Origin of the sequence: Spiroplasma endosymbiont of Glossina fuscipes fuscipes (assembly GCF_049669535.1) — a bacterium.
In the GTDB taxonomy this organism is placed as follows: domain Bacteria; phylum Bacillota_I; class Bacilli_A; order Mycoplasmatales; family Mycoplasmataceae; genus Spiroplasma.
Genome location: NZ_CP187162.1, coordinates 1211101 through 1268771, shown reverse-complemented (window position 1 = coordinate 1268771; position 57671 = coordinate 1211101). Strand labels below are relative to the sequence as shown.

The 57671-nt window shown below is 28.1% G+C and carries 63 protein-coding genes, 6 tRNA genes, 8 pseudogenes and 1 riboswitch (1 of these 78 running past the window's edge); of the genes and pseudogenes, 58 read left to right on the top strand and 19 right to left on the bottom strand.

Annotated features, from left to right (window positions below):
* The 6 genes in view from ACOBWH_RS07680 to ACOBWH_RS07655 are tightly spaced (at most 28 nt apart) and all read right to left on the bottom strand, a layout consistent with a single transcriptional unit that may run on beyond the window.
* On the bottom strand, positions 1-828 hold the 5' portion of the coding sequence (locus ACOBWH_RS07680; RefSeq protein ID WP_424526368.1) for a recombinase RecT. Its footprint begins 87 nt before the window's first position; 828 of the gene's 915 nt are visible here — the first part of the coding sequence; it begins with the start codon at positions 826-828; its stop codon lies off the left edge, out of view.
* Between the two features lie 3 nt (positions 829-831).
* Positions 832-1008: a hypothetical protein gene (locus ACOBWH_RS07675; RefSeq protein ID WP_424526367.1), complete on the bottom strand. Its 177-nt coding sequence runs from the start codon at positions 1006-1008 to the stop codon at positions 832-834.
* A 2-nt stretch (positions 1009-1010) separates the two neighbouring features.
* Positions 1011-1799, bottom strand: a complete 789-nt coding sequence (locus ACOBWH_RS07670; protein WP_424526366.1) for a hypothetical protein — start codon at positions 1797-1799, stop codon at positions 1011-1013.
* Positions 1799-1954 carry a hypothetical protein gene (locus ACOBWH_RS07665; protein WP_424525579.1) on the bottom strand — a complete coding sequence of 52 codons (156 nt, stop codon included), beginning with the start codon at positions 1952-1954 and terminating at the stop codon, positions 1799-1801. The genes ACOBWH_RS07670 and ACOBWH_RS07665 overlap by 1 nt, the downstream gene beginning before the upstream one ends.
* Before the next feature lie 28 nt (positions 1955-1982).
* Positions 1983-2174, bottom strand: a complete 192-nt coding sequence (locus ACOBWH_RS07660; protein WP_424526365.1) for a hypothetical protein — start codon at positions 2172-2174, stop codon at positions 1983-1985.
* Between the two features lies 1 nt (position 2175).
* The gene (locus ACOBWH_RS07655; RefSeq protein WP_424526364.1) at positions 2176-2355 is read right to left on the bottom strand and encodes a hypothetical protein; all 180 of its coding nucleotides are present in this window, start codon (positions 2353-2355) and stop codon (positions 2176-2178) included.
* Positions 2356-2925: 570 nt separating this feature from the next.
* Here ACOBWH_RS07655 and ACOBWH_RS07650 point away from each other — a divergent pair.
* A pseudogene (locus ACOBWH_RS07650) lies at positions 2926-3258 on the top strand (spiroplasma phage ORF1-like family protein); the annotation flags it as partial.
* Between the two features lie 20 nt (positions 3259-3278).
* Here ACOBWH_RS07650 and ACOBWH_RS07645 read toward each other — a convergent pair.
* Complete coding sequence (locus ACOBWH_RS07645) at positions 3279-3500, bottom strand: hypothetical protein (RefSeq protein WP_424526363.1); 222 nt, start codon at positions 3498-3500, stop codon at positions 3279-3281.
* A 74-nt stretch (positions 3501-3574) separates the two neighbouring features.
* Positions 3575-3712 (bottom strand): lipoprotein, encoded by a 138-nt coding sequence (locus ACOBWH_RS07640; RefSeq protein ID WP_424526362.1) that lies wholly within the window; start codon positions 3710-3712, stop codon positions 3575-3577.
* A 119-nt stretch (positions 3713-3831) separates the two neighbouring features.
* Here ACOBWH_RS07640 and ACOBWH_RS07635 point away from each other — a divergent pair, with 119 nt between their 5' ends.
* The 6 genes from ACOBWH_RS07635 to ACOBWH_RS07610 all read left to right on the top strand — a co-directional run bounded on the left by ACOBWH_RS07635 (position 3832) and on the right by ACOBWH_RS07610 (position 8151).
* On the top strand, positions 3832-4797 hold the full coding sequence (locus ACOBWH_RS07635) for an IS30 family transposase (RefSeq protein ID WP_424526361.1): 966 nt from the start codon (positions 3832-3834) through the stop codon (positions 4795-4797).
* 163 nt (positions 4798-4960) lie between these two features.
* Positions 4961-5473 (top strand): fructose-bisphosphatase class II, encoded by a 513-nt coding sequence (locus ACOBWH_RS07630; protein WP_424526360.1) that lies wholly within the window; start codon positions 4961-4963, stop codon positions 5471-5473.
* Positions 5474-5653: 180 nt separating this feature from the next.
* The gene (locus ACOBWH_RS07625) at positions 5654-6445 is read left to right on the top strand and encodes an aldo/keto reductase family protein (protein ID WP_070407117.1); all 792 of its coding nucleotides are present in this window, start codon (positions 5654-5656) and stop codon (positions 6443-6445) included.
* Positions 6446-6599: 154 nt separating this feature from the next.
* Positions 6600-6878: a hypothetical protein gene (locus tag ACOBWH_RS07620; RefSeq protein WP_424526359.1), complete on the top strand. Its 279-nt coding sequence runs from the start codon at positions 6600-6602 to the stop codon at positions 6876-6878.
* Positions 6879-7163: 285 nt separating this feature from the next.
* Positions 7164-7703, top strand: coding sequence for a hypothetical protein (locus tag ACOBWH_RS07615; protein WP_424526358.1), 540 nt, complete (start codon positions 7164-7166; stop codon positions 7701-7703).
* Positions 7696-8151, top strand: coding sequence for a hypothetical protein (locus ACOBWH_RS07610; protein ID WP_424526357.1), 456 nt, complete (start codon positions 7696-7698; stop codon positions 8149-8151). Before ACOBWH_RS07615 ends, ACOBWH_RS07610 begins: the two co-directional genes overlap by 8 nt.
* Positions 8152-8171: 20 nt before the next feature.
* Here ACOBWH_RS07610 and ACOBWH_RS07605 read toward each other — a convergent pair whose 3' ends face one another.
* Positions 8172-9035 (bottom strand): Cof-type HAD-IIB family hydrolase, encoded by an 864-nt coding sequence (locus ACOBWH_RS07605; protein ID WP_424526356.1) that lies wholly within the window; start codon positions 9033-9035, stop codon positions 8172-8174.
* 185 nt (positions 9036-9220) lie between these two features.
* Here ACOBWH_RS07605 and ACOBWH_RS07600 point away from each other — a divergent pair, with 185 nt between their 5' ends.
* From ACOBWH_RS07600 to dnaJ, 5 genes are all read left to right on the top strand, one after another.
* Positions 9221-11362, top strand: coding sequence for an ATP-dependent Clp protease ATP-binding subunit (locus tag ACOBWH_RS07600; protein ID WP_424526355.1), 2142 nt, complete (start codon positions 9221-9223; stop codon positions 11360-11362).
* Positions 11363-11462: 100 nt separating this feature from the next.
* Positions 11463-12509 carry a heat-inducible transcriptional repressor HrcA gene (gene hrcA, locus ACOBWH_RS07595; protein ID WP_424526354.1) on the top strand — a complete coding sequence of 349 codons (1047 nt, stop codon included), beginning with the start codon at positions 11463-11465 and terminating at the stop codon, positions 12507-12509.
* On the top strand, positions 12502-13122 hold the full coding sequence (locus tag ACOBWH_RS07590) for a nucleotide exchange factor GrpE (protein WP_424526353.1): 621 nt from the start codon (positions 12502-12504) through the stop codon (positions 13120-13122). The genes hrcA and ACOBWH_RS07590 overlap by 8 nt, the downstream gene beginning before the upstream one ends.
* A 31-nt stretch (positions 13123-13153) precedes the next feature.
* The gene (dnaK, locus tag ACOBWH_RS07585) at positions 13154-14935 is read left to right on the top strand and encodes a molecular chaperone DnaK (RefSeq protein WP_424526352.1); all 1782 of its coding nucleotides are present in this window, start codon (positions 13154-13156) and stop codon (positions 14933-14935) included.
* Between the two features lie 66 nt (positions 14936-15001).
* Positions 15002-16132: a molecular chaperone DnaJ gene (dnaJ, locus tag ACOBWH_RS07580; RefSeq protein ID WP_424526351.1), complete on the top strand. Its 1131-nt coding sequence runs from the start codon at positions 15002-15004 to the stop codon at positions 16130-16132.
* A 37-nt stretch (positions 16133-16169) separates the two neighbouring features.
* Here dnaJ and ACOBWH_RS07575 read toward each other — a convergent pair whose 3' ends face one another.
* A complete protein-coding gene (locus ACOBWH_RS07575) occupies positions 16170-16496 on the bottom strand; it encodes a rhodanese-like domain-containing protein (protein WP_253301066.1) in 327 nt (108 codons plus the stop codon).
* Between the two features lie 109 nt (positions 16497-16605).
* Between ACOBWH_RS07575 and ACOBWH_RS07570 the strand changes: the two genes are divergently transcribed.
* The 13 genes from ACOBWH_RS07570 (at position 16606) to ACOBWH_RS07510 (ending at position 32375) form a co-directional block, all read left to right on the top strand.
* Complete coding sequence (locus ACOBWH_RS07570; protein WP_424526350.1) at positions 16606-18714, top strand: polyribonucleotide nucleotidyltransferase; 2109 nt, start codon at positions 16606-16608, stop codon at positions 18712-18714.
* 80 nt (positions 18715-18794) lie between these two features.
* Positions 18795-19799: a phosphate acyltransferase PlsX gene (gene plsX / locus ACOBWH_RS07565; protein WP_424526349.1), complete on the top strand. Its 1005-nt coding sequence runs from the start codon at positions 18795-18797 to the stop codon at positions 19797-19799.
* A gap of 7 nt (positions 19800-19806) precedes the next feature.
* The gene (gene rnc / locus ACOBWH_RS07560) at positions 19807-20553 is read left to right on the top strand and encodes a ribonuclease III (RefSeq protein WP_070407105.1); all 747 of its coding nucleotides are present in this window, start codon (positions 19807-19809) and stop codon (positions 20551-20553) included.
* A gap of 117 nt (positions 20554-20670) precedes the next feature.
* Positions 20671-23526: an ABC transporter permease gene (locus ACOBWH_RS07555; protein WP_424527447.1), complete on the top strand. Its 2856-nt coding sequence runs from the start codon at positions 20671-20673 to the stop codon at positions 23524-23526.
* 8 nt (positions 23527-23534) lie between these two features.
* The gene (locus ACOBWH_RS07550; RefSeq protein WP_424526348.1) at positions 23535-23678 is read left to right on the top strand and encodes a hypothetical protein; all 144 of its coding nucleotides are present in this window, start codon (positions 23535-23537) and stop codon (positions 23676-23678) included.
* Between the two features lie 29 nt (positions 23679-23707).
* The gene (locus ACOBWH_RS07545) at positions 23708-23962 is read left to right on the top strand and encodes a hypothetical protein (protein WP_424526347.1); all 255 of its coding nucleotides are present in this window, start codon (positions 23708-23710) and stop codon (positions 23960-23962) included.
* 55 nt (positions 23963-24017) lie between these two features.
* A complete protein-coding gene (locus ACOBWH_RS07540; RefSeq protein ID WP_424526346.1) occupies positions 24018-24812 on the top strand; it encodes a MurR/RpiR family transcriptional regulator in 795 nt (264 codons plus the stop codon).
* A 121-nt stretch (positions 24813-24933) separates the two neighbouring features.
* On the top strand, positions 24934-27078 hold the full coding sequence (locus ACOBWH_RS07535; protein WP_424526345.1) for a fructose-specific PTS transporter subunit EIIC: 2145 nt from the start codon (positions 24934-24936) through the stop codon (positions 27076-27078).
* 30 nt (positions 27079-27108) lie between these two features.
* Positions 27109-28290, top strand: coding sequence for a MalY/PatB family protein (locus tag ACOBWH_RS07530; protein ID WP_424527445.1), 1182 nt, complete (start codon positions 27109-27111; stop codon positions 28288-28290).
* Positions 28291-28306: 16 nt separating this feature from the next.
* Complete coding sequence (locus tag ACOBWH_RS07525) at positions 28307-28690, top strand: RidA family protein (RefSeq protein ID WP_424526344.1); 384 nt, start codon at positions 28307-28309, stop codon at positions 28688-28690.
* Positions 28691-29059: 369 nt separating this feature from the next.
* Positions 29060-29752 carry a hypothetical protein gene (locus tag ACOBWH_RS07520; RefSeq protein ID WP_424526343.1) on the top strand — a complete coding sequence of 231 codons (693 nt, stop codon included), beginning with the start codon at positions 29060-29062 and terminating at the stop codon, positions 29750-29752.
* Between the two features lie 40 nt (positions 29753-29792).
* Positions 29793-29893: riboswitch (purine riboswitch) on the top strand.
* A gap of 74 nt (positions 29894-29967) precedes the next feature.
* Positions 29968-31398: an NCS2 family permease gene (locus ACOBWH_RS07515; RefSeq protein WP_424526342.1), complete on the top strand. Its 1431-nt coding sequence runs from the start codon at positions 29968-29970 to the stop codon at positions 31396-31398.
* A 137-nt stretch (positions 31399-31535) separates the two neighbouring features.
* Positions 31536-32375, top strand: coding sequence for a purine-nucleoside phosphorylase (locus ACOBWH_RS07510; protein WP_424526341.1), 840 nt, complete (start codon positions 31536-31538; stop codon positions 32373-32375).
* A gap of 14 nt (positions 32376-32389) precedes the next feature.
* Here ACOBWH_RS07510 and pnuC read toward each other — a convergent pair whose 3' ends face one another.
* On the bottom strand, positions 32390-33061 hold the full coding sequence (gene pnuC / locus ACOBWH_RS07505) for a nicotinamide riboside transporter PnuC (protein WP_424526340.1): 672 nt from the start codon (positions 33059-33061) through the stop codon (positions 32390-32392).
* 438 nt (positions 33062-33499) lie between these two features.
* Here pnuC and ACOBWH_RS07500 point away from each other — a divergent pair, with 438 nt between their 5' ends.
* The 14 genes from ACOBWH_RS07500 to ACOBWH_RS07435 all read left to right on the top strand — a co-directional run bounded on the left by ACOBWH_RS07500 (position 33500) and on the right by ACOBWH_RS07435 (position 37552).
* A complete protein-coding gene (locus ACOBWH_RS07500) occupies positions 33500-34192 on the top strand; it encodes a hypothetical protein (RefSeq protein ID WP_424526339.1) in 693 nt (230 codons plus the stop codon).
* Between the two features lie 10 nt (positions 34193-34202).
* Positions 34203-34538: a hypothetical protein gene (locus ACOBWH_RS07495; protein ID WP_424526338.1), complete on the top strand. Its 336-nt coding sequence runs from the start codon at positions 34203-34205 to the stop codon at positions 34536-34538.
* Positions 34539-35202: 664 nt separating this feature from the next.
* A complete protein-coding gene (locus tag ACOBWH_RS07490) occupies positions 35203-35589 on the top strand; it encodes a hypothetical protein (RefSeq protein ID WP_424526337.1) in 387 nt (128 codons plus the stop codon).
* A 12-nt stretch (positions 35590-35601) separates the two neighbouring features.
* Positions 35602-35895 carry a hypothetical protein gene (locus ACOBWH_RS07485; protein WP_424526336.1) on the top strand — a complete coding sequence of 98 codons (294 nt, stop codon included), beginning with the start codon at positions 35602-35604 and terminating at the stop codon, positions 35893-35895.
* Positions 35896-35953: 58 nt separating this feature from the next.
* On the top strand, positions 35954-36169 hold the full coding sequence (locus ACOBWH_RS07480) for a hypothetical protein (protein WP_424526335.1): 216 nt from the start codon (positions 35954-35956) through the stop codon (positions 36167-36169).
* Between the two features lie 80 nt (positions 36170-36249).
* A tRNA-Asn gene (locus ACOBWH_RS07475) sits at positions 36250-36325 on the top strand.
* A gap of 34 nt (positions 36326-36359) precedes the next feature.
* Positions 36360-36435, top strand: a tRNA-Glu gene (locus ACOBWH_RS07470).
* A gap of 4 nt (positions 36436-36439) precedes the next feature.
* Positions 36440-36515, top strand: a tRNA-Val gene (locus tag ACOBWH_RS07465).
* 13 nt (positions 36516-36528) lie between these two features.
* Positions 36529-36604: transfer RNA gene (locus ACOBWH_RS07460), tRNA-Thr, on the top strand.
* Positions 36605-36612: 8 nt separating this feature from the next.
* Positions 36613-36688, top strand: a tRNA-Lys gene (locus ACOBWH_RS07455).
* An 18-nt stretch (positions 36689-36706) separates the two neighbouring features.
* Positions 36707-36791 (top strand) — tRNA-Leu (locus tag ACOBWH_RS07450).
* A 140-nt stretch (positions 36792-36931) separates the two neighbouring features.
* The gene (locus ACOBWH_RS07445) at positions 36932-37066 is read left to right on the top strand and encodes an HAD hydrolase family protein (RefSeq protein ID WP_424526334.1); all 135 of its coding nucleotides are present in this window, start codon (positions 36932-36934) and stop codon (positions 37064-37066) included.
* The gene (locus ACOBWH_RS07440; RefSeq protein WP_424526333.1) at positions 37045-37254 is read left to right on the top strand and encodes a hypothetical protein; all 210 of its coding nucleotides are present in this window, start codon (positions 37045-37047) and stop codon (positions 37252-37254) included. Before ACOBWH_RS07445 ends, ACOBWH_RS07440 begins: the two co-directional genes overlap by 22 nt.
* A 58-nt stretch (positions 37255-37312) precedes the next feature.
* Positions 37313-37552: a hypothetical protein gene (locus tag ACOBWH_RS07435; protein WP_424526332.1), complete on the top strand. Its 240-nt coding sequence runs from the start codon at positions 37313-37315 to the stop codon at positions 37550-37552.
* Here ACOBWH_RS07435 and ACOBWH_RS07430 read toward each other — a convergent pair.
* Positions 37545-38652 (bottom strand): annotated as a pseudogene (locus tag ACOBWH_RS07430) (IS3 family transposase). The gene ACOBWH_RS07435 and the pseudogene ACOBWH_RS07430 overlap by 8 nt on opposite strands.
* Before the next feature lie 58 nt (positions 38653-38710).
* On the opposite strand from ACOBWH_RS07430, the gene ACOBWH_RS07425 reads away from it, so the two are divergent.
* The 3 genes and pseudogenes from ACOBWH_RS07425 to ACOBWH_RS07415 all read left to right on the top strand — a co-directional run.
* A complete protein-coding gene (locus tag ACOBWH_RS07425; RefSeq protein WP_424526331.1) occupies positions 38711-38833 on the top strand; it encodes a hypothetical protein in 123 nt (40 codons plus the stop codon).
* A 168-nt stretch (positions 38834-39001) separates the two neighbouring features.
* Positions 39002-40109 (top strand): annotated as a pseudogene (locus ACOBWH_RS07420) (IS3 family transposase).
* Positions 40110-40135: 26 nt separating this feature from the next.
* Positions 40136-40274, top strand: a pseudogene (locus tag ACOBWH_RS07415) (spiroplasma phage ORF1-like family protein); the annotation flags it as partial.
* 24 nt (positions 40275-40298) lie between these two features.
* Here the strand turns inward: ACOBWH_RS07415 and ACOBWH_RS07410 are convergent.
* Entirely contained in the window at positions 40299-40520 is a 222-nt protein-coding gene (locus ACOBWH_RS07410; RefSeq protein WP_424526330.1) for a hypothetical protein, read from the bottom strand.
* A gap of 68 nt (positions 40521-40588) precedes the next feature.
* Positions 40589-40753: a lipoprotein gene (locus tag ACOBWH_RS07405; protein ID WP_424526329.1), complete on the bottom strand. Its 165-nt coding sequence runs from the start codon at positions 40751-40753 to the stop codon at positions 40589-40591.
* Positions 40754-40872: 119 nt separating this feature from the next.
* On the opposite strand from ACOBWH_RS07405, the gene ACOBWH_RS07400 reads away from it, so the two are divergent.
* The 3 genes from ACOBWH_RS07400 (at position 40873) to ACOBWH_RS07390 (ending at position 42565) form a co-directional block, all read left to right on the top strand.
* Positions 40873-41838: an IS30 family transposase gene (locus tag ACOBWH_RS07400; RefSeq protein ID WP_424526328.1), complete on the top strand. Its 966-nt coding sequence runs from the start codon at positions 40873-40875 to the stop codon at positions 41836-41838.
* A gap of 232 nt (positions 41839-42070) precedes the next feature.
* Positions 42071-42382 (top strand): thioredoxin, encoded by a 312-nt coding sequence (gene trxA, locus ACOBWH_RS07395; RefSeq protein WP_424526327.1) that lies wholly within the window; start codon positions 42071-42073, stop codon positions 42380-42382.
* 54 nt (positions 42383-42436) lie between these two features.
* Positions 42437-42565, top strand: coding sequence for a hypothetical protein (locus tag ACOBWH_RS07390; protein WP_424526326.1), 129 nt, complete (start codon positions 42437-42439; stop codon positions 42563-42565).
* A 32-nt stretch (positions 42566-42597) separates the two neighbouring features.
* Here ACOBWH_RS07390 and ACOBWH_RS07385 read toward each other — a convergent pair whose 3' ends face one another.
* Together ACOBWH_RS07385 and ACOBWH_RS07380 are read right to left on the bottom strand one after the other, a co-directional pair.
* The gene (locus ACOBWH_RS07385) at positions 42598-43014 is read right to left on the bottom strand and encodes a hypothetical protein (RefSeq protein ID WP_424526325.1); all 417 of its coding nucleotides are present in this window, start codon (positions 43012-43014) and stop codon (positions 42598-42600) included.
* A gap of 46 nt (positions 43015-43060) precedes the next feature.
* The gene (locus tag ACOBWH_RS07380) at positions 43061-43699 is read right to left on the bottom strand and encodes a nitroreductase family protein (RefSeq protein WP_424526324.1); all 639 of its coding nucleotides are present in this window, start codon (positions 43697-43699) and stop codon (positions 43061-43063) included.
* 139 nt (positions 43700-43838) lie between these two features.
* On the opposite strand from ACOBWH_RS07380, the gene leuS reads away from it, so the two are divergent.
* From leuS to ACOBWH_RS07350, 6 genes are all read left to right on the top strand, one after another.
* Positions 43839-46256 carry a leucine--tRNA ligase gene (leuS, locus tag ACOBWH_RS07375; RefSeq protein ID WP_424526323.1) on the top strand — a complete coding sequence of 806 codons (2418 nt, stop codon included), beginning with the start codon at positions 43839-43841 and terminating at the stop codon, positions 46254-46256.
* 48 nt (positions 46257-46304) lie between these two features.
* Positions 46305-47372, top strand: coding sequence for a hypothetical protein (locus tag ACOBWH_RS07370; RefSeq protein ID WP_424526322.1), 1068 nt, complete (start codon positions 46305-46307; stop codon positions 47370-47372).
* A 99-nt stretch (positions 47373-47471) separates the two neighbouring features.
* On the top strand, positions 47472-48275 hold the full coding sequence (locus ACOBWH_RS07365; RefSeq protein WP_424526321.1) for an NAD(+)/NADH kinase: 804 nt from the start codon (positions 47472-47474) through the stop codon (positions 48273-48275).
* A 2-nt stretch (positions 48276-48277) separates the two neighbouring features.
* Entirely contained in the window at positions 48278-48649 is a 372-nt protein-coding gene (locus ACOBWH_RS07360; protein ID WP_424526320.1) for a PTS transporter subunit EIIB, read from the top strand.
* A gap of 88 nt (positions 48650-48737) precedes the next feature.
* On the top strand, positions 48738-49334 hold the full coding sequence (locus tag ACOBWH_RS07355; RefSeq protein WP_424526319.1) for a hypothetical protein: 597 nt from the start codon (positions 48738-48740) through the stop codon (positions 49332-49334).
* Entirely contained in the window at positions 49280-49696 is a 417-nt protein-coding gene (locus ACOBWH_RS07350) for a J domain-containing protein (protein WP_424526318.1), read from the top strand. The genes ACOBWH_RS07355 and ACOBWH_RS07350 overlap by 55 nt, the downstream gene beginning before the upstream one ends.
* A gap of 172 nt (positions 49697-49868) precedes the next feature.
* On the opposite strand, the pseudogene ACOBWH_RS07345 reads toward ACOBWH_RS07350, so the two are convergent.
* Positions 49869-50976, bottom strand: a pseudogene (locus ACOBWH_RS07345) (IS3 family transposase).
* 89 nt (positions 50977-51065) lie between these two features.
* Between ACOBWH_RS07345 and ACOBWH_RS07340 the strand changes: the two are divergent.
* The 6 genes and pseudogenes from ACOBWH_RS07340 to ACOBWH_RS07315 form a co-directional block, all read left to right on the top strand.
* Positions 51066-51647, top strand: a pseudogene (locus tag ACOBWH_RS07340) (IS3 family transposase); the annotation flags it as partial.
* A gap of 30 nt (positions 51648-51677) precedes the next feature.
* Positions 51678-52034: pseudogene (locus ACOBWH_RS07335) on the top strand (IS30 family transposase); the annotation flags it as partial.
* Positions 52035-52197: 163 nt separating this feature from the next.
* Entirely contained in the window at positions 52198-52506 is a 309-nt protein-coding gene (locus tag ACOBWH_RS07330) for a hypothetical protein (RefSeq protein ID WP_424526317.1), read from the top strand.
* 93 nt (positions 52507-52599) lie between these two features.
* Positions 52600-52863, top strand: a complete 264-nt coding sequence (locus ACOBWH_RS07325; RefSeq protein WP_424526316.1) for a hypothetical protein — start codon at positions 52600-52602, stop codon at positions 52861-52863.
* Complete coding sequence (locus ACOBWH_RS07320) at positions 52857-53015, top strand: hypothetical protein (protein ID WP_424526315.1); 159 nt, start codon at positions 52857-52859, stop codon at positions 53013-53015. The genes ACOBWH_RS07325 and ACOBWH_RS07320 overlap by 7 nt, the downstream gene beginning before the upstream one ends.
* Before the next feature lie 248 nt (positions 53016-53263).
* Positions 53264-54937: a hypothetical protein gene (locus ACOBWH_RS07315; protein WP_424526314.1), complete on the top strand. Its 1674-nt coding sequence runs from the start codon at positions 53264-53266 to the stop codon at positions 54935-54937.
* A gap of 226 nt (positions 54938-55163) precedes the next feature.
* Here ACOBWH_RS07315 and ACOBWH_RS07310 read toward each other — a convergent pair whose 3' ends face one another.
* Together ACOBWH_RS07310 and ACOBWH_RS07305 are read right to left on the bottom strand one after the other, a co-directional pair.
* Entirely contained in the window at positions 55164-55331 is a 168-nt protein-coding gene (locus ACOBWH_RS07310) for an IS3 family transposase (protein ID WP_424526313.1), read from the bottom strand.
* 15 nt (positions 55332-55346) lie between these two features.
* Positions 55347-56454: pseudogene (locus tag ACOBWH_RS07305) on the bottom strand (IS3 family transposase).
* A gap of 667 nt (positions 56455-57121) precedes the next feature.
* On the opposite strand from ACOBWH_RS07305, the gene ACOBWH_RS07300 reads away from it, so the two are divergent.
* Positions 57122-57640, top strand: coding sequence for a UPF0236 family transposase-like protein (locus ACOBWH_RS07300; protein ID WP_424527443.1), 519 nt, complete (start codon positions 57122-57124; stop codon positions 57638-57640).
* Positions 57641-57671: the final 31 nt, after the last annotated feature.

Here is a 57671-nt window from a genome sequence, read left to right as displayed (position 1 = left end):
GTTCGCTATTTCTGTATAAGATGGGGTATTTATATTATTTGATAATGGTTCATCGCTCATCTGCCCCTTATTTTTGGCGACAGTAATATCATTATCAATATAAATCTTTTCATCATTAGTCGTAATAACGGCTTGATCTGATTTATATGCTTGTTGTAATTCAACAGACATAATACCTCATTTTCTTAATAAACTAGTTAATACTGTTTTTAATGCCATTTCATCAAAACTAGCAATATAAAATGATTTATTTTTAGCATAAGTTTTAGAGTATTTCATAAAATGATTTTCCATTTGTTCTTTTGTCATATATAAAGTTTTTTCAAAACCATTAACCATTTTAAAATATGCTACATAACCTATAATTGATAATTTTTCTCTTTCATCTTCATCTTGTATTCAATTAAAAGTAGTACCTTTTAAACGATCATAATTTACTAATTCACCATTTCTGACATCAGATACTGACATATCTAAATATTGACCACTTCTTTGTGCTAATTGAATATAACCCTTATAACCCATTTGAAATTGTGCTTGATTAACTCATTCTTGGATTTCACGACCATTAATAATTCTTGTTATTTTAGTATTATATGGAACGACATAAGCATAACCAAATTGCTTTTCCATAGGTAAATTTAATAAAACACCTTGATAACAAGCAGTCATAATTGTTGCAGGACTTGCTTTTTGTAATAAATCATTGCTGTTAGAAATAGCTACTAAATTACTTTTAAATCTAGCAATTTCACTTTCATTAGAAAATTTACTTTTAATTCATTGAGTTGCTTTTTCTTCTTTTAAAAAATCAATCATATTTGCCATATTTTAATCCTCCTTAATTATTTCTTCTAATTGGATAATAATATTTATAAAACTTTTATATCAACCACCAAAATCCATATCTTCTGTTGTTTCTGCATCTTCGTAATAATCAATCTCATTTTTTAAAGTATCTATATCATCAATAATATTTTTTATTTCTCTTTTAGTATCTTCTAACATATTTATTTTTCTCCTTTATTTATTTTAAAATTAATACCTTTAACTCCAATAGTATTTACATCGGCATTACTATCTCATTGGTCTTTAATTTCATTTTTAACAATTTTTTCATCAATAATTAAATAATTTTTAATTAAATTAATAAGTTCTAATTTATCTGCATTTTGTAAAAAATCATCATTAATACCAATTAATTCAATATCTTTAATTAATAATTTATCTTTAATAATATTAATACCAACTTTTTTTAATTGTTTTGGATCAAGTGATTTATCAATTTCTTCAATTTTTTCCATTACACGAACTTGTTCATCTTGAATTTGGTCTATATCTAAACCCATATCAACAGTTAAATTATTTGCTTTTTCAATTAATTCTTGCTTTTTTAATTCTTGTTCTTTTAAAAACTCTTGTTGTTTTTGTTTGCTAGCTTGTGTCAAATTATTATTAATTTCAACTCTGTATCTTTCAATATAATTTCTATAATTAGTAATTATTTTACCAATTCTATTATGTTCATCTAATAATTTTTGAATAGGTTCTAATCATTCTTTAAAAACAAAATTATTTTTAGTAATAGCACTTGGAATATCTTTTAAATGAACATCTTGATAACCATTTAATGCATAATGATTAATATGTCTAAAAATATACTCAGTTAATTCTTGTTTATTTTCTTCTTCAATTTTTTGAATATTATACGCTAAAAGACTTGCATTTTTAAAATCATCTCCTTTTAAAGGAAATTGAAATGTAATATTATTTACTATATTTTTAACTACATCATTCATTATTTATCATCTCCAATCAATTTTTTTAAATCATTAATTACAACTTTTAACATTTTTCGATGAGTTGGACAAAAAATATAATTTTCATTATAACTTAGATATAATCCATCTTTTGAATGTTTCTTAATTCAATCTTTACTAGCATATTTACTCATTTTTTAATCATCCTTTCTAAAATAAGTATTAATCTTCATTTACAATATAATTATTTTTGGGTTTATCAAAATATAAATGAGTAAGATTATCAATTTCTTCAGGTGTTAATTTTTTCTTTTCAACTTCAATTTCATAACGATCCATAATTGCTAAACCATAATCTCTATAACAATCTGGGTAATTATCAAACATTTCATTTAATAAATCTTTTAAGTTCATATTATTCACATCCTTTTTCACATAATCATTCAATATTTTTATCTTCTAAATCTAAAATCACAACCTTATTTCCATAAAGGTTATAATTTTTGCTATTAATTTCAGCTTCTTTTTTTGTATAAAATGATAAAGTATCAATGCTATATGCTTGTTTAATTACTAATAAATATCTTTTATTCATAATTTAATTCTCCTAATTCTGTTTACCTAATGCTCAATGTTCATCAGTCATATCTTCAAATGATACTGAATAACTTTTAAGCATTAATTCATTTAATTTATTAATAGTTTTTTTATTTAACTTTTTCATATATACCTCCTGTAATTTTTGGTAATTGTTGGTATATTAACTACAATGTTCTACAATTTGTAGTTACTTGTAGTTGTAAGTACCTTCTCATCAAGTCCCCACTAGTAGATTAATTAAGAAATCCTTGCCCAGTTCTTAAAAGTTCTTCAACCTCTACGCACACGATTTTATTTTTTTCTTGTTAGTTAAAAGTTATGAATACAGAACTATCTGTTTATCTTAATCAAAGTTATTAATAATTTACAAAATCGCAAAAAAACAAGTTAACAGCTCTAATGATTTCATACCGGCAAAATGCCTTGCTGGGGAATCTTCCCTTAAAAAATATGTAATTGTAAATTAAATAATTGTAGAGCCAATATATTTAATTTTTAAAGTTGTTTTATTTCAAATAAAAAAACAACCCTTAATAAGAGTTGTTTTGTCCTACTTCATCCTTTATTCTACAATTTTAATTTTGGTATTTATAATTGACAAGAAATAAATAATGGTGGATTGTTTCCTGACGGGCAATGATGACAAGCACAATATGAAAGTTGTAGTTGATATAATTTAGCATGTCATATTCGAAATGCTGCAATTTGAATTGTAAATAATATTCCGGGTGTAAAACAAGTGAATGAGTTAGCAAGTGGTGTTGGAAAAATATTTCAAACAATATATAGTTTTTTTAATCAAACATTCGAAGTGTGAAAATTTAGTCCAGTATTATATAATACAATAACAAATATATTCCTATTAATTATTTTTATGAAATTTGTTCGATTAATTTAAAAAGGACTTGCAAAGTCCTTTTATTCGTTTCAATCAATAATTTTCCCATTTTTTACATCAATTAATGGTAAAGTTATTGGTTCTAATACTCCGTCTCATCTATATAATTCTGCAACAGAATATCATTCTCTATCTAATGCAACACTATTATTTCATACATTACCAAATGGTTTATCAATATCATTATTTTGAAATTTAATAATTCTTCAATCATCAGTGGTCTTAGGTTTTCTTGCAGACATTATATATCATTTATTATTTCTCGTATTAAATTCATTATTAAATGTACCACTTACTATTTTTCAACTACTATTTTTTAGTGGTTTTTCTGGTTTAGGATTTGGCTTATTACCCCCCCGTTTTCATTGTTATTTGGTTTTTGACAACTAATTAATGTTGTTGTACTTGTTGCTGTTAATCCGATTGTTCCTAAAATGCTAAGTCATTTTTTCATATTTTACTTCTCCTTTATTAAAATTACTTGAATGCTATAATTAATTATATCATATATCAATAATGTATTAAATAATTTTAATATTAAATTTATAAATTAATGAAAGGTATATAAATGTTATGTATAGTCATTTAAGTTTTATTGATAAGGTTAAATTGGAAAAATTATTATCCAAATTATTTTTAAAAAAGAATGGTGAAATAAATATTTCACAAATTGCTAAATGTTTGAACAGACATCGTAGTACTATTTTACGAGAAATTAAGCGTTTTAAAACTATTGATGAATATAGTGCTTATAAGTCAGATAAAATGTATTATGAGAAAAGAAAAAAGAATAATAAAAGATATAAGTTTACAGAAAAACAATTAAATTTTATTAATATAAGATTTAATGTTTATCGTGATTCTCCATCACAACTTATCCATCGTTATTTTTTAAAGTTTGGTATTAAATTTCCTGTTTGTGTTAAAACATTGTATAAATGAATTTATTTAGGTTTTTATGGTTTTTTAAAACAGAATTTACGTTATCATGGTAAAAAATATAAAACAAAAGGAAAATTTGATAATCGTGGTAAATTAACTAATTTTAAATCAATATGAGATATTGAAAATAAAAAAATTAATGCTGGTTGATTTGAAATGGATACAGTAGTTGGTAAAGACCATCAATCTAGTAATTTAGTTTTAGTAGAACAATTAAGTAAAAATTACTTTGTAATGAAATTAAAAAATCATACTGCTAATGAAGTTGTAGAAAAGTTTAAAGATATTGTTATAAGTAATAATTTAATTGGGAAAATTAAAGGAATAATAACCGATAGAGGAAAAGAATTTAGTAAATGAAGAGAATTAGAAATATTTGCTGAAACACAAGTTTATTTTTGCGATCCGGGTTCACCACAGCAAAAACCACTAATTGAATATATGAATTCTGAACTTAGAGAATGATATCCTAAGGGAACTGATTTTAATAATGTTAGTCAACAAAAAATAAATTGAGTAGTTAATGTTATAAATGATAAATTAAGGCCTATTTTAAATTGAAGAACATCAAAAGAGGTATTTTTAGAGAATTTTTAAATAAATTTATTACTTAACTTAATAAATTATTTTTTAGTATGGCTAAGTGTGCTTAAAATAAAGTAAAAATTATAAATATTTTAATTTTTGAAAATTTATAATTGATTTTTTATGATTTTTATTATATTATTTGATTAATAAGATTTGTTGCATTTCATTTTACATGATTCCAATTGATACAATGTTACAAATTCCAGAAATGTATATGGAAAAATTATTATTATCAGAAGACTTAGGAGCAACGATTGATTTTTCTCAACCAATTGAGAAAATCATATTAACTTTATTAAATATCAAACAAAATTTATCATGTATTATTCTAAATAAACCTCGTCATCAAGCAATTATTAAGACAATGCAAGCATTAGGAATTCATGTTGAATTAATTAATGAGGATGATGTTTTGGGGGCAATTGATGTTGTACTAAAAAAAGCGGATTTTTTATATGGAATTGGTGGTGCGCTAGAAGGTGTTTTAATGGGAGCATTAGCAATTGCAACTAACTATAAAATGTTTGCACGTTTAACAGCATATGAACAAGTTTGACCAAATGAAAGTGAAACTAAAGATCGGATGAAGATTGAACAACAAGCATTAGCACACAAGAAAATTAGTTATGATACAATTTTTTCCGAACGGGACTTAGTTGCTGATGAAGAAGCAATGTTTTTGTAGCTAGTTTAACGGGTGGAACTGTTTTAAAACCATTACAAATCATTGATCATGAATATGTTGTCCATTCTTTTATTGGTTACAATAATATTTATCATCAAATTATTTCAAAATATCCAATAACAAATAATGTTCAGGATTTATTAAACAAATATAGTAAATAATTTAGAGGAGGTTGGAAAGATGCCATTTCGTTTAGAAAAAATTGCATTTGGGACTTTATTTTTAAAAAAAGAAGAGGCAATTATTAATGCCTTACAAAATGGTTATAAAATTATTGATACTGCTAAAGTTTATCAGAATGAAGAAATGGTTGGCCAAGCAATTAAAAAATATTTAATTACTAATAATGCAAAAAGAGAAGATGTTATTATTGAAACAAAAATTTGATGTGATGATATTGAAACAGAGAATACAACAAATGCGGTACTGGGGGCTTTAAAACGACTAGATGTTAATTATTTAGATATTGTTTTAATTCATCGTCCAAATATGAATTTTCACAAAACAATTAAAGCTTATGTTGAATTATTAAAATGTAAGGCACAGGGTTTAATTCGTGTCGTTGGTGTTAGCAACTTTGATAAAGATATGATTGAAGTTTTATTTGAGAAAACAGGGATTTATCCTAACATTAATCAAATTGAATTTAGTCCCTTTAATCAACGCTGAGATCGGGTACAATATTGTCAGGATAAAAATATTTTAGTTCAGGCATATTCGCCAATTACGAAGGTTTTAGAAAACCAAATTTTAATTACGGAAGCAAAAAAATATAATTGTACCGTCGCCCAATTGGTTTTAGTGTGAATTAAATATTTTAGTATTCAACCAATTGTGAAAGCAGAAACATTAGAACATATTAAAGAAAATAATAGTATTGAAAAAATTAAGTTAACAAAAAAGACAATTCAATTGTTACAAAACTTAAATATGTATGATAATGTTTATGCTGAAACATTTGATGGAATTTAATTCAACGGTAATATTGAAATTATTAGTTGATAATTTGAAACAAGAAAAGTAATAAAGTTATTTTTCTTTTTTAATAATTATGTAGGTAACTAAGGGGTTATCTTTAAAGAATGTTATAATATTACTATTAATGGTATCATACTGGAGGGATATAATGGCAGAAAAAACGATGGCTGAAATTTTAGCAGCAGCTAAAAAAGCAAAAGCAGCAATTGATGGTGATCAATATGCAGGTGAAGGTGAATATTTTGATCCTAGTAATTTAACATTAGAGCAAAAATTAAAGTTACGAAAAGCAGCAAATAATCCAACAGATCCAAATTATCATATCTGATTACAAATGAATCAAAAAAAACAAACTTTTGGGTGAGTTAAAATTGATAAAAAGAAAATCAAAAACTTGTCAGAAGATGATGAAGAAAATAATGATTAATATTTTTCTTTATTAGAAAATAGTTTTTTAACCTCAAATGCTACAATCAAAATGGTTATTAGAGCACTCTAATAGCCACTATCATCTTGTTTATATTAATGTTTTAACATCCGTTTTGTTTCGGATGTTTTTTTGCATTAAAACTTTTTTAGATGGTTAAGAGCAATACATACCAACAAGGTATTCCAATTTAAAGCATTTTTTGGTATAATTATATAAAATATAATGTAATATTTTATCAATTTTTATAAATAATAAACTTAATCTTATTAAAGGGGAATGGTTATGAGAAGAACGAAAAATATTACAATGATTGCAATTTTAATTGTGAGTTTAGGGTTAGCAGTATTGTTTGCATGATTATTTTGAAGTGTCCTAAAAAGCAATAATGAAATTAATTATGCTGAATATAGTGACTGTTTATTATATTCTGATCATAGCAAACAAAAAATAGATTTAACTCGCCATAATAATAGTCAATTAGTAAGTGCAACATTTAAAAATTTAGCTCAGACAACTAGTAAAATGAGACAACTTAGTGCTAATGATTGAGCTTTCATTGACCGCTGGGGAAATAATATGCTTTATCAAGCAGATGCTAAAATTGTAGCAGCATTTAATCAGAAAAAAGCAGTGATTCAATTTAATACAATTGCGGATGTAGTTAATGGTTTAACAAATAATAAGTTTTATCCATATCAATTAGAAGAGATGGTGTTAGCTTTAGATGATAAAGAACAATTGCCATTTCGTAATAATTTAATTAGTTTTGCTAACTTGATGTTTAATGTTTACTGAGCATTCGTTACAAGCACAAATGAGTAAGGTTCAATATCAAATTGGGTTTCATTCAACAGCAACTAATATTTCAACCTTTGTTCATGAAATAGGGCATGCAATTTCAAATTATGCTTGAGTTTGACCAAATAATCGTCTTCGTTTTAACCATAATATTACTCCAACAACTGGGCGCTGTACTCCAGTTAAAGATAAAACATCAAGTTTTATTCGGGGATTTATTTATAGTCCAAATGATGTATTAGTTCGCTACTTAGGAAAACGAGTTGGAATTAGTAACAATGCACCGTTTCAACAACAATTAGCGGCTTGATCATTTATTCAATCTGGTTATGGTCGCACCGGAGGAAACGTGGAATTGTTTGCAGAAGGTTTTGCCCAATGGTTACTAACTCCAGATAATCAAAAAGGTTTAAATTGACAAATTCTTAATGAATTTTATGGGACGTATTTTAAAAATTATTATTTAATTTAAAAAAGGGCATTAGCCCTTTTTTAAACGTTTTCACCGTTTAGTAATTTTTCTAAATAATCCCCAACGCCGCCTTCATCATTAGTTAAGTGGGTAATCCCACGAGCATTAGTTTTTAAATTATCATTACCGTTTTTCATTGCAACGCCATAACCAACATTTTGTAATAATTCTAAGTCATTCATTTCATCCCCAAAGGCAATAACATCGCGAATATCAACATTATAGTATTGCGCTAAAATATCAGCGGCAAATCCTTTTGAAACAAGTTTATTTGTAATATTAATCATTGTTTGGCTTTGCTTACTACTATAGTGACCAATATTAATTCGAACAGAGTTTTTGAAGTTTTCAAACATTCTTAATACTTCATCTGTTTTATTAGTGCCGCTCAAATATAACGCCATATTACTAGCGGGACCTTTTCAAGAATTATAAGGGTCAGCAATAAAATATTCATCATCAGCAACGTCATCAAGATGGAAGTAGTTTTCAATTGCTTCATCTTTTTTTCAACAAATTGCTTTATCATAATGTTCTATTAAAACATTTTCAACATTGTCCTTAACATGGGGGTGATTAATAATACTTATAATTACATCATATGCAATTGAGAAAACTAATCGTTTAAACTCACGTTTTAAAGGGTCATGAATATGACCACCATCAAAATTTGTTAATAATGTATCTAACCCTAATTCGCGATAAAAGCGAATACTTGCTCGGTGCGGACGACCAGTAATAATACATACTTTATGGCCAACATTAACAGCTTTTTTAATTACTTCTTGGGTTTTTGGATGGATTGTTTTACCATCGTTCATTAATGTTGTACCATCTAAATCAATTAAAATTAAACGTTTTTTATCTAAGTGTTGTAATTTCATTGGTACTCCTTTCTAAAAATAAGTTTTTTCTTTTCCCTTTATCTCTTATTATATCTAATATTTTTGTAATTAAATTATTTTTAAAATTTTAGCACTATTTAGTTGACTTTGCTAACAACTATGATAAGATATAAATATTAAATTAGCAGACAAAGAGTGAGAGTGCTAAAAGAGGAGGGTACTTTATGGAATTTGCACAACAATATGAGCCAGGGAAAGATCCAAAGGTTCTTGAAAAATTTACTAAAAATCTTAATAAAGAAGCAATTGTTGGAAAATTAGATCCAATTATTGGGCGTGAAGACGAAATTAACCGGGTAGTCCGAATTTTATCTCGTAGAACAAAAAATAATCCGGTCTTAATTGGAGAACCGGGAGTTGGGAAAACTGCGATTGTTGAAGGATTAGCACAACGAATTGTTAAAGGTGATATCCCTAGTAATTTACAAAATAAAACCATTTATGAATTAGATATGGGGGCCTTAATTGCGGGAGCTAAATTCCAAGGAGAATTTGAAGAACGTTTAAAAGCGGTAATGAATAAAGTAAAAGAATCAAATGGTGATATTATTTTATTTATTGATGAATTACATTTAATTATTGGTGCTGGAAAAACCCAAGGAAGTATGGACGCTAGTAATTTACTAAAACCAATGTTAGCTCGTGGTGAGTTACATTGTATTGGTGCCACAACATTAGATGAACATCGTTTATATATTGAAAAAGATGCTGCTTTAGAACGTCGTTTTCAAAAAGTCATGGTTGCTGAATCAACAATTGATGAAAGTATTTCAATTTTGCGTGGCTTAAAAGAACGCTTTGAAACTTTTCATGGGGTTAAAATTCATGATAATGCCTTAGTAGCTGCTGTTAACTTATCATCACGTTATATTACTGATCGTTTTTTACCAGATAAAGCAATTGACTTAATTGATGAGGCATCAGCAACAATCAAAACAGAAATTGCATCAGTGCCAACTGAGTTAGATAATTTAAATCGCCGTGTTGTTCAATTAGAAATTGAAAAAGCCGCTTTACAAAAAGAAACCGATAAAGCTTCTAATGAACGGTTAGTTGATATTGCAAATGAATTAAAACCATTAAAAGCAAAACAAGAAAAATTAGAAATTCAGTGAAATTCCGAAAAAGAAAGTATTACTAAATTAAAAAATTTAAAATCAGAAGTTGAACAATTAAAAAAAGAATTAGAACAAACTCAATTACGCGGTGATTTTAATCGTGCGGGAGAAATTCAATACGCCTTATTGCCAAAGTTAGAACAACAATTACACGAGCAAGAAAAAAGTGCTTCTGAGTCACACTTGTTAAAAGAAGATGTAACTGAACGTGAAATTGCAGCAATTGTTGGAAAATGAACAGGAATTCTTGTTGACCGCTTAGTTGAAACCGAAAAAGCAAAACTAATGAATTTAAATAAGATTTTATGTCGTCGTGTTCGTGGTCAAAACGAGGCAATTGATGCAGTTTCCGATGCAATTATTCGTAGTCGTAGTGGTATTAAAGATCCCAACAAACCAATTGGTAGTTTCTTATTTTTGGGTCCAACTGGGGTTGGAAAAACTGAAGTTGCTCGTAGCTTAGCTTATGTTTTGTTTAACTCAGAAAAACAGATGGTACGTTTAGATATGTCAGAATATATGGAAAAGCATTCTGTTAGTAAGTTAATTGGCGCGCCGCCAGGTTATGTTGGTCATGAACAAGGGGGACAATTGACAGAAGCTGTTCGTCGTAATCCATATTCAATTGTTTTATTTGATGAAATTGAAAAGGCCCACCCCGATATCCTGAATATTCTTTTACAGATTTTAGAAGATGGTCGTTTAACTGATTCGCTAGGAAAAACAGTTGATTTTAAAAATACAATTATTATTATGACTTCAAACATTGGGTCGGAATATTTATTAAATGAAAACAATGAGGGAGTTGGTTTATTAATTCAAAAAGAATTAGCTAAAAAATTTAAACCAGAATTTTTAAACCGAATTGACAATGTTATAACCTTTAATGCTTTATCTAAAGAAGTGATTAAAGAAATTATTGAAAAAGAATTATCGGAATTAACGCAACGAATTGAAAATAATAAAAATATTCGTATTACTTATTCAGAAGCTGTTTTAGAAAAAATTTTAAATGAAGGATATGATCGTGAATTTGGTGCTCGACCAATCAAACGTTATATTCAACGAAACCTTGAATCATTAATTGCACATGCTATTATTTCTGAAGAAATTCAAGAAGGAAAATCATATACGATTGATTTTGCCAATAACAAAATGGTTATTAAAAACAGTACAAAATTAAATTAGCACTTGCATTTTAAGAATGATAATTTATAATATTATTGTTAGCACTATTTAGTGTTAATTGCCAAATTTAAATAAGAATTGGAATTAGGAGGTGCTGGTGGTGTTAACCCAACGACAAGAAAACATCTTAAAAGTAATTGTGGAAGAATACACAAAAACAGTGCAGCCTGTTGGAAGTAAAGCTATTATGGCTTCACCCTTAATAGATTCTTCTTCTGCCACAATTCGGAATGAATGTGCAATTTTAGAAAAAGAAGGTTTTTTAGAAAAAGAACATGCTTCATCGGGACGAATTCCATCAACAAGAGGATATCGTTATTATGTTGATAATCTAATGGATGAAAAAAATATTGATGATATTAAAGACCGCATTGAAGCATTATTTGTTGATCGTAATATGTCAATTAATGATATTCTTGATCAAACAGGTCAAATTTTAAGTGAAATGACAAATTTAACAACGGTTGTTGTTGGTCCAAATTTTAAAGAAGAGATGCTAAAGAAAATTGAGTTATTGCCAATTTCTGCGACCCAAGCTGTTGTTGTCTTTGTTTTAACAAATGGCCATGTTGAAAACAAATTATTTAATATTGATGACAATAGTTCAATTAACGATTTACAAATTTCAATTGAATTATTCAATAGTCGGTTAGAAAACACCAAAATAACTGATATTACTGCTAAGTTTGATGTTATTCGGCCAATCTTAGAACAACAAGTTAAACACTATGAATATATTTTAAAACAATTTGCGAATGCTGTAACAAGCATTGTTAAGCCAAGTTATTCAACTCATGGTTTACAATATATGTTACAAAATCCTGAGTATAATAATCCAGAACGAATTAAACAAATCATTCGCTTTATTGAAACAATTTCCCCGTTTGATTATTTTAAAAAACAACAAGATAATCCAAATGAAGATTTGGTTTCCATTCAAATTGGAAATGAAACAGGATTTAATAATGACGATATGGCATTATTAACAACAACATATAAAGTTGATGATATGCAAGAAGGGGGAATTGCTTTGGTGGGACCAAAGCGGTTGGAATATGATAAGCTCTACGAAGTATTAGAGTGATTAGCAAACCGCATTAGAGAAGCATATCAAAAAGAAGATAGAAAGGTTGAGATTAATGAGTAATGAAAAAAATGACAAATCTTCACCAAACCAATTAAAAGAAAAAATTGAAAAACTACGGGAAGAATTAGCTAATACCCAAGCGGCGACCTCGGATTCAGCATCATTAGAAGCTGAAACACCAACAGTTGAGGCAAATAACTTGGCTATTATTGAAGATTTAGAACAAGAAATTGATTTATTATTAAAAGATAATATGCGATTACGAGAAGAAAAGTTATTAGCATTAGCCGATGGGGAAAACTTAAAGAAAAGAATTCATGCTGAAGTAGCAGATATTAAGCTTTATCGTGCCGCAGGAATGGCAGAAAAATTATTGCCAACATTAGATAATTTTGAGCGAGCATTACAAGTTACAAACGTTACACCGGAGGTCAAAAACTTTTTAACTGGATTTGAAATGATTCACCGTATGTTTAAAACGGTTTTTGAAGAAGAAGGAATTACAGCAATGGAGACAAAAGTGGGAGAACGTTTTAATTCTAACCTCCATGCGGCAATTGAGATTGTTGAATCAAATGATGTTGATTCAGGATGCATTGTTCAAATTATGCAAAAAGGATATATGATTCATGATCGTGTCTTACGACATGCATCAGTGCAAGTAGCAAAATAACAATATTGGAGAGAGAAAGGAAAGAGATATTATGTCAAAAATTATTGGAATTGATTTAGGAACAACAAATTCATGTGTTGCTGTTATGGAAGGAAACGAATTTAAAGTTTTAGAAAACCCAGAAGGGCAACGTACAACACCATCGGTTGTTTCATTTAAAAATGATGAAATTATTGTTGGAGATGCTGCGAAACGTCAAGCAGTAACTAACCCAAACACAATTAGTTCAATTAAAAGAAAGATGGGGACAGCTGATAAAGTTCATGTTAATAGCAAAGATTATAGTCCGGAACAAATTTCAGCAGAAATCTTACGTTACTTAAAAAGTTATGCTGAAAAAAAATTAGGGCAAAAAGTATCAAAAGCAGTTATTACTGTTCCAGCATATTTTAATGATGCGCAACGCCAAGCAACAAAAGATGCCGGAAAAATTGCGGGATTAGATGTTGAACGAATTATTAATGAACCAACCGCAGCGGCGTTAGCTTATGGAATTGATAAAGTTGATAAAGAACAAAAAGTGTTAGTTTATGACTTAGGAGGAGGAACATTTGACGTTTCAATCTTAGATTTAGCTGACGGAACTTTTGAGGTTTTATCAACTGCTGGTGATAACCATTTAGGAGGAGATGACTTTGATGATGTTATCATTAAATGAATGGTTGAAGAATTTAAAAAGGATAATAACATTGATTTAAAAACAGATAAAATGGCAATGCAACGGTTAAAAGAAGAAGCTGAAAAGGCAAAGAAAAATCTGTCTTCACAATTACAAACAGAAATTGCGGCACCTTTTATTACTGCTCGTGATGGAAATCCATTACACTTAAATTTAACTTTAACAAGAGCAAAATTTGACGAAATGACAAAAAGCCTTGTTGACCGTACTGTTGAACCTGTTCGTAAAGCATTAGCTGATGCAAAGTTAAAAGCTAGTGAGCTAGACCAAGTATTATTAGTTGGTGGAAGTACAAGAATTCCAGCTGTACAAGAAGTTATTAAACGTGAATTAGGAAAAGAACCAAACCGTACGATTAATCCTGATGAAGTTGTTGCAATTGGAGCAGCAATTCAAGGAGGAGTTTTAGCGGGTGATGTAAAAGATGTTTTATTATTAGATGTAACACCATTATCATTAGGAATTGAAACATTAGGAGGAGTATCAACTGTGTTAATCCCTCGAAATACAACAATTCCAACTTCAAAAGCACAAGTGTTTTCAACTGCTGCTGATAACCAACCGGCGGTTGACATTCATGTTTTACAAGGAGAACGTAAAATGGCTGGTGATAATAAAACATTGGGTCGTTTCCAATTATCAGGAATTGACCCCGCACCAAAAGGAATGCCACAAATTGAAGTTAAGTTCTCAATTGATGCTAATGGAATTGTGTCAGTAACAGCAAAAGATTTAAAAACAAACAAAGAACAATCTGTTACAATTACTAATGGTGGTGGATTAACCGATGAAGAAATTCAACGTATGGTTGATGAAGCTGAAAAAAATAAAGATAAAGATGAACAAAAATTAAAAAACATTGAATTACGTAATAAAGCTGAATCATATGTTGCGATAATTAGTCAAGCATTAGAAACAAACAAAGATAAAATGGATGCTGAACAATTAAAAACATCTGAAGAAATGGTTAAAGAAATTAAAGAGTTATTAGAAAAAGAAGATTATGCCGGATTAGAAGCAAAAATGGCGGGGCTTGAACAAGCAATGGCTGATGCTTCAAAATATATGAATGATCATCAAGGTGAACAATCTGAACCAGAAATTACTGAAGATGATGAAAAGAAAGATAAATAACAATAATGATGACTAAAATTATTTTAGTTATCTTTTCTTTAAAAAGGAAAGTAGGAAGATGGTAAAATGGGGAAACGAGACTATTACGATGTACTAGGTGTAAACCGAAATGCAACCGATGATGAAATTAAGCGGGCATTTCGGCAACTAGCAAAAAAATATCACCCGGATGTTTCAAAAGAAAAGGATGCTGAAGCAAAATTTAAAGAAGTTAATGAAGCTTATGAAGTATTATCTGATCCAAATAAACGTCGGAACTATGATCAGTTTGGCCATGCTGGAAATGATCCAAATAGTTTTGGTGGCTTTAGTCAAGGCTTTAGTAGTGGTGATGGTTTTGAAGATATTTTTTCTGGTGGTTTTGGTGATATTTTTGAAAACTTTTTTGGTGGTGGTGCTAAGAAACGTCGTGGATTTAGTAACCAACCAATTAAAGGAGAAAATGTTGCAGCACGTGTTACAGTTACTTTAAAGGAACAAATGTTTGGAAAAACAGTCAAACTTGATTTGAATGTTGATAAAACTTGTGAAGCCTGTGATGGGACAGGGGCAAAAGATCCGAAAAAAGATATTCACACTTGTACAACTTGTGATGGATATGGATATGTCAATATTGAACAACGTAGTTTGTTTGGAGTAATTCAATCCCAACAACCTTGTCCTGATTGTAAGGGGCGTGGGAAAGTTGTTACAAGTAAATGTCCAAAATGTAAAGGTCAAGGTCATTATCGTGGGAAAGAAGTTGTTGAAATTGAACTACCAAAATCAATTTATGAAAACCAACAATTACGAATTCTGGAAAAAGGAAATTATGGTTTAAATAGTGGCCCTCGTGGCGATCTTTATTTAGAAATTTCCATTAAACCAAATAAATATTTTAAACGGGTTAATGATAATTTACACTTAGATTTACCAGTTTCTTATTTAGACGCATTATTGGGAGCTGAAATTAAAGTGCCAACTTTTGATGGTGATGTTCATTTAAAATTACCAGCAAACACAAAAACAAATAGTGTTTTTAGTATTCCAAACCATGGTTTTTTTAAAGGTCCAACATCTAGTAGACGTGGTGATTTAATTGTTAATGTTATCGTTGCAATTCCTACTAAACTATCTACTGAGGAAAAAACAAAACTGCAAGAATTAAAAGATATTAGTTCATTTCAAATTACCGATAATTTCTATGAAGATTTATAGTAAATAAAAAGGATTTAAAATTAATTTTAAATCCTTTTTATTTACTATTTTTATGTTCTTTTCAACGATAATAACCATAAATGCCAGTTGTTAAAACATAAACATTAGAATAACCAAGCTGGCGTAATTCTAATGCTGCCTCACTACTACGGTTACCACCGTTGCACAAGGTAATGATTAGTTGTTCTTTATTTGGTAAATAATAATTTGGGCGTTGTAATAAGTCAAAGATATAAACATTTGTTGAATTTGGTATTTGAGACAAAGTTTTAAATTCGACATTAGTTCGAACATCTAACAAGTAGGCCTGTTCTTTTAATGTTTCAAAGGTTTGATTATCAATATAAACTGAGTGCTGTTTCATATTGGGTTCCTCAACTTTTTCGCTATATTTATATCATATCGTAAATATCAAAATAATGTGTGATAAAATTAAAAAGGTTTAAAATAACAGAGAGGAATTAAGGGTTTTGATGGCAAAACAAGTATTTAAAAAGATAATTAATAATCGTCCGTTGATTGTTGAATATGGGCAATTAGCAAAACAGGCAAGTGGGGCTGTTTTAATCCGTTATGGTGAAACAGTAGTCTTAGTAACAGCAACAGTTAGTAATAAGGTTAGTGAAACTGATTTTTTTCCATTAACAGTTGTTTTTCAAGAAAAATTATATTCGGTTGGAAAAATCCCAGGGGGATTTTTAAAACGAGAAGGGAAACCATCAGAATATGGAACCTTGTCAGCACGGGTGATTGATCGTGCTTTACGACCATTATTTTCAGAAAATTTTCGAAATGAAGTCCAAATTGTTATTAATGTTTTAGCTGTTGATAACGATAGTGATGTTCGAATTGCTAGTTTATTTGGGGCATCATTAGCACTTGGAATTTCAAAAATTCCGTTTGCTGGACCAGTAGCAGGAGCATTGTTAACAGTTGATCAAAATCAGAATATTATTGTTGATCCAACCTTAGAACAGTTAAATACTGGCCAAATGGAATTAATTGTAGCAGGAACTGCTGATGCAATTAATATGGTAGAAGCTGGGGCGAAAGAAGTTTCAGAAACAATAATGTTAGAAGCAATTTTAAGGGGGCATAAGGTAATTGCTGAATTAGTTGCCTTTCAACATGAAATAATTGCTAAAGTCGGCCAACCAAAAATGGATGTCACATTATTTACTGTTCGTCGCGAAATTATTGATTATGTTAAGGAACATTATGCGACAAAATTAATTGCTGCGGCACAAATTAAGGAAAAAGTTGCCCGTTATGAAACAATTCAAGTTTTAACAGAACAAGCTTTGGAATACTATCCTATTGCAAAGGAGATGACCGAAAAAGAACAGCAACGAATTATTTCAGAATTAAAAACAGCATTGTATGCTGTTGTTCGTCAAGAAGTTCGTCGTCAAATTTTAATTGATAAAACAAGATTAGATGGTCGCCATCTTGATGAAATTAGACCTTTAACTAGTGAAATTGATGTCTTACCAGTTGTTCATGGGAGTGCTTTATTTGCCCGGGGTGAAACACAGGTCTTGTCGGTTGTGACATTAGGGGCCTTAGGGGAAAATCAAATTATTGATGGTATTACTGATGAAGATGGCAAACGCTTTATGCACCATTATAATTTTCCCCCTTTTTCTGTTGGTGAAACAGGACGAATGGGACCACCATCGCGGCGTGAAATTGGTCATGGGGCCTTAGGGGAAAAAGCATTGTTGCAAATTATTCCTAGTGAAAAGGTCTTTTTATATACAATTCGAATTGTTTCAGAAGTATTAGAATCAAATGGTAGTACTTCGCAAGCTTCAATTTGTGCGGCAACTTTGGCTTTAATGGCGGCGGGGGTTCCGATTACAGCACCAGTGGTAGGAATTGCAATCGGCTTAGTAAAAGAAGATGATAATTATACTATTTTAACTGATATTCAAGGGATGGAGGATCATCTTGGCGATATGGATTTTAAAGTAGCAGGAACAGCACAAGGGATTTGTGCCTTGCAAATGGATATTAAAATTGCGGGTATTAATGAAGCAATTTTACAAGAAGCGTTATTAGCAGCAAAAAAAGCGCGTCTACAAATTCTTGATAATGTTTTAGCAACAATTGCTGCACCACGAACACAGTTAGCACCAACGGCACCGAAGATGAAAACATTTATGATTCCAGTTGATAAAATTCGAGAAGTGATTGGTCCTGGTGGTAAGATGATTACAGCCATTATTGAAAAAGCCGATGATGTTAAAATTGACATTGAAGATGATGGACAAGTAACAATTTATCATAAGGATTATCCTGCAATTGAAAAAGCTTATGAATTAATAAAAGCGATTGCGATGCCAGTTGAAATTGGAACTGAAATGACAGGACCTGTTGTTAAAATTGAAAAGTTTGGGGCCTTCGTTAATTTAAAAGAAAATGTTGATGGTTTAATTCATATTTCAAAATTAGCAGAAAAACGGGTTGAAAAAACAGAAGATATTGTGCAATTGAATGATTTTGTTAAAGTTAAAGTTTTAGAAGTTGATAGTAAAGGAAAAATTAAGTTACAATTACTTGAAGTTTTACCGAAAAAATAATTATTAATTTCCCCAATCTTTTCAAAGAAAAAACTATTTAATTATTTGTTATAATAAAGGTAAGTTAGGAGATTTAGTTTATGAGTAAAATTGCGATTGATATGATGGGAACCGATTTAGGAATTGATCCAATTATTGGGGCTTTAAAAATCTTTATGAAAAAATATCAAGATGTTACATTTGTTCTAGTTGGAAGTGAAAGTGAAATTCAAACGGCAACAACTAAAGCAAAATTAGATGCAACAAGATATGAAATTTTTGCAACAACGGAAGTTATTTTAATGACAGAAGGTTTAATGGAAGTTCGTCGTAAACCAGATAGTTCAATGGTTCGTGCTGCTGAATTATTATGTGATCAAAAAGTAGATGCGTTTCTTTCGGGTGGGTCAACTGCAGCTTTCTTAGCGGCGTGTCACTTTATTGTTGGTGAAATTCCTGGGATTTCTCGCCCAGCTTTTATGCCCTTTATTCCAACCATTAAAAAAGGAAAATCAGTTTTAATGTTAGATGTGGGGGCTAATTTGGAAAATGATGCACAAGATCTTGTTAATTTTGCCATTATGGCTAGTGTTTATGCGCAAGCAATTATGAATAATCCAGCGCCAACAGTTGCTATTTTAAATATTGGAGAAGAGGCATCAAAAGGGAAAGATTATCATAAGGAAGCTTATAAATTGTTAGCAGAAAATAATAAAGTTAACTTTAAAGGAAATATTGAACCACGGGATATTACAAGTAATTTTGTTGATATTATTGTAACGGATGGTTTTACAGGTAACATTACTTTAAAAGCCTTAGAAGGAATGGCAAAAAACTTAATGGGCGTTATTAAACACGAATTAACTAAAAATCTTTATCGTAAATTAAAAGCATTATCGCTTCGTAAAGCATTCCGTGGTGTTCGCGAAACATTTGATTATCGAAATAATGCTTCAGCGTTAGTTCTAGGGTTAAAGGCAATTGCCATTAAAACGCATGGTAGCAGTGATGAGAAATCATGAATTAGTACATTAGAAATGGCACGTACTGCAATTGTTAATGACTTTGTCCAAAAAATGACAGTAAAATTGTTAAAGGAGGATTAATTTTACGATGCAGTTTATAAATAAAAAACCCGAGCAATTATTTGCTGAATTAAAAGATTTTTTTAAACAATATAATATTCGAATTAAAGAAAAAAAATATTATTTAGAAGCGTTAACACATAATTCTTATGCTAATGAAAATAATTTAAATTATACTTACCAACGCATGGAATTTTTGGGTGATGCTATTTTAGCAAAAGAAATTTCATTATATCTATTTTTAACTTTTCCTGACAAAAATGAGGGAGAAATTACTAATTTACGTAGTAAAGTAGTTCGTGAAGGGACATTAGCAGAATTAGTCCGTCAAATGAACTGAGCTCCTTTTTTGTTGTTAGGGAAAGGAGAGATTAAAACAAAAGGGTACGAAAAAAATCGAATTTTAGCAGATATTTATGAATCAATGTTAGCAGCATTGTACCTTGATTTAGGAGAAGAAACAGTTCGTGCTTTTATTGATCAAACTTTAATTAAAATGGTTTCAAATCCGGGCTTTTTTGATCAAATTCGAGATTATAAAACTGAGTTACAAGAATTTTTACAAGCTGGTGATGTGCGAACATTAGAATATAAGTTAGTAAAAGAATCACCACCATTAGAGGGCAACCGAGTATTATATACTGTGATAGCAGAAATTGATGGAATTCGTTATGGGGAAGGCCATGGTTATACGCATAAAGAAGCAGAACAATTAGCAGCGCGAGACGCGTTACAAAAATTAGCAAAAAATCCAAAATATAACTTTGAAAAATAAACAATAATGTATTATGATTAAATTATATGGAGATGAAAACTAATGATAAGACATTTATTCAAGAATTTTTGATTAAGTTTTACCAAGAATAGTTTGCAGGTTTTGGGATTGTTTTTAATGTTAGGTGTTGTTATTACTCTTTTTGGGGGAATGATTATGTCAAATGATTTAAGTACTAGTCAATTAGCTGTGATTGGGAAACACTTATATAATACCAATATTTCTTTTCGATTTAGTGAGCAATTAAAAATTGCTTCAAATAATAAAAATTTATCATATGGATTAAATAATATTAATTATATTAATCCTAATCAAACCATTGATGTTACTAAAGCAGAGAGTTCTTATTTTTCATTAAGAGGAACAAATGATAGTTATCAAATTTATTTAGATTCAACACAAGATCCCGCATATAACGGGAAATGACTTGCGTCAAATAGTTCGAATCCTTATTTTGTTGAGCAACTAAAAGCAACGGGGAATGTTGTTTTAAATTTTACGAGTAATATTTTACCTAGTAGTGATTATTTTTTAAGTCAAGCCGACTATGTTGAACTACTAGGATATTTAACCAATCGTGATGGGTTAATTCCCTTTGTTAGTTCTCCGGATAATCCACATTTAGCGACTGATACTAATGTTTTTACTAATGCTTATCAAAATTTTGCGCAAAATCAAGCGCGGATTTATCAGTTGGAATTACGGTTATTAAATTCGGTAATTATTGGTTCGGTTGCTGATCGGGCAATTATGAATGAAACAATGCAAGTTTATGATATTTTTAAAGCAGAAAACTTTTATATTCAAAGTGATCGGCCATATTATTGAACAACCCCAATTATGGTTAAGGGTGACTATCAAACTTTTTTAAATTATGATGCAGCAAGTGATTATCCCCCAATTATTATTAATAATTTTTATGCTTCGCATAATAAAATTAAAATTGGTGATCTTTTTACAATTTATGGGTTTAAATATCGTGTTGTTGGGTTTGGAACTAATGCTTATGTTAATAGTGCTTCAAATGAATCATCATTTATTTATAATCTGTACTTATGAATTCGTGGTGATGAATATGATCGTTTACAACAGAATATGGCAGCAGCGGCGCGGATTATGAGTAGCGGGGTAACAATTAATGCTGCGCTTGTAAAAGACCAATGAAACAATAATTTTTTAACAACAAAAAATAGTTGAAGTGATATGGCAAATGTTTATGATAATGCTAATTTTTCATATTTGACGGGGACTTATAGCCCATTAAATCATATGAAAGAATTGATTACAAATAAAGAGGAAATTATTTGGTCAATTTTAGTTGCGATTTCATTATTATTGGTAATTTCATCGTTTATTATGATTAGTATGATTGTAAATAAATTGTTATTTGTTAACCGTGGCATTATTGGAAATTTAAAAGCCCAAGGATATGGAACAGGAACAATTGCCTTTTTACTTTTATCTTGTTTCCTATTATTAATGTTTGTGATTGCTTCTTTATCATTAATAACTAGTTGGATTTTTGCTTTCATTTTAAATATTACATACCAAGGGTTCTTAGAATTTACTACTTATATTTCGATTCCACCTTGGTGACTAATTGTTGGAACATATTTATTTCCGAGTTTAGTTGTTTGTGCTTATGCCTTTTTATTTATCATTATTGAAGTGTCACGACCAACCTTAGTCTTGTTGAAACCAAAAGTGGTAAAAACACACATTCCAAAAATTAATCTTAATTTAAAAGCAGATACAAATTGAAAATATGTTTATCATTATGATACAAATTATAATTATACTGCTAATCAAACACCATCATACGATTACTTGGTGTATGAGAATCCAACGACGGTTAAAGACCCTAATGTCTCGGGTTATCTTTTGTTAAACCCGCAACAAAGAGTTTTTACCCAAGAAATGGTTTTAAAAAAATATGCTAGTGTTGGAACATCACCACCTGTGTGTGGACCATTTGTTGGTGGTAGTGCTGTGATTCCTTCTTTAAAACATTTATGGTTTAAAGCTAATTTCTATGAATGATATTTACAAAATTGTAAAAATACAAAATATTATGATCAAATTACAAAGTTTATTCAAGGGTCAGTTTATGAGTATTTTATTAACGAGTTAAGTCATGAAGATGGAATTATTACAATAGGTTATCAGCCAATTATTTATGGACCATATCAATCCGAAATTTTTGCTGATACACAAAGTCTTTATGCTCAAGAAGCAATTAACTATCATAATCTAGAACAATTCTTAACAAATTATCAAACGGAAAATAGCGGGTCAACAATTGATTTATCAATTCCAACTTTTTATCGTAATTTTATTAGTGGTCAAAAGCTAAAATCTTTATCGGGTAATGCCATTGAGTTTTATGATTATAAAAATAATACTAATTTATTTTATCCAAATGTTGAAAAGAAAACAGATATTAGTTGATTCTTTAATGAAATAACAAGTTTTGATCAAAGCGGTAATCCAGATAGTTTATTACGAGCAGCCCAAACTGATCGTTTTAGTTCAAAAGTTAATTACGCTATTTTACAAGTTAATGAAATGAAAAAACTAATTCAAAGTAAAAACTGGTTCCATAGTAAGGACCCAAGTTGAGACCCAACCAAGTACCGTGTCCAACTATATCCAATTATTATTAACAAAGCGTATCAGTTTTTAAATGGAATTAATATTGGTGATATTTTAGTAAGCAATTTTAACGATAAAGCTGTTACTTTCTATGTTGTTACTGATCAGTTTGATAATGGGATGAAAAATATGTTTTTAATTAATCGGTATAATAATCAACATTTAACACCAAAATGGTTAACAACATTATATTCATCGTTAGTTCAAAATGAAACATATCATTTTATATTGGGGTTTATGAAAAAAATAATAATTATAATGTTTTACCTGATCCTTCCCAATATCAGCCGTCACCAATTTACAATGGAACTCAAAATTTAAAAATATTATTGCAACAAACAGTTAATTTACAAATTATTTTGTTCTTAATTTATTTATTAATTCTTGTTGCATCAATTATTGCTTGTATTTTCCAAATCTTTATTATTACTAATATTATTTTAAAAGACAATTTAAAAGTTTTAAAGCGTTAGGATACTCTGATCTTTGAATCTTTAACCGAATGTTTTTAATTTATTTACCAATTATTTTAATTAGTTGAGTAATTTCAATTTCAATTGGGGCGATGGTTATCAGTTTAATTCGTTATCAAATTGTCTATAATAATATGTTATCTTATGTTTCAGGAACAGTTAATATTGGTGACTATTTAATTAGCTTTTTAGGGTTATTAGTAATGTTTATTGTTGCTTTTGTGTTGAATAAACGATTTATGAATCGACGTTATCCAATCTTAAAAACAATGAACTGAGTTTAAACAATTAACTGTTGAGATAGATCCTAGTGACAATAATTCCAAGGAGGTCTCCAAAATGGATACAAATTTATTAAAGCAATTACAAATATTAGCAGTTGATCAAAAGAATTTGACAAATCAAACCATTGCCCGTTATATTTTAATGAATCTTGCTACGATTAATAAATTAACAACAAGTGAACTAGCTAGTAATTGTTTTACTTCAGCGGCCGGGATTATTCGGTTTTGTCAAAAGCTTGGTTTGGAAGGAATTAATGAGTTAAAATTTAAGGTCAAGTATTTAACAGAATATGTTTCATTAGATGTTCAACAATTTAATGCTAATAAACAATTAGTGCAAGATGAAATGGCCTTTTTTAATGAATATTTAAAAATCAAAATTGAATCAGCGCAATTATTGCATACTAATTTTTTTCAAAATGATTGGTCAACTTTAATTAAAAAAATCACAATTGCCAAAACTGTTTTCATCTTTGCTTTTAATTTAGCATATAATGTTTCTCGAAATTTTGTCCAACGGTTACGTTGAATTAATAAAAATGTTATTCATCAAAATGATTTAAACTCAATTGAGTCTTATTTACCAATGATTACAAGTGATGATATGGTTCTTTATATAACTTTGAGTGGACAATCAAACTTTATTGCCACAATTGCTAAACAAGTTAATCCAGATGTATATTCATTTGGAATTATTGGTAAAAAAACTGCTTTAACAGATCATTTAACAGATTATTTTGTTGTTAATTCACGGGAAAATGAAATTTGAGATGTTTTTTCAATTCGATCACAAACGGTAATGCAATTTTTAGATTACTTATATGCTAAAATTATTCGAAAATATTTTTAATAAAATTCATTTCATTTTTTAGAACTATATTCCAAAATATAGTTTTTTTATTGTTTAAATTTCTTTTTTTGTTTTAATTAATGAAAGGACAACAGAATTTTATTGAAGTAAGGAGGATAAAATGAGTATTAAAAATAAAGATGGTCTTTTTGCAATTGAACAAATTATTTTAGATTCATGAGCCACAACACAAGATGAGGCATTTCAAGAATTAGCATCAATTGCTTACAAAGCAGGGTGCATTGATAATATTGACAAGTTAGTAAAAGCATTGTGAGCACGCGAACATGAAACATCAACGGGATTAGAAGATGGTTTTGCAGTCCCACATACCCGCATGAAAGATATTAAAAAACCAGCTGTTATTTTTGTTCGTTATCAAACGGGGCTATCATGATCAACATTTGATAATAGTCCTGTGCAAGTGGCAATTGCTTTAATTATTCCAACGAATAAGAAAAATGATATTCATTTGGAAGTATTAAGTAATGTTGCAAAAAAATTATTAAATGCTGATCTTCGTCAAACTTTAAAAACAGAAAGTGATAAAACAAAAATTCTAGCATTGTTACAAGCAGAAGATGAAACAACAATTGACGCAAACGAAGATTATAAGGGATATGTTTTAGGAATTACAGCTTGTCCAGCTGGAGTAGCACATACATACATGGCTGCTAAAAAAATTGAAGATGAAGCAAAACGATTGGGATATGCTGTCAAAGTTGAAAAACAAGGAGCAAATGGTTTTGAAGATAAATTAACAACAGAAGATATTCAAAATGCTAATGTGCTAATTATTGCTGCTGATATTGCTATTGGTGAACAAGAACGGTTTGTTGATATTCCAATTTTAAAAATAGCGGTTAGTGAACCATTACATGATGTTGATGGTGTTTTTAAAAAAGCATTTCAAATTATGCGACAACTTCCAAATCAACATATTCCAACAACAAAACAAACTAAAATTAAAAAAGAAAGAGGTTGATTTAAATTACATTTTAAAGGAGGGGCTGTTAGTTTAAAAAATGCGGTTTTAACTGGAATTTCTTATGCGGTTCCTGTTATTGTTGCTGGAACAGCAATTCAAGCTTTAATTACAATTATCATTCAAATTGCTGGAGCGGATTATATTGTGCAACATGCTAATTGGTTAAACACTTTAAGCAATGTTGCTGGAAAAAGTTTAAGTATTTTATTAGCGCCAGTTTTAGCGGCTTATATTGCTTATGCAATGGCTGATAAACCAGGGTTAACACCAGGTTTTCTTGGTGGTTTAGCATGTGTCTATGTTACAAAAACTGCTGCTGATGGAACAGTAATTGTTGATGGTCTTGGATTCTTGGGGGGTTTAATTACTGGGATTCTAGTTGGATATATGATGAAACTATTTAAAAAATATTTAGTTAGTCAAAAAATGCAAGGAGTCTTAACTTGGTTTGTTTATCCGGTTTTGGGATCATTAATTAGTATGTGTGTGATTTTATTTGTTATTGGACAACCAATCGCTTTATTAATTAATGTTATTTTTAGTGGATTAACAACTTTACAGACATCTAATTTAGCCGCCTTGTTAGGAATTATTATTGGAATGATGTGTGTCTTTGATTTAGGCGGGCCGTTTAATAAAGTGGCATGGGCTTTCTCATTTGCATCATTTTCACAAGCCTTTACTGGTGGGCAATTAACTAATCCAGCATTATTAGTACCATATGCTTGCTTTTGAGCAGCCGGAATTGGAACTGGTTGAACTACAGCATTAGTAACGCTTATTGGTCGTTGTTTTTCAAACCAATATGAAAAAGAAGCTGGAAAAATGTCGTGAATTTTATCATCATTAGGAATTACAGAGGGGGCAATCCCATTTGCCTTATCTGATCCATTCCGAGTAATTCCTTCTTTCATGTTAGGTGGTGCTGTTTCAGGGGGATTATGTGCCGCATTTAATTTAGGATCAACAATTACTGGTGGTGGTTTTATTACAATGGCCGGAATGCAATCTGCAACAGGGGCGGTTTCCATTGGTGTTGCAATCTTACTATGATTAATCTTTGCTATTATTGGATGTGCAATATCAACAAGTTTATTATTAGGTTTAAAATATATTAAGACAAAACCAATAATCGAGAAAAAAGTACAGACTTGAACAGTTAATATTTTATCATTAGGAATTGTTCCAGCGGTTAAAAAACAACATTTAAAAAAATTTAACCAATTATCAACCGATGAACAAGAACAATATTTAAATCGAAAACAGAAAAAAAAGTAATCTTAAGATAGAAAGGTAACAGTGATTATAATGAAATATGACTTTGATATTATTATTGATCGTAGTCAAAATTTAGAGCGAAAATGAGACCAAGCTTACATTGCAAAAAACTATCATCTAACTGGTGATAATATCATTAATTCATCAATCGCTGATTTAGATTTTACTACACCATCACCAATTGTGGACGCTATTTTAGCACGTGCAAAAAAAGGTGTTTATAGTTATAGTTATGTTAGTGATGAGCTTTATCAGGCAATTAGTAATTGATATTGTCATCAACACAAAGTGGTGGTTCCGGTTGATAAAATTAAGTTAGTACATGGGACCGTTAATGCTTTGCATCAATTAATTCAATGTTTAACCGATGTTAACGATTATGTTTTAATTCAAACGCCAGTTTATGGTCCATTTGGACAAGCTATTGTTAACAATAACCGGCGGCTTCTTGCAAATCAATTACAATGAGTAGGTGATACTTACCAAGTTGATTTTTCGATGTTTGAAGCAACAATTAAAAAGTATCAACCAAAATTATTTATCTTGTGTAATCCGCATAACCCCGGGGGGCGTGTTTGAACAAGGACCGAATTACAAAAAATAATTACTATTTGTGAACAATATTATGTTTTAATAATATCAGATGAAGTACACGGCGATTTGGCATTACCAAATGTTGAATTTCATTCGTTACTATCATTTACAATTTCAGATAATTATCTAATTGTTTGTAATTCACCAAATAAAGCTTTTAACCTTGGCGGTTTAAAATCATCATATTTAATTACACATAATAAAATGTTAAGAACTAAAATTGATGAACAATATCAACGTGCTTCAATTACGTCACCCAATGTGTTTACTATTCCAGCTTATCTTGCTGCCTATAATAATTCGAAAGTAATTATGTGAAAGACAGCAATGTTAAGTTATATTGCAAAGAATTACCGGTATGTTGCCGAAAAACTAGCGGCTATTTCAGGTTTAAAAGTTATGAAGTTAGAAGCATCGTATTTGGTTTGAATTAATTATGCAGAAACTAATCTAACTTCGCAAGAAGTTAATAAATTATTATTAAAATACAAATTGATTGTTAGTAAAGATGATGACTTTGTTGAAACTCCATCAGCATGTTTTAGAATTAATATTGGTACATCCTTTGCGATGGTAGTAAAATTAATTAACATTCTAATAACAATTTTTACTAAATAAGAAAGGAAAATTTAAGATGAGTAAAAGAATTATCGCAACAACCTTAGCTCCTCAGGCAATTGGCCCATATTCACAAGCAATTAAAGTTGGCAACTTTTTATATATCTCGGGGCAATTACCATTAGATCCATCAACAATGACTTTTGGTGGAACAACAATTACTGATCAAACAAAATGATCATTGGAAAATTTAAAAGCAATTGTTCAATCAGTTGGTTATAGTTTAGCAAATGTTGTAAAAGTTACCATTTTCTTAAAAGATATCAATGATTTTGCTGCAATGAATGAAGTTTATAGGACATATTTTACTGAAGACTTCCCAGCTCGTTCAGCAGTGGCTGTTGCAGGATTGCCGAAAGATGCTTTAGTTGAAATTGAAGCAATTGTTTATTTAGAATAATTAATTGTAACTTATGTTAAAACAAAGAAAAAATTTTCTTTGTTTTTATTATGTATTTTTATATAAAAAAATATTAAAATATCAAGAAAATTAAATTAAGGGCATCTTCTTATTGCATTGTAAAATAAAGTGTTATAATTATTTATAGTGAGGAATTAAAATTATGAAAAAAGAACAAAAAGATAATCAATTAACAGAAGCAGAAATTCAACAAAAATTATAAGAAATTGAAAATAATTTTAAATGTGTCCCAGAAGTTTTAGGCGGTGTTGGATTTTGTGCGAAGTCATTTGATGAAAATGGCAAACTAATTACAGAAGAACCAGACCAAGGATCTAAAAAATAAGGTAAAATTTATATGTAGGAAGAATGTGATTAAAAATGTTTGGATTAGCACAAATAACGGGATTAGTTTATTTTGTTTTTATTGTAATTACAGGTTTGTTTCTTTTGGGGTGATTGACTTTTGGTTTTGTTCTACTTGGATATAAGAAACGTAAAACAGATTTAGAACCACGAAAATTATTGCGAAAAATGTTAAATGATAATGATTTTCAAGATGTTAACATTGGGGAACGAAAACATATTATTAAAGCGCGTAATTTTTCTAAAATAAGCAATGCCGTAGTTATTCAACAAAATGATTATAAAGATCAAAGTATTGCTAAAATTTATGATATAATTTTTTATTTTTATTATGTTTATAATAAAAAAACAAAAGAATCAAAATGTTTTTTTTGATTAAAATTTTTATCATGATTTTTAGTGTTTGTTTTATTGTTATTTATTGGTACAACAATTTTAGTTATCTTAACCCAATATTTAAAAGACAATGATGTTATTAATGGAGTTGGAATTGCAATTCAGGTTTTGTCAATTATGGGCATTATTTTTTTAATTCTTGGTTGGTTCTGTTGAACAAACTTAGTAGAACATTATCGCCAAGATTTAATAACATTAGCAACAGAATATTTATCAGATAAAGACTTAAAAGCTTTTAAAATTTATACTAGTTTTAAAGCTTTTTTCCCATTTTCAGAAAATGTTATTTGTTTTTCTTAGGGGGATTGAATTTTAGAATTTAATTCGATATATTTAAAGAGTAAATATATTAAACACCACCTGTATATGCTAGTAATATGGTCTAGCGTTTCTACGTCTTACCACTGGAATAAGGACTCTATAGGTTAATGCTTTTCTTTCTTGCATTAACTTATGTTTATAAACAAGGTTAATGTTTTTTATTTTTACATAAATTTGAATGGAGAGTTATCTATATGTTTAAAAAAAAGATTGAAACTTTTTTTCGCTTTGGTGATTTAAAAACTACTTTTAAGAAAGAAATTATTGGTGGTTTAACAACTTTTTTAGCAATGTTATATATTTTGTCCGTACAACCAAATATGTTATCTACTGCCCCAGATATTAATCATCCAACAGATCCAAGTCAGAATATGGCATTTGGGGGAATTTTTATTGCAACAGCACTTGCATCTTTTATTGCAACATTAATTATGGGATTATCAGCTAATATGCCGGTTGGGTTAGCACCAGGAATGGGGTTAAATGCTGTTTTTACTTTTAACGTTGCTAATAATGGTTTAGGTTATCAAGGGGCTTTAATTGCAGTAATGCTGTCTGCGATTATTTTTTGTCTTATTTCAGTAACAAAATTACGAACAATTGTTATTAATGCAATTCCAAATTCATTAAAATTAGCAATTGGAGCTGGGATAGGATTTTTTATTGCTTATATTGGTTTGCACAATATTGGTTTTGTTGGTGACAATGCTGTTACTTCAGGTGGCATTGTTGTTAATGGTGGGATTCCTGTTGCAACATTAGGGAATTTAAAAACTAATTGACCAATGATTTTAATGGGGTTTGGTGTATTAATTTTAATTTTTATTTTACACTTTAATAAAGTCCCGGGAGCAATTGCAATTGCAATTTTAGGGGGATTAGGTGTGTCATTAATTATTGGCAATGTTATTGACAGTGATTTTATTCGCACAAATTTTGCTTATTGAAAGGGTTGAAGTTATAGTGATTTTAATGGTTTTGGTACTAATTTAAAGTCAACTTTTACAACATTTACTAATCCAAAAATTTGAACATCCCCAATTATGTATATTTCGATTTTCGTTTTTCTATTTGTAGATTTCTTTGATACGACAGGAACGTTATATTCGGTTTCAACGCAAATTTCAACGGCAACAGGACAACAATATGAATTAAAACCACGGGCTTTAATTGCTGATTCGGTTGGAACTTTAGTGGGGGGAACATTAGGATGTTCACCTGTTACAAGTTTTGTTGAATCAACAACAGGAGTTTCGCAAGGAGCACGAACTGGTTTTTCAGCTATTATTACAGGAGTCATGTTTTTAGTTGCAATTCCGTTATTTCCAATTTTTAAATTAATTACTCCCGCGATTGCTGGAGCGGCCGTTATCTTTGTTGGAACATTAATGGTTAGTCAAATTAAAGATATTGAATGAGCAAAACCCGAATTTGGAATTGCTGCGTTCTTTACAATTATTACGATGATTGTTACTTTTTCAATTACAAATGGTTTAGCACTTGGTTTTATTGCATATGCCTTAATTTGTTTAATTACAAAAAAAGCTAAGACTGTTGCAATTCCAATTTATATTTTAGACCTCTGTTTTATTGGTTATTTTATTGCTTTTGCCTTTGTCCAGTAAAGTTAAAAAGATAAATTTACAAAAACGGTCGTATAAATAAAATAAGAGTTTTTTTGTAAAAAATAATATAAAAGAATGATTGTATTAATAACAAGTTTATTTTAAAATGTAAAAAAGAAGATAAGGAGACCAATAATATGCGTTTAGATAATAAACTTTACGATGAAAACTTAACAATGGCAGTTAATTTTTTGAAACAAAAAGTAAATGATTGAGAAGACTACCACTTTTTAATGGTACTTGGTTCGGGTTATAATCCTCTTGCTGATTCATTTAAATTTAACCACAGTATTAAATATGCGGATATTCCGTTTTGACCAGTTTGTACAGCACCATATCATTTTGGAAACTTAGTTTTTGCTGAACATAATGGGAAAAAAGTAGTTTTTATGCAAGGACGACACCATTATTGTGAAGGATATAGCATGAGTGAAATTGTTTTTCCAATTTATACGTTGTCATTATTAAATGTGCAAATAATGATCGCGTCTAATGCTGCAGCTAGTTTAAATGCACAGGCAATTAAAATTGGTGAAATATGTGCAATAACAGATCATATTAATGCTTTTGGGGATAATCCAATTATCGGGTTGAATAACTCTCGGTTAGCAATTCGTTGACCAATTCCGCAAAATTTATATGATGATAAATTACGACAATTACTCTTAACAGTCGCTGAAAAAAACAATATTAAATTAAAAACAGGAGTATATGTTAGCTATCCTGGTGGAATCTTTGAAACAGCTAGTGAAGCAAGAATGTATAAACCATATGCACAAATGATTGGAATGAGTATTGTTCCTGAAGCAATTGCAGCATTTCATAGCGGAATGAAAGTTGCTGGCTTAGCAACCGCAACAGTTTGTTCGATTGGAGATAATCCTGATTTTGTTGTTGATGATTATATTATGAAACAAACGCATAAAATGGCAGTTGATTTAAAAGTCTTATTAATGAAATTATTAGAAGTAATTTAGAAAAAACAGAATTGTTATTCTGCTTTTTCTTTATTTAAATAGCCACTTCATATTAAAAAACCAATAATTGTATTAACAATAAAGAAACTCATTTGAATTAACATATTAATATTAATTGATATCGGATGATTACCACCAATGCTATTTACGCCAGCAAACATTGAAAATTGGGGAATATTAGAAATTAATCATAAAATTCATTGTTCTTTTAATCGTAAAAACATTAGAATTGAAGCAATAATGGCGATGCTATTTGTAATGCTATCAAAAATACGGGGAACTGGTTGATGCAAATAGGCATAGTCCTGCTTTACAACCGCATAATGAAAGGCGGGAATTTCATAATATCAAGCAACCGTTAAAATAGCACAAGCACTAAGGGCAATTGGAATTATAATTCATCATTTTGATGATCTAATGCTTAAAGAAGAATTTTGTTCAAATATTAATGTTTTCTGTCAAATGTATCAACCAATAAATTGAAAGGGTAAATAAAAGAATAAGTTTAATTGCGCATCACCGGTATAACCAAAATCAAATGCAAATAATCCAAAAGTTGTAACATTAATTAAACCTCAGAAAAAGTTACTCATTTTTCCAAAACTAATTAAAAAAACATTTAATACCCCAGTAAAACTAACTAGTCCGCTTAATGAATACAACGTGGCATCAATTCATTTTGGCATATTACCCAAAAAAGGTTTGGGTGTGTTTAAAACATTTATAATACTAAAGAAAGAAGGATTATTATAAGGATCAATAAAATGATTAAAATCAAAAAAGGATAATAAGGTAACAATAACTCCAAGACAAATTAAAAGAATCTTAAAAGTCTTGGGTAATTCTTTAATATCTTTTCATATTGTTTTTACACCTAGAAAATTAATTGGTCGGGTAATTATAAATTATTTTTGCTGTTTATTTTCCATTTTAGATAACTATCTTGAATTTTCTTCTGTCGATTTTTTTAAATTTATAAATATATCTTAACAAAAAATATTGTTTTTTGTTATATTTCAAGTAGATTTGCTACAATAAAATTAAGAGAAAGTTATGCTAAGTATTTTACTAACACAATAATTTTTTAAAATAATATTAAATTTAAATTGAAAGGAAGATTAATGATGAAAAAGTTATTAACTATTTTTAATATAATTTTAATCGCTATTTTACCGGTAAAAATAACTGTTGAAAATTTTGTTAGAACTGAAGTACAAACAAATAAACATTTAGATGTCACTAAAGTGGGGGAATATACTAAAAATAGAAAACTATTTATAAACAATAAATTATTTTATTATAAAAATTATAACTTTAATAAAGAAAAAGAATATAGTATTGATAGTAAAAAGTTTAAATTATTCTTAAAAAACTTAGTTAATAATATTAAATTATTTTTAGAAGAAAATCCTAATGTTAATTTAATGGATAAAGATCAATTAATTGATTCGTATATTAGTTACTTAAAAAATGAAAAACATTATGGTGTCACAGCATTTGAAAACTTTTGATGGGGTTTTAAATGATGAATTACTTGAGAGAGTTTTATTACCACTTTTAATAATGCGGGTAATAACATTGCACGTGATAGTATTAGTAGCATTTCAACTGTAAAATTAGCAGGGTATGTAGCTCAATTTTTAGCAATTAAATATCCTTGAGTTTTAGCAATTCCTAAAATTGGTTTAATAATAGGCGGTACATTAGGTGTTCAAGTTGCAGGTTGTTTATTAGGACGTCAATTTTGATTAAAAACTGGTATAATTTTTAGAATGATATGATTTCCACCAATTATGACTGGGTGCTGAGATCAGTAATATGTTTTAAATGATGATTATTAGTCAAAATAAGTTTAAAAATAGTTTATGCTCACGTCTTGTTACAACAACATTAATAATTCTGTTTTTTTCACTTTGTATGTATTATACTTGAGATATTGATTGGCGTTGACTTATTATTAATATTTCTATATTAATAGGTACAAGTGTGATTGTTAATATTATTGATTGATATTTTCAAATGTATATTGTTAAACATTGTCAACAAAAAATTTTAGTAAAAATAATGAAAAATCGTAGTTATTTTCGAAATTTTAACTTAACAAAACAAGCAAATATTATAGTTAACTTAAAAAAGAGTGAATATTTTATTGCTCAGTTTTAAATGTTTTTGTGATTATATTTATGCTTTTATTTTTAATGCTATTAAATAATTTAATTTTAACTGGCAAATTATTGTCGCTCATATTTATTTTCATTTATTTTTTATTGTTAAATTTATATGAAATAAATTATAATAATCAGCATATTGTATTAAAAGATGATGAGTATCAAGTTGAAAATGTGAAAAATGAAATTTTTATAGCATTAAAAACAAAAAAGAATATAAAATATTTTATTAAAAAAATTATAAATTTTACTCCACTTTATTTAGGTTTTTTTGGATTAATTGCTAATATTGTTATATCGTATATAACTTTAAATTATTTATATGATCACCCTTTTAATAAGATAATTGCTGCAACAAATAGGAATGGAATTTTAGTTTTCTTTACATCATATAATTATATTCATATTATTTTGCATAATTTTTTAATTCTCTTTTTTTAACATGACTTATGCAACTAATTTTATTTATTGGATTTTAATACCCTTAATAAAAATAAAAAAAGATTATTAATTCAAATTTTTGTTTTTTTAAATGTTTTTGCTATTTTAAGTTTGGTTGCAAAACTATTTTTAAAATATTTATAAGGTTAAAATTAAAAAATATTTAGTTAAATAATGATAAAATGAAAGTATAAAATTAATGAGGTGTAATGGTGTTTATGAAATATATAATAGTTCCAGTAAGTAATAAGTTAGCACAAGAACATTATCGTTTAACAGTAGAAAAGACTTTGACAATTAATGAAATTGAAAGGCTTGGTGAGTTAAAGTTATCCGATTTTTTAGATAAAAATGGTGAGTATTCTGTTTGAGGTTCAAAAATACAAGTAAATGGACAACAAAAAAATATAGAAAAAGTTACAAAAAATGATCAACTTATTTTTTATAAAAATAATAAATTATTTTCTTTATTTAATATAGTTAGTATTTTTAAATCTTTAACATTAGCTCAAAAACTTTGAGGTATAGATAAAATAGATAATAGAATGTGAGAAAATATATTTTTGCTTGATAAAATTGTGGAATTAGATATTGATGTAAAATAATTTAATGCACTTATGGGTATTAAAAGTGGACCAGTTCGTGGAATAAAACCGTGTGTCAAAAATGAACAAATTTGAAAAATTCATAAATTATTGAGTGATTATTTTAAAGAATATGAAGAATTAATAACGGTTACTTCAAAAACAGATACACAATTTAATAAAACTTTGGATAAATTTTATATTTCAAAAAATAGAGGTGAACAAAGAGAACTTAGAATTATATTAATTAAAAATAATTTATTTGAAAATTGTGTTATGTGTGCCGAAAAAATAAATAAAAAATTTTTAATTGCTGCTCATATTTAAAAAAAGAGAACTATGTGAAGAATCAGAAAAAAAGGATATTTGTAATATTGCTGTGCCAATGTGTAAATTTGGCTGTGATTCACTATTTGAAGAAGGTTATATATTAGTTGATAATAATGGAATTATTATCAAAAATAAGTTAAATAATGACAATACATTAAATAAAAAAGAGTTAATTCTAATAAATAATCTTATTAATAAAAAAGTTTTGAATTTTAATGAAAGAAATAAGAAATATTATAATTTTCATTTTCAATATCATAGTCAAAAATAGAAAATTAAAAAAATGGCTAAAAATAGTTGCTTGTTTTTTAATATTTAGTATATAATGAATAAGGCTAAAAAATATGCCATGCCTAGTTAGCTCAGTCGGTAGAGCACTCGGCTGTTAACCGATCGGTCGCAGGTTCGAGTCCTGCACTAGGCGCCATTATTTTTTTTGACAATTTTTACAAATATTTATCGGCCTGTTGGTGAAGCGGTTAACACACATGCCTTTCACGCATGCATTCACGGGTTCAAACCCCGTACAGGTCACCATTTTCCGGTGTTAGCTCAGTTGGGAGAGCGCCTGCCTTACAAGCAGGTGGTCAGCGGTTCAAGTCCGTTACACCGGACCATTTTTAATGATAGGCTGGCTTAGCTCAACTGGTAGAGCAACTGACTTGTAATCAGTAGGTTGGGAGTTCAATTCTTCTAGCCAGCACCATTGGCTGTCTCCTGTTAGCTCAGTTGGTAGAGCATCTGGCTTTTAACCAGTGGGTCAAAGGTTCAAGTCCTTTACAGGAGACCAATTTTAAAAATCAAATACCCGGGTGTGGCGGAACTGGCAGACGCACCAGACTTAGGATCTGGCGGGGTAACTCGTGGGGGTTCAAGTCCCTTCACCCGGACCATAAAGAGAAACAAAATAACACTTTATAAGTGTTATTTATTTTGCAAAAATTTGTTTAATTTTATTATTTTTCTACTATAATTAATAAAACTATAAAATAGTGTCTGATACATATCTTAATGGTTAGAAAGAAGGATACAAATGAAAAAAGCTGTTTTTTCAGATTTAGATGGAACCTTATTAAAAGATAATCACCGTTTTAGTAAGTTAACAAAGAAAACCGTTAATTCAGTGCAAAAAAAGGAATTCCGTTTGTGGTGACAACAGGTCGATTAGCAAATGATGCCATTCGTCAAGCTCGTAAACTAAAGGTTCATAAATATAATGGCTATGTTTTATCAAACAATGGGGCAAGCGCCTATTCATTTAAAACAAATAGTTTTTTATGAATGATGATTTTTACAACTGCTGAAATTAATACTATTTTTAAATTTACGTATCAAAAATATAAAGTGCATTTTTAGTAATAATAGTACGTATGTTTATGAATATGGTGAAAATTCTTATTATTGATCAAAAATAATGCGAACTAAATATAAGGTTATTACTAAACCAGAAGAAATTATTGAAGATATTACGCATGCGAGTGTTATTGCTCATCAGTCATTAAATGATATTGATGCAGAAATATTGATGCAAGAGTTACGGCAATTATTACCACAATTAGATATTACACAGTATAATAATCGTGTTTTTGAAATTTCTTGTAAAGGAATTTCAAAGGGTGGAATGGCAACACTTTTTAGGACACTTTTTATATAGACTTCTGATTTCTAAATTCAACTGGAGTTAAGTAATTCAAACTACCATGAATTCGAATATTGTTGTATCAATTAATGAAATTAAATAGTTCCAACTTTAATTGTTCTAAATTTTTAAATTTTCGACCATTAATAAATTCAGTTTTAAAAGCTTTATAGGTTGTTTCAGCTACTGCGTTATCGTAAGGGCAACCTTTTGCACTTAATGATCTTTTAATATTAAATGTTAATAAAATTTCTTCAATAATTTTATTTTTAAATTCATTACCACGATCTGTATGAAACAACCTAATTTGATTTAGTGGTCGTGTTATTTTATAAAATGCCTGCTGAACTAGTTCAGCAGTTTTATTTGTTCCAGCGCTATAGCCAATTATTTCACGGTTAAATAAATCAATTAGTAAGCAAATATAATGTCATTTTGAACCAACTTGAACATAGGTTAAATCGCTCACAATAACTTCATTTTGTCTTTTATTACTAAACTCACGATTTAGAATATTACTAATTTGATCATTATTTACAGGAGATTTATGATTGCGATATTTTAATTTAGTATATTTTGATACTAAATTATTTATTGCCATAATTCTTCTAATTTTTTGTCGAGATAAAATAATGTTCTTTCTTGCTAAAATAATTTTAATTTTTCTAGCACCATAAACTTTATAGCTTTCTTTAAATGCACTGATAACTTCATTTTCATAAATATTAATTTCAGTTTTAGTGATCTTATTAATTTGATAATAATACTTTGATTTTGCTATTTTTAATATTTGACACATTTTCCTCACTGAATATTTGTCTTTATTGTTAGTAATTAATATTACTTTTTGCCGATTATCAGTGCTGCTTGCTTTAAAATATCATTTTCCATTCGTAATTGTTTGTTTTCTTTTCGCAACTGAATAAGTTCATTTTCTTCAACAGAGCGATTGTCTTTAGCTTTAAAAGAACCAGAATTCTCAAATTTTTTACTCATTGATAAAGAACTGCCTTTGAAATTTTATATTCGTTAACAATTTCAATATTACTTTTACCATTTTTATATAACATTACGATTTGTTTCTTGAATTCATCGGTGTACTGGTTTTTTGCCATTTTTATATTCCTGCTTTCCTAATAATTTTAGCTTATTTTTTTTACAGTCTACATAAATATGGTCCAAGTTATTGTAACCTATCCAAAAATTCAAATAATAAAGTTAAAAGTTGTTATTAAAACTATTATTATTGAAATAATTGTTTTAATTGGTGATACCATCATGATAAGCAAAAAATAGATGGTATCACGTTTGTAAAAAATGAATTTATTAAATAGAAAAATGAATTTATTATTTCTTCGATATTTTATTTCTCCTTTCTATGGATAGGTTACAATAACTTGGACCATATTTATGTAGACTGTAAAAAAAATAAGCTAAAATTATTAGGAAAGCAGGAATATAAAAATGGCAAAAAACCAGTACACCGATGAATTCAAGAAACAAATCGTAATGTTATATAAAAATGGTAAAAGTAATATTGAAATTGTTAACGAATATAAAATTTCAAAGGCAGTTCTTTATCAATGAGTAAAAAATTTGAGAATTCTGGTTCTTTTAAAGCTAAAGACAATCGCTCTGTTGAAGAAAATGAACTTATTCAGTTGCGAAAAGAAAACAAACAATTACGAATGGAAAATGATATTTTAAAGCAAGCAGCACTGATAATCGGCAAAAAGTAATATTAATTACTAACAATAAAGACAAATATTCAGTGAGGAAAATGTGTCAAATATTAAAAATAGCAAAATCAAAGTATTATTATCAAATTAATAAGATCACTAAAACTGAAATTAATATTTATGAAAATGAAGTTATCAGTGCATTTAAAGAAAGCTATAAAGTTTATGGTGCTAGAAAAATTAAAATTATTTTAGCAAGAAAGAACATTATTTTATCTCGACAAAAAATTAGAAGAATTATGGCAATAAATAATTTAGTATCAAAATATACTAAATTAAAATATCGCAATCATAAATCTCCTGTAAATAATGATCAAATTAGTAATATTCTAAATCGTGAGTTTAGTAATAAAAGACAAAATGAAGTTATTGTGAGCGATTTAACCTATGTTCAAGTTGGTTCAAAATGACATTATATTTGCTTACTAATTGATTTATTTAACCGTGAAGTAATTGGCTATAGCGCTGGAACAAATAAAACTGCTGAACTAGTTCAGCAGGCATTTTATAAAATAACATGACCACTAAATCAAATTAGGTTGTTTCATACAGATCGTGGTAATGAATTTAAAAATAAAATTATTGAAGAAATTTTATTAACATTTAATATTAAAAGATCATTAAGTGCAAAAGGTTGCCCTTACGATAACGCAGTAGCTGAAACAACCTATAAAGCTTTTAAAACTGAATTTATTAATGGTCGAAAATTTAAAAATTTAGAACAATTAAAGTTGGAACTATTTAATTTCATTAATTGATACAACAATATTCGAATTCATGGTAGTTTGAATTACTTAACTCCAGTTGAATTTAGAAATCAGAAGTCTACATAAAAAGTGTCCTAAAAAGTGTTGCCATTCCAGGTAAGATTTTTCAAACAATATATAGTTTTTTTCAGTCAGACATTCGAGGTATGAAAATTTAGTCCAGCATTATATAACACAATAACAAATATATTCCTATTAATTATTTTTATGAAATTTGTGCGATTAATATAAATAAAAGGAACTTAATAGTTCCTTTTATTCTTTTCAATCTATAATTTTACCTGTATCTTTATCAATTTTAGGTATTTCAGGTTCATTTGTTTTATTTCAACGATATAATCAATTAAATCAATATCATTCATCGTTTAAAGAAATATTAAAACTACCTTCATCACCAAGACTTCACGGTTTATTAATATCATCATTTTTAAATTTAATAAAATTAAAATTATTAGTATTTTGTTTTTTTGCAAACATTATATATCATTTATTTTTATTACTAGGAAATTCATTATTAGATATTCAGTTAGAAATTTTTGTATCAATTAACTTTCAATTACTTCCAATTGGTGGTTGTTGTGGGTCTGGTATGGGTTCTGGTTTATTACCCCCCCGTTTTCATTGTTATTTGGTTTTTCACAACTAATTAATGTTGTTGTACTTGTTGCTGTTAATCCGATTGTTCCTAAAATGCTAAGTCATTTTTTCATATTTTACTTCTCCTTTATTAAAATTATTTGAATGCCATAATTAATTATATTATATATCAATAATGTATTAAATAATTTTAATATTAAATTTATAAATTAATGAAAGGTATATAAATGTTATGTATAGTCATTTAAGTTTTATTGATAAGGTTAAATTGGAAAAATTATTATTAAAATTATTTTTAAAAAAGAATGGTGAAATAAATATTTCACAAATTGCTAAATGTTTGAACAGACATCGTAGTACTATTTTACGAGAAATTAAGCGTTTTAAAACTATTGATGAATATAGTGCTTATAAGTCAGATAAAATGTATTATGAGAAAAGAAAAAAGAATAATAAAAGATATAAGTTTACAGAAAAACAATTAAATTTTATTAATATAAGATTTAATGTTTATCGTGATTCTCCATCACAACTTATCCATCGTTATTTTTTAAAGTTTGGTATTAAATTTCCTGTTTGTGTTAAAACATTGTATAAATGAATTTATTTAGGTTTTTATGGTTTTTTAAAACAGAATTTACGTCATCATGGTAAAAAATATAAAACAAAAGGAAAATTTGATAATCGTGGTAAATTAACTAATTTTAAATCAATATGAGATATTGAAAATAAAAAAATTAATGCTGGTTGATTTGAAATGGATACAGTAGTTGGTAAAGACCATCAATCTAGTAATTTAGTTTTAGTAGAACAATTAAGTAAAAATTACTTTGTAATGAAATTAAAAAATCATACTGCTAATGAAGTTGTAGAAAAGTTTAAAGATATTGTTATAAGTAATAATTTAATTGGGAAAATTAAAGGAATAATAACCGATAGAGGAAAAGAATTTAGTAAATGAAGAGAATTAGAAATATTTGCTGAAACACAAGTTTATTTTTGCGATCCGGGTTCACCACAGCAAAAACCACTAATTGAATATATGAATTCTGAACTTAGAGAATGATATCCTAAGGGAACTGATTTTAATAATGTTAGTCAACAAAAAATAAATTGAGTAGTTAATGTTATAAATGATAAATTAAGGCCTATTTTAAATTGAAGAACCTCAAAAGAGGTATTTTTAGAGAATTTTTAAATAAATTTATTACTTAACTTAATAAATTATTTTTTAGTATGGCTAAGTGTGCTTAAAATAAAGTAAAAATTATAAATATTTTAATTTTTGAAAATTTATAATTGATTTTTTATGATTTTTATTATATTATTTGATTAATAAGATTTGTTGCATTTCATTTTACATGATTCCAAAAATAGAACTTTTGTGATATGATAAAAAAAGCAAGAGAGTTCAGTAAAGGAGAGAAAAAATGGCTGTAAATGAATTAAAAACTGTTGATGAGTTTGAAAAAGTAATTGCTGAAAATAAATTAACATTAGTTGATTTTTATGCTGATTGATGTGGACCATGTAAAATGATTGCACCGGTAATTAATGAATTAGCAAAAGACCGTGGTGATGTTAATTTTGTTAAAATTAATGTTGATGAATTGCAAGATCTCGCCCAAAATTATGGAATTTTATCAATACCAACATTAATTACATTCCAAAAAGGAAATGAATTAAAGCGAAAAACTGGATTTGTAACCCGTAATGAAATTGAACAAGAATTGTTAAGTTAAAATTAGTTGTTAAAAAGATTTAATAACAACCTAAAAGAAGAAGGTGAATATAAAATGGCAATGGCAATGAAAAAGCGTCGTCGTTTAATTGCGGAGAAAAAAGCAGCGAAAGCCTTAGCACAAAAAGAAGCTGCAAAAAAAGTAAAAGAAAAAGATAACTTGGAAGCAAAAGCTTCAAAATAAAAAAAGAAAATAATATTATTTTCTTTTTTTATTTACCCTAAAATAGAAAAAATAACAGCTGTAATTAAAGCATAACTAAAGTTAATTCCAAGGGTTGTTAGTAGAATAAATCCTTTTTTCTTTAAAAATCAAACATACCCGTCATATTCGGTTTGCAAATGTGAATATTTGGTTATAATATTAAATCCTAAATCAGTTTGCTCAGGATTTAATTCCTTTGTTTTGTTTAGTTTTCGCAATGGATTTCGAACTATAATTCAGTTACTAATAAACATTGTTAAAATAATAATGATTAAAATTCCAAAAAAAATTTGTGATAAATCGTTATTACTTAAGTGTAAGGCATTTTTATATAATACCAACGGAATTGTTGCTGCAATTTGTGCTAATAGAAAAATAACATTACAGCTTAAACTAATAATTCAAAATGTTTTAAGTGATGTTTTCATGGTTATATTATTGCTTTCTGATTAATTGCTATATGTGCGCCAGCTTTTAAAAAATAGTAACAAATTCATCTTCTGGAATTCGTAAACGGGGAAAACTTGTGCCTGTTTTGTTATCATCATAATAGCCAAAAAGCATTCCTAATGCTAAATGTCATTTTGTGGAGTCAACAATGTTGTGTTCTTTAAAAAATGGAATAGCTTGGGTTGGAGTAACACCACCCATAATACTTGAACCAATTTTTAAATCTGCTGCTTGTAATGCCATAAAACTAGCAACAATATGTGTTTGTTCATCAGAAAACATATCGGGACTTGGATAAGTTTTTAAATAATTGCTCATTCCCTTTACGTTACTTTTTAATGCTTCTCCTTCAAAAATTCGTCCTAAACGTTTTGTTAGAAATTGTTCTGAAGTTAAATAATCTCCGTTTGCTCCTAATAATAATGCCAAAATTGGAGCATCTTTTACTTTTTGTTGATTTCCTGTCATAAAGCAATTTAGTGCTGCTTGTTCTTTTAACTTTTGATCTTTAATAATAATAACTTTAACTGGTTCTAATCCATTTGAACTAGGTGCTAGTGCGCCTGTTGTTAAAATTGTTTTTAAATCAGCTTTGTTAATCGTTTTTGTTTTATCATAAATTTTAATGGCTTTTCGAAATTGAGCTGCTTGTTGTACACTCATTGTTTTTCCTCCACTTTCTTGTTCTGGTAATAATTTTATTATACGTGAATAAAATTAAATTAATAGTGTTTAAACTACTAACAAACCGTAGGAACAATGTTATAATAAAAAAAGATAAAATTAAGGAAGGATAATAACAATGGAATTTTCGCATAAAGCAATTGAGCAAAAATGACAGCAATATTGAGAAAAACATCAAACTTTTAAAACAACAAATAATTATGATAAAAAAGCTTATATTTTAGATATGTTTCCGTATCCTTCGGGAGCAGGTTTACATGTTGGGCATCCAAAAGGCTATGTCGCAACCGATGTTGTTAGTCGTATGCGAAAATTACAAGGATATGATGTCTTACATTCAATTGGTTGAGATGCTTTTGGATTGCCAGCAGAACAATATGCTTTACAAACAGGAAATGATCCTGCTGAATTTACATTACAAAATATTGCTAATTTTCGTAATCAATTAAAAGTGCTTGGATTTAGTTATGATTATAATAAAGAAGTTAATACTTCTTCGCCAGGGTTTTTTAAAATAACACAATTAATTTTTGAATTATTATATCAAAATGGTTTAGCTGAAATGCGTGATGTTGATGTTAATTGGTGTCCTGAATTAGGAACTGTTTTAGCAAATGAAGAGATTTTAAATATTAATGGAAAAATGGTGTCAGAACGAGGGCATTATCCGGTTTATAAGAAACCAATGCGTCAGTGAGTTTTAAAAATTACTGCGTATGCTGAAAAATTGTTAGAAGGACTAGACGAAGTTGATTGACCAGAATCAGTCAAAGAATTGCAACGTAATTGAATTGGAAAATCAGTTGGTGCTGAAATTAAATTTACGGTTCAAGATAGTTCAGAAATTATTGAAGTCTTTACAACTCGAGCGGATACTATTTTTGGTGTTGAATACTTAGTTTTAGCACCAGAGCATCCGTTAGTAACAAAATTAGCAACACCAGAATATAAAGGAAAAGTAACAGAATTTTTAGTCACTACAAAAGCAAAAAGTGATTTAGATCGCCAAGATAATAGTAAAGAAAAAACAGGAATGTTTATTGGTAATTATGCAATTAATCCTGTTAACAAAAAAGTTGTGCCAATTTGGATTGCTGATTATGTCTTGCCATTTTATGCTACGGGGGCCGTAATGGCTGTTCCTGGTCATGATGAGCGTGACTATTTGTTTTCTTTAAAATATCAATTACCAATTAGTTATGTTATTGAAGGTGAACACCATCAACAGTTGCATAATAAAGATGGAAAACACATTAATTCTGACTTTTTAAATGGTTTAACAACTAGTGAAGCAATCACAAAAGCAATTACTGTTTTAACCTCAGCAGGGCATGCAACAGCAAAAACAACTTATAAACTTCGTGATTGATTATTTTCTCGACAACGTTATTGAGGAGAACCATTTCCCGTTATTCATTGAGAAGATGGGGCCATTAGTTTAGTTGATGAAAAAGAATTACCCTTAGAATTACCAAAAATGACAAATATTAAACCTTCCCAAACGGGAGAGTCACCCTTAGCTAATGCAGCCGATTGATTAACGGTTGTTGATAGCACTGGTAGAAAAGGCCGCCGTGAAACTAATACGATGCCGCAATGAGCTGGTAGTTGTTGATATTACTTAGGCTACATTTTAATGGAAAATAATGAAATGTTAGATTTACGAAGTTCAGAAGCACAAAAATTACTAAAAAAATGATTACCAGTTGATTTATATGTCGGTGGACAAGAACATGCTGTTTTACATTTATTATATTCACGTTTCTGACATAAATTTTTATATGATCAAAAGTTAGTACCAACTTCCGAACCATTTTATAAATTAGTTAACCAAGGAATGATTTTGGGTCCTGATGGAACAAAAATGAGTAAATCAAAAGGGAATGTTATTAATCCTGATGATATTATTAAATCGCATGGCGCTGATACTTTGCGGTTATATGAAATGTTTATGGGTCCAATTGAGGCGTCATTACCATGAAATCCTAGTGGTTTAGATTCAGCGCGAAAATGATTAGATCGTGTTTATCGTCTTGTTAAAAATCATAATTTTACGCAAGTTAATAATCACCAATTAGATTTTGTTTATCATAATATGGTTAAAAAAGGAACCGAGATGATTGAAAAATTGAGTTTTAATACCGCTATTTCACAATTGATGGTTTTTATTAATGCTTGTTATAAAGATGATGCGCCTATTTACCAGCCATATTTTGAAGGGTTTACTAAAATGTTAAGTCTTTTTGCACCACATTTAGCAGAAGAAATTTGAGTTAATTTACAACAAGAATCATCAATTGCATTATCGACTTGGCCAAGTTATGAAGAAAAATACTTACAAAAAAAGGAAGTTGTAATTGCGGTTCAAGTTAATGGGAAATTACGTGCTAAATTAGAAGTGGCAGTTGATACTTCCGAGCAAGACTTGTTAACTTTAGCAAAAGCAAATTCTAATGTTGAGACCTTTTTAGCTAATCATCAAATTATAAAGGAAATTGTTATTAAAAATAAAATTGTTAATTTTGTTGTAAAATAATATCACAAATTTAATAATTTATCATTTTAAACAAAGGAGAAAGAAAAAATGAAATTTGTTCGTTCTAGTGATGGACCTTGAGGATTTTTTGATCCAGCAGGTTCATATGTGCCAGGAACAGATTGAACTGACCAATGTTTTTTTAAAGGGCACAGTTATATTTTTCAATTAGTTGGAATTGCTATTTTTATCTTACTTATTGGGTCATTGTTTTTTTGTAAAAAATATTATGTTAAAACTGTTAATTGAAAATGATTTCGAATTTCAATTGGAACTTATCAAATTGCAACTTATTTTTTAACTTATGCAATTTGAGCATCATATTTAGCGCTTGTTTTAAAAACGGAGTGGATTTGAGGTCCGGTTGGTCCGTCACAAATTCGTGGTTTAAGTGAAGTAATGCCATTGCATTTATGTAGTATGCACCAATTATTATCTGGCTTTATTTTAATTTTTCCTAGTCGAAAATTTTTTGAAGTTGTAGCGCCATCAGCAATTATTTTACCAATCTTAGCAATTATTACGCCCGTTAATGGTTATTGAAGTTTAGATAATTTCTTTTATTATAATTACTTTATCTTACATACTTTAATCATTTTTGCTTATTTATATGTTTATAAATATGGTTTGGTCGGTCGTCCTTATAGTGGTTTATTATTTAAATGACAATTATTGTGATTAACATTATTTTCAATTATAGCGGTAATTTGAGATTGGATTTTTAAAACTAATCAGTTATTTGTTGGACCAAGTAGTGGTGAACCATGAAATAATGGTGGTTTTAACGTTGGTGGATGAAATACAAACTTTATTGGGGCAAAATACATGTGACCATTTGCCTGATTGCCAATGTTTATCTTGGGAATTGTGATGGTTTCGCTCACCCATGTCGTGTTATTTTATATTCCACAAAGTTTTTTATACGATGTAAAAACAAAGGAATTAATAGCCGTTTCTCGTGGTTCATGTAATAAGTTTCGAATAAAAGAAGGGTTAACTTATATTGGTTTTACCTTTACCTATATTTTTTGACCAGATAATAAAATTCATCAACATTTAAATCAAACTAACTTATTACGGTTTACCGATGTTGAATTACTAACTCTTTCTCGTTAAAATAGTCAGGTTTGTTGACTATTTTTTAATTAATAAGGCTTACAATTTAAAATAAAGGTATAATATAACTAAATTGCTAAGAAAAGGTGGATGATAACAATGTTTAAATATGCAATTATTGCAAATGACTATCAAGAATCAGCCAAGTTGGTTAGTAAAATTACAAAAACATTACAAAATTACGGTTTGGAAGAAGATATTATCAATCCAGAATATGTTTTTGTGATTGGCGGTGATGGTACTTTATTACGTGCGGTTAATGAGTTTCAAGATATTATTGATGAAGTTTATTTTATTGTTATTAAGTCGGGGTCATTAGGTTTTTATGCTAACTATGATGAAAAAACATATTCACGAGCAATTGATGCAATTATTAACGATACAGCGCGGATTCGTCAAATGCCCTTATTAGAAATTAAATATAATAATATTATTCGCTATGCTTTAAACGAAGCAAAAGTTGTTGACCATGTTAAAACAATTCGAACTGATATTTATGTAAATGATGATTTATTAGAACATTTTCGTGGGAGTGGTTTAGTATTTGCAACAAAAACGGGGTCAACGGGTTATATGCGAGCAATTAACGGGTCAATTATTGCGGCAAATATGACAACGTTATGACAATTAAAAGAAATTGCCCCAGTTGCTAATTCAACATTTTCAACAATTAATGCTTCTATCATTTTGGACCAAGAACAAGTTGTCCGTTTAACCGGGGCATTAGCAGGAAAAAGTTTAGTCATTGATACTTATGAATCAGAGATTTTAAGCTCACAAATAGAGTTAAAAATTAGTCAAAAAACATTAAATTTATTTTATGATGAAGAAAATAATTTAAGTATGATTGCTAAAATGAAAATTTTATTTGCGCATTGTAATAACAACAGAAGGGATGATTAGAAATGCGGGCAGAATATATCATTATTGTTGTGGTATCTATGATTTTAATGTTATTATTTATTTTAATGATGGTTTTTCGAAAAAAAATTTTTAATTTTCAAAAAGCTTTAATTCCAAAACAAAAAATTTCTTTTTCTGTTAATGATTTAATTACAATTTTAGGAACGGTTAATAACATTGTTATGGTTAAAGCAACTTTGACTCGTTTACGCGTAACGGTAAAGGATTTAGATGAAGTTGATTTTGAATTATTAAAAACAAAATTCAAACTAAAACACATTGATACTGTTTTGCAAACAGTAATTATACCATTTGGTAATGTTAGTTTAGCTGTTAAGATTGAAATTGATGCAGCGATGAAAAAAGAACAATAAGTAATATTGATTAGTAAATTGGCGATAGTAAAATTGTTATAAAAAGGAGTATATATCACAATGACTTGAGTAATTATAGTTTTGATACTTGTTGGTTTTTTCCTTAGTAGGAGCTTTGGTTCGGTTTTGGTTTCGGAAAGCAAAATATCATCTTAAAAATGAAGAGCATACTATGAATGGCAAAGACCAGGCTGATAAAAGTTATGAGCTTATGATGACCATTATTAGTGAAGATGCATTAATTGCAAAATATTTGTTACCACTGCCACGTTATGTTGATACTTCAATTCCAAACTACCAAATTGATTTTAACTTAGGATTATTCATGTCTGATTATTGAGAATTAATTCATTATTTAAATAAAACAACAGATCCAATTGCAAATGATATTTTTGTTGAATATTTCACAACAATTAATGAAGAATTAAATAATTTATTAACAGAAGTTATTAGTAACAATATTGAACCCTTAGCAACAGTATTTGTTGCATTATATGTTCAAGAAACATGAGATAAAACTTTTGTTGAATGTTTTTTAAAACCATATGTGTTATTAACTAGAGAAATGTTAGCAACCCAATTGATTCCAGATAGTTTTTCAATTTTACAACAAATTAAATTTTATTTGCGATGGAAAGATCGGCAAATTTTTACTGAACTAGAAGCAGTTTTTTTGCCGTTTTAAATGAGCATCTTACTTTGGTAAATAAAATTTATCAAGAGTTTATTCAAAAATTAGAAACTGATTTTAATACCTTTTTTGATTTACAAACATGAGAAAACTTTGGACAATCATCTGCAACTGCTTCAGAATTAGAAGAATTATATCAATTGTTTGGGTTAAGTTCATCAGCTTCAATTAATGATATTAAACGAGCATATCGCCAGTTAGCAAAAAAATATCATCCTGATTTAAGTGCTGTTGTTTTTGGTTGACTTAAAAAAGATTTTTTTACAACTGATGATAGTGAAGAAGTAATGCGAAAAATTAATGATGGTTATGAGAAGTTACTTGCCAATCATCAGCAAGAAGAAAATGAAGTTTAAAAATTTGTTAGTTGCAAATTGTTTTTGCTAAAATTAATAGTATAATTTTATTAACTTAAAGGACAAAAAAATTATTTTAGTATGCAGAAGTTATGACAAGAAAGGGAATATCCACATGGCTACACAAAAAATAATAAAATGATTGGAATGGCAACACTTTTTAGGACACTTTTTATGTAGACTTCTGATTTCTAAATTCAACTGGAGTTAAGTAATTCAAACTACCATGAATTCGAATATTGTTGTATCAATTAATGAAATTAAATAGTTCCAACTTTAATTGTTCTAAATTTTTAAATTTTCGACCATTAATAAATTCAGTTTTAAAAGCTTTATAGGTTGTTTCAGCTACTGCGTTATCGTAAGGGCAACCTTTTGCACTTAATGATCTTTTAATATTAAATGTTAATAAAATTTCTTCAATAATTTTATTTTTAAATTCATTACCACGATCTGTATGAAACAACCTAATTTGATTTAATGGTCATGTTATTTTATAAAATGCCTGCTGAACTAGTTCAGCAGTTTTATTTGTTCCAGCGCTATAGCCAATTACTTCACGGTTAAATAAATCAATTAGTAAGCAAATATAATGTTATTTTGAACCAACTTGAACATAGGTTAAATCGCTCACAATAACTTCATTTTGTCTTTTATTACTAAACTCACGATTTAGAATATTACTAATTTGATCATTATTTACAGGAGATTTATGATTGCGATATTTTAATTTAGTATATTTTGATACTAAATTATTTATTGCCATAATTCTTCTAATTTTTCGTCGAGATAAAATAATGTTCTTTCTTGCTAAAATAATTTTAATTTTTCTAGCACCATAAACTTTATAGCTTTCTTTAAATGCACTGATAACTTCATTTTCATAAATATTAATTTCAGTTTTAGTGATCTTATTAATTTGATAATAATACTTTGATTTTGCTATTTTTAATATTTGACACATTTTCCTCACTGAATATTTGTCTTTATTGTTAGTAATTAATATTACTTTTTGCCGATTATCAGTGCTGCTTGCTTTAAAATATCATTTTCCATTCGTAATTGTTTGTTTTCTTTTCGCAACTGAATAAGTTCATTTTCTTCAACAGAGCGATTGTCTTTAGCTTTAAAAGAACCAGAATTCTCAATTTTTTTACTTATTGATAAAGAACTGCCTTTGAAATTTTATATTCGTTAACAATTTCAATATTACTTTTACCATTTTTATATAACATTACGATTTGTTTCTTGAATTCATCGGTGTACTGGTTTTTTGCCATTTTTATATTCCTGCTTTCCTAATAATTTTAGCTTATTTTTTACAGTCTACATAAATATGGTCCAAGTTATTGTAACCTATCCAATAAATAATTTAGTATCAAAATATACTAAATTAAAATATCGCAATCATAAATCTCCTGTAAATAATGATCAAATTAGTAATATTCTAAATCGTGAGTTTAGTAATAAAAGACAAAATGAAGTTATTGTGAGCGATTTAACCTATGTTCAAGTTGGTTCAAAATGACATTATATTTGCTTACTAATTGATTTATTTAACCGTGAAGTAATTGGCTATAGCGCTGGAACAAATAAAACTGCTGAACTAGTTCAGCAGGCATTTTATAAAATAACATGACCATTAAATCAAATTAGGTTGTTTCATACAGATCGTGGTAATGAATTTAAAAATAAAATTATTGAAGAAATTTTATTAACATTTAATATTTAAAGATCATTAAGTGCAAAAGGTTGCCCTTACGATAACGCAGTAGCTGAAACAACCTATAAAGCTTTTAAAACTGAATTTATTAATGGTCGAAAATTTAAAAATTTAGAACAATTAAAGTTGGAACTATTTAATTTCATTAATTGATACAACAATATTCGAATTCATGGTAGTTTGAATTACTTAACTCCAGTTGAATTTAGAAATCAGAAGTCTACATAAAAAGTGTCCTAAAAAGTGTTGCCATTCCAATTAAAAAATCATACTGCTAATGAAGTTGTAGAAAAGTTTAAAGATATTGTTATAAGTAATAATTTAATTGGGAAAATTAAAGGAATAATAACCGATAGAGGAAAAGAATTTAGTAAATGAAGAGAATTAGAAATATTTGCTGAAACACAAGTTTATTTTTGCGATCCGGGTTCACCACAGCAAAAACCACTAATTGAATATATGAATTCTGAACTTAGAGAATAATATCCTAAGGGAACTGATTTTAATAATGTTAGTCAACAAAAAATAAATTGAGTAGTTAATGTTATAAATGATAAATTAAGGCCTATTTTAAATTGAAGAACATCAAAAGAGGTATTTTTAGAGAATTTTTAAATAAATTTATTACTTAACTTAATAAATTATTTTTTAGTATGGCTAAGTGTGCTTAAAATAAAGTAAAAATTATAAATATTTTAATTTTTGAAAATTTATAATTGATTTTTTATGATTTTTATTATATTATTTGATTAATAAGATTTGTTGCATTTCATTTTACATGATTCCTTTTCAAGAACAAATTACAAATAAATTTGGAAATGATTCAATGGTTTTTGTCTTTAATGTTTTACCAGAAACCTTTCATATTATTAATCAAAATACCTTAGTTGGTGTTGGGAATTTTTTAGGAATTTTATTCTTTATTGTATTATTATTTGCGGGATTGAGTAGTCTTATTGCAATGCTTGAACTTGCTGTTGATGCAATTGAAACACAATATGATATTAGTAAGCAAAAAGTAATTTGTGGAATTTGTGCAACAATTATTATTGTTGGTTTATCATTAACTTTCGCAAATACTTATTAATTAATTAACTCATTTTAATTATTAGCAGCGGGGTTAGATTTAATTTTAGTATCATTAAGTCAAATTATCTTTTTCTGTTTGATATCGAAAAAAATGCGAATTTTAATTAATTATAATAATCAGATATCATGAATTAAGCTAGGAAAACTATATCAATTTATGATGTATTATTTAATTCCTTTAATTTTAGTTATTATTAGCTTTTCTGTTTATGATTTTGTTATAAGTTGTACCATTAATGTTTGATATATTTCGGTTTTAGCTTTTGTTTTAGGAATTTTAGTGTCAATTTTAGTTGCAGGATTTAATAGTTATTATGCGAAGAAAAAAATAAAGGAGGAAATTAAATTATGTTAGTTACTGTCGCCGGTATTGTTTTATTAGTGTTAGCAGTTTTGTTAGCGATTGCGTTTGGTTTTTTTATTTATAAGGATTGACAACGAAGTCAGCAGACATCAAATGTTTATCAAAAATTAATAAAAGAAGAACACATAGAAGAGAATTTATAATAATGTTTAGACTATAGAATTAATAGAAAGCATTTATTCTATGATTAGTTTTTGTGTTATGTGGCGGGTTAGAATTGAGAACATTGTTGTTGCAGTTAGAAAACACTTGATAATTTAGAATATTAATTTATTTAATTTTTTAAAAATTAGTTATTTTTATATATTTTTTTGCTAAAATAAATGAGTATCTTATTAAATTTAACTGAAATAACATTTGAGGCCAATTGATATTAAAAGGAGAAAAAACTATGAAAAAATTTCATACAATAATAAGTAGTTTATTAGTGTTTGGTTCTGTTACTACAACATTTATTCCCGCTACTAGTTTTATTATTCAACCAGGAACTTATAGGGGACTGTTATCGGCGTCTGGTTCAGATAATGCTGATGATTATGTTTATTCTGGTTATTTATTACGTTATTTTATTTACAAATCTTCAAATATTAGTACTAATGCAACTGTTAAAGCATTAGAGCAAAACATTGTTAACAATAAAGCCATAATTTATTCAACAGCTGGAAATACCAATAATGTTACGATGCAAAACGCGAATGTGTTTGAAACAGCGTTAATGGCATCAATTGTTAATATTAGTATTTATGGAATGACTAATTGAAAAGAGTTTTTTGCTGAATCATATTCAAAATGAATTACAACTCCTGACGCAATGAAGAATAAGAGTTGAGAAATTTTAAATAATTTTTTTATAGATATTTATCCATATTTACAAGCCAATAATTTTGGTGCAAGACCGGATACTTTACAAAACAGTTTGCAGTACATTAATAAATATTTTACTAATTCATTCTCATCATCCCCAGCAATTTATGATACAACGTTAACGACGAAACCAATTGCTGTTGTTGATTTAAAATATGAATCACTCTTTGGCACAAATTTTGGATTACAGCAAATAATTCCAGATGATAGTAATTTCTGAAATAATAGTTATACTTATAACGCTCTTAAAACAAGTTTAATAATGTGAGGAACAAATGCTGTTAAAGATGTCAATAATGATGTTGTTAGATTTAATGGTAATATTTTAAACAATAATATTATTAATGTTAATGGTATTGATTTATCTAAGAATTTAGGAAATATGATGAATGACTCATATACCAAGGCTTCAACTACATCATTGAAAAAATATCAAGATTTTATTAATCAAGCAACACAAAGTCACTATTCATCATTTGATAAGTTAGATAGTGAATTAAAAAACTTAACAAAATATGAAACCATTAATTATCAAATGGGTAGTACAATTTTTTTAAAAGATAGTGTTAATGCAATGCAAAATTATTATGGATGATCAGATAGTACTGTTAATGTTTTTAAACAACAAATTTTAAATTTATTTAACATCACTTATACAATGATTGGCGATAATTTTAAATATTTCTTAACTGGTTTTTTGTTTTCACCAGATGCCCCATTATTATATGGGCAAGATAGAGGTACAGCCGCTTACACAGCATATAGTTTTCTAAAACTTCGGAGCACAAATCAGATTTTATCAACTTCTTCTGCTTATATTATTTTTTCAGCAAAAGGGTTTAATGATTATTTAAAAGATGGTATTAGTCGAGAATACAAAATGGGCTGATGAAGTTCACCAAACATATTTACAACATTAGATCATGAAATGGGTCATGCTGCTGATATATATTATGGAATGGTAAGTTCAGCACGGAATAATGCGGTAAATGAATTTGGTAATATTTTAAATGATTTAGGAATTAGAGGGCAATATAGCGGCAATATTTTTGGTTATGATAATATTGTTAATTATAATACAAAGGCTAGTGCTATGAAAATTGCTTTGATTGTTATTTTTGGTGTTTTTTGTGCAAGCATTATTATTGCTATCATTTGAAGCACTGCTCGTAGAAAAGCAATTCGTAAAAAAACAGAGTAATAAAAATGCAATAATTGCATTTTTTATTTAAATAAGAAGGGAGATTAGAATGAGTAATAAGAAACAAATGACAAAATTTGGTTTTATTGTTTCATCGCTAGGTGTGGCAATTGGTTTAGGGGTAATTTAAGGGTTACCTGGTTATATTAATAAAAATGGAGGATTTTATTTTTTCTTAATTTATATTTTTGCAATGTTGGAATGGCAAGGGTTTTTTGGACAAATTTTATATAGAGTAAAGATTTTTATATTGGATTGGTGATAAATAATTTAATTTGCTATGAATACGAGTATTATTATATCAATTAACATAATCAAATAATTCTAATTTAAATTCTTCAATACTTTTAAATTTTTTATTTTTGACTAATTCAGTTTTTTGGAATGGCAACACTTTTTAGGACACTTTTTATGTAGACTTCTGATTTCTAAATTCAACTGGAGTTAAGTAATTCAAACTACCATGAATTCGAATATTGTTGTATCAATTAATGAAATTAAATAGTTCCAACTTTAATTGTTCTAAATTTTTAAATTTTCGACCCTTAATAAATTCAGTTTTAAAAGCTTTATAGGTTGTTTCAGCTACTGCGTTATCGTAAGGGCAACCTTTTGCATTTAATGATCTTTTAATATTAAATGTTAATAAAATTTCTTCAATAATTTTATTTTTAAATTCATTACCACGATCTGTATGAAACAACCTAATTTGATTTAGTGGTCATGTTATTTTATAAAATGCCTGCTGAACTAGTTCAGCAGTTTTATTTGTTCCAGCGCTATAGCCAATTACTTCACGGTTAAATAAATCAATTAGTAAGCAAATATAATGTCATTTTGAACCAACTTGAACATAGGTTAAATCGCTCACAATAACTTCATTTTGTCTTTTATTACTAAACTCACGATTTAGAATATTACTAATTTGATCATTATTTACAGGAGATTTATGATTGCGATATTTTAATTTAGTATATTTTGATACTAAATTATTTATTGCCATAATTCTTCTAATTTTTCGTCGAGATAAAATAATGTTCTTTCTTGCTAAAATAATTTTAATTTTTCTAGCACCATAAACTTTATAGCTTTCTTTAAATGCACTGATAACTTCATTTTCATAAATATTAATTTCAGTTTTAGTGTTCTTATTAATTTGATAATAATACTTTGATTTTGCTATTTTTAATATTTGACACATTTTCCTCACTGAATATTTGTCTTTATTGTTAGTAATTAATATTACTTTTTGCCGATTATCAGTGCTGCTTGCTTTAAAATATCATTTTCCATTCGTAATTGTTTGTTTTCTTTTCGCAACTGAATAAGTTCATTTTCTTCAACAGAGCGATTGTCTTTAGCTTTAAAAGAACCAGAATTCTCAAATTTTTTACTCATTGATAAAGAACTGCCTTTGAAATTTTATATTCGTTAACAATTTCAATATTACTTTTACCATTTTTATATAACATTACGATTTGTTTCTTGAATTCATCGGTGTACTGGTTTTTTGCCATTTTTATATTCCTGCTTTCCTAATAATTTTAGCTTATTTTTTTTTACAGTCTACATAAATATGGTCCAAGTTATTGTAACCTATCCAATATGCTTGTTTAATTACTAATAAATATCTTTTATTCATAATTTAATTCTCCTAATTCTGTTTACCTAATGCTCAATGTTCATCAGTCATATCTTCAAATGATACTGAATAATTTTTAAGCATTAATTCATTTAATTTATTAATAGTTTTTTTATTTAACTTTTTCATATATACCTCCGACTTTTTAAATTAACTACAATGTTCTACAATTTGTAGTTGTAAGTACCTCCTCATCAAGTCCCCACTAGTAGATTAATTAAGAAATTCTTGCCCAGTTCTTAAAAGTTCTTCAACCTCTACGCACACGATTTTATTTTTTTCTTGTTAATTAAAAGTTATGAAGACAGCACTATCTGTTTATCTTAATCAAAGTTATTAATAATTTACAAAATCGCAAAAAAACAAGTTAACAGCTCTAATGATTTCATACCGGCAAAATGCCTTGCTGGGGAATCTTCCCTTAAAAAATATGTAATTGTAAAATTAAACACTTGTAGAGCCAATATATTTAATTTTTAGAGTTAATTTTCAAATAAAAAAATCAACTCTTTAATAAGAGTTGATTTTTCCTACTTCATCCTTTATTCTACAATCTTAATTTAGAAAATGCAAGTAATAATTTTAGCAATAAAACATCATCAAAATATATTTATATTGTTCTAGATGATACTTTTTTATCTTTGAAAGAGAAAAATAAGAAGAAGAAATTTCGAATTCGGACAGCATTTTTTCATCAAGGTCATATGCCAGAAGATGAAAGAGTTGGAAATTCAATTTTATTAAATAAGAGAGCTTATTGCAAATTATTAAGAACTGCTACAAATATTAATACATTAGAATATAGTGAAGAACTTTTCAAAGAAATGTCAAAATATTATAATATTACACCTGAGACTCAATTTATTGTATGTGGAGATGGCGCTGATTGGATAAAAAATACTTCTCATTTTTTAAATGCAAAATATGTTTTAGATAAGTTTCATGCAATTAGAAAAATTGGAACAGTATTTAATTTAAAAAGTAAGTATGATAAATTACAGTTTAAAATTTGTAAAGGTCTTTTTAACAATGGGGAATATACAAAATTAATTACTCATTAGAATACTTTAAAAATAAGCCTAATTTAATTAC